This is a genomic window from Pseudomonas sp. Irchel s3h17 (genome assembly GCF_900187505.1).
Taxonomy (GTDB): domain Bacteria; phylum Pseudomonadota; class Gammaproteobacteria; order Pseudomonadales; family Pseudomonadaceae; genus Aquipseudomonas.
In genome coordinates, this window is the sequence record NZ_FYDL01000012.1 from 145696 (window position 1) to 196344 (window position 50649).

The following is a 50649-nucleotide window of genomic DNA, read 5'->3' on the forward strand; positions in this document are numbered from 1 at the left end:
GTGATCATGATGATCGGCAGGTGCTGCAAGCGCGGGTCGTTGCGCACTTGCGTGGCCACTTCGAAGCCGTCCATGCGCGGCATTTCGATGTCCAGCAGCATCAGGTCGGGCATGTGTTCCTCCAGCACCAGCATGGCGTCCACCCCGTCCTTGGCGGTCAGTACGTTCATGCCGTGGCGCTCCAGCAAGCGGCTCGTGACCTTGCGCACGGTGACCGAGTCATCGACCACCAGCACCAGCATCGAACGCTGGGGCTCTGTCTCAGCGCTGGATGACGGCCGCCGTTGCTGCGCCGGTACGTGCGCCTGCATCGCCCGCAGCGGTGCCAACAGGTCAAGAATCAGCACCACCCGGCCGTCGCCGAGAATGGTCGCGCCGGACAAGCCCTGCACCGCGGCAAACTGCGGGCCGAGACTCTTGACCACAATCTCCCGGGTCCCCGCTGTCGCGTCGACCTGCACCGCGATGTGCCGCTCGTTGCACTGCACCAGCAGCACCGGCAACGGCAGGCTCTGGCCCAGGAGTTTCGGGCGGACACTGGTTTTCAGCAATTCGCCCAGATAACACAGCTCGTAACGCTGCCCCGCGTACTCATACTGCGGTGGATCAAGCTGGTAGTAAGCATCCAATTCGTTGGGCAGCACGCGCACGATGCCTTCGATGGTGTTCAACGGGATGGCGTACTGATCCTCGGCACACTGCACCATCAAGGCCCGGTTGACCGAGACCGTGAACGGCAGGCGAATGCGAAAATGCACACCCTTGCCAGCGGTCGAGTCGATGCTCATCGAACCACCCAGCTGCCGCACCTCCTCGTGAACCACGTCCATGCCGACGCCACGTCCGGAGATCTGGGTGATTTTCTCGGCCGTGGAAAACCCGGGCTGCAGAATGAACTGCAACACATCACGGTCGCTGATGTCGCTCTCGGGGGCGAGCAGGCCCCGCTTGATCGCCTTGCGTCGGACGGCGTCCAGCGGCACGCCGGCGCCGTCGTCACGGATATCGAAAATGATGTCCCCGCCCTCACGGGACAGGTCCAGGGTAATCAGGCCTTTTTCGGGCTTGCCGGCGGCGCGGCGCACCTCGGCGGACTCCAGGCCATGGTCGACGGCGTTGCGCAGCATGTGCTCCAGCGGTGCGGCCATGCGCTCCAGGACATTGCGGTCCATCTCGCCCTCGGCATTGCCGACGACGAACTCGACGTCCTTGCCCAACTCGCTGGAGACCTGCCGCACGATGCGCTTGAGGCGTGGCAGCATGCGCTCGAACGGCACCATGCGCGTGCGCATCAGGCCTTCCTGCAGCTCGGTGTTGATCCGCCCCTGCTGCTGCAGCAGGTTCTCGGCGTCCTGGTTGCGCCGCTCGAGGGTTTCCTTGAGGTCGAGCAAATCGGAGGCGGACTCGAACAACGCCCGCGACAGTTGCTGCAACTGCGAGTGGCGGTCCATTTCCAGCGGATCGAACTCTTCGTAGCCCAGCCGCTCGGCCTCGACCTGCTGCCGACTGAGAATCCGCCCCTGGGTTTCGGTATCCAGGCGTCGCAGTTGATCGCGCATGCGCTCGAGGGTGGTTTCAATCTCGCCCAAGGTCACTCGGGCATCGTTGACTTGCTGTTCGATACGCCCGCGAAAGATCGAGGTCTCCCCGGCCAGGTTCACCAGGTCGTCGAGCAGCTCGGCGGACACCTTGACCATGTCGGCGCCGGTCTCCGGTTGCGGCATAGGCGGCTCGGGCTTACTCACCGGCACCGCCTCGCCCCCCTTCGCCGAGTGCTCGCCCGCGATCGGGTGACTGAAGCCCTTGATGGCCTCGATCAGGCTATCGGCCGGCTGCACCGGCTGACCGGCACGGGTGGCGTCGAGCATCTGTGCCAGTCGATCATGACTGCGTTGCAGCAACCCGAACAGCTCGGGAGTGGCCTGCAGCAGGCCGGTCGACAGGCCTTCGTATAAAAATTCGAGCTCATGGGCCAGGTCGCCAATCGGGGCGATTTCGACCATCCGCGCACCGCCCTTGAGGGTGTGCAGGTCGCGCAGAAGGGTTTCCATTTCCTGACGGTTTTGCGGGTCCGCCTGCCAACGTGTCAGCGCCGCACCGGAACTGTCGATGATGTCGAACCCTTCCTCGAGGAAGATTTCCAGCAATTCCGGATCGTGATTCGCCGCGTCCTGTGCGAGCGCAGGCTCGTCCGGTTCGGCGGGGCCAACGCTGTGTTGGCGCCACTGCTCGATGGCCTTGATCAGCGCCGTGCAATCACCCAATGGCTGCTGCTCGTGCAGTTGCTCCAGCAGTTGTTCCAGGCGGTCGTGGCTGCGCTGCAACAACAGCGCCAGCTCGGCGCTGTAGCTGAAACGCCGATCCACCAGCCCCTCATACAGGCTTTCCAGCTCATGGGCCAGGTCACCGACCGGCCCGACCTCGGCCATCCGCGCCCCACCCTTGAGGGTATGCAAGTCGCGTTGCAACGACGACAAGGGCGCGCCGTTCTCCGGGTCAGTCAGCCAGCGCTGCAAGGCTTGCCCGGCACTGTCCAGAATGTCCACGGCCTCTTCGAGGAAGATCGACACCATTTCATCGTCGGTGTCGAGCGCCGCGGTCGGGTCCTGCTGCAGCCCGGACGTGGCGCTACCCAGCTCGGTGATGCTCAGGGTGCGGCCACCCTCGCTACGGATCAGGCCCAGGGAGGAAGGATCAAGGCCTTCATCGAGCAAATCACGCAGGGCGCGCACCCGCGCCGGCTGATGAGTGACTTCTTGGCCGGCGGCCAGTTCGTCGAGCATGTTGATCAAGGCTTCGTGGGCACTTTGCGCCTCGAAGAAAAACCGCTCGCTGACGGCCAGGCTGCTTTCTTCCACCGCGCCGTAAAGGTCGAGCAAGGCTTCGCACAGCTCATCCACCGGGTGCAGATCGGCCAGATGGGCGCCCTCTCCCAGCGTGGTCAGCTCATCCAGCAACGCGCTGAGTTCCTGTCGTTCGCCAGGATGCTGCTGCCAGCGTTTCAACAGGTTTTCGGCATCCAGCAGGATGTCCATGCCCTGGGCCAGGAAGTTATTGATCAGCTGCAGATCACGCTTGATCCGCAGGCCCGTGTTCGGGGCGTTGAGTACGGCTTCCAGGCGTTCGGCAAGCAGTGCCCGGGCGCGTTCGATCACCCCCTGGGCACCTTGAATGGCCTGCAGCGGGTCGTTCTTCAACTGCTTCAAGCCTTGGCGCAACAGCCCCTCGGCCTTCAGCAGTAACTCGACCTCATCCAGGTCCAGTGCAATCAGGTGCGCCTTGTACTCGCGGGCCAACTGATCCAGTGGCGCCGCCAGCTCGGCAATCGGCAGTACGCCGGCCACCGATGCGCTGCCCTTGAGGGTGTGCAACGCGCGCTGTAATTCGTCGCTGGCCTGCAGGGGCACATGTTCTGCGGCCTGGTCGAGAAAGCGGTTGAGACTGGCGAGGTGGCTTTGCGCTTCGTTGCGAAAGATCTCCAGCAACTGCGGATCGGCCGCGGTGGCACCCGCCCGAACAAGCGGCTCCGAGGCCCCTGCCCCCCTGGCCAGGCCGTGGGCACGGGCGGCCAGGTGGTCGACATCGTCACGCTGGCGCTGGGCATTGCCAGCGAACTCGACCACCAGTTCCGGCAGCAGTTGCAGCACGTCACGCAACAGGTCCTGCACCTGTGGACCGGGTTCGACACTGTGTTCCAGCACCCGATTGAGCAGGTTTTCCACGGCCCAGGCCAGTTCACCCAGCACCAGTGCGCGGACCATGCGCCCACTGCCTTTCAAGGTGTGGAACGCGCGCCGCAATTCGCTCAGGGCCGAAGTACTGTCGGGGTTGGACGACCAGCGCGGCAAGTACTCGCGCAGGATGTCCAGCACCTCGTCGGTCTCCTCGAGGAACACTTCCCGCAGTTCGTCATCCACCGGTGCTTCGTCGCTCGGCGACGGCAGCAGACTGCCCGGCGTTATCAGGGCCGGCGGATTGACGGCCGACACCGGGCTCGCCAGCACGTTGGCCAGCGACTGCACGGTCTGAGGGTCGGACAGCGCCTGCAGATCCGCCATCAGGTGCGGGTCGTCGGAGTCGAGTACCTCATCGAGCACCGGCACATGAACGTCGCAGGGCACATAGCCGAGCGCCGCCAGGCTTTGCTCGGCCACATCGAGCAACTGTTCACCGAGGGCTTGCGGGTCTTCGTTCAAGCGTTCCAGGTAATACTCGATGCTGGTAATGGCATCGGCCAGGCTGTCGAGCTGCTGCCAGTGCGGCGGGGTCGGATCCACGAGCAGGTGTTCGCGAATGTAGCTGTTGCAGGCTTCCAGCAGGCTCGCCCCACGGCTCAGCGGGATCATCGCCAGCGCCCCCCGGACCTGGGTCAGCAAGGCCGGCAGCGGTTGTAACAGCTGCCGGTCCCACTCGGCGTCGATGTAGTCGACGATCATGTCCTTGGCCTGCTGCAGGCAGAGTCGGGCTTCCTTGATGACGATCTGGTGAATCTGGGTCAGGTCAGTGGTCGGCAAGCGGCTCTCTTCACGGCTTTCCTCGACAATACCCACCATCCCGGCCAGGGTCGCCTCGACATAGAGCAAGGCACCGGCGACGTCCATCAGGATCGCGTCGTTCGGTTCGCGCTGGCCCTGCGCCAGGCTCTGGACCACCGCCAGTTGATCAATGATGACCTTGCGCGGCTGACCGAAGCCGAGCACCGCCAGGGTGTCGGCGATTTGCCGCAACGGGGCCAACAAGCTGTCGAGGTCCGAGGTGTGCTGACGGTCGCTGCGCACGAACAGGTCCAGGCGCTCCTTGACCCGCACCAGCTCCTCGCACAGCGCGGCCAGCACCGAGCGCATGGCGTCACGGTCGGGCCCGGCCAGGCGCGCGCGCTCTTCATCGACCACGGCACTGTCTGGCAAGGCTTCATCGAGCCCATAACGATCTTTCAGGGTTTGCATCTGTGCGCTGGGGTACTGCGCCTTGGCGATATAAAACAGCAGGCTCTTGAGCAGTTCAGGCGGGGCGGGCTGATTGATGCCCGGCATCCCTTGCTCAAGCAGGCGCTTGAGTTCCTTGTCGGCTTCCTTGAACAAACTGCGCAGTGCCGGGCTGTTGCCGATGCGCCCGTCGGTCATGCCTTCGACCAGGGCCGAAGCCACTTGCCACAGGGGGCTGAGCGGAGCATCGCCGCACAGCGCCTCAAGACGGCTGAAGACCTTGGCCAGGTAACCGAGATTGGTCCCATCGTCCTGTTCGCGCAGCAAACCGACCAGACCCATCTGCAGCATTTGCCGCACCTTGCGCAGGACGTTCGGCAAGTCCACGGGCGCCAGCAGCGCCAGCTGCGCATCATCCAGCGCTGGCAGATCCTGCAGTTGCGGACTGAACAGGCTGGTTTCCGATAACAGGCTTTCGCCACGGGCGCTGCGCAGGTCGTTGATCAGTGGCAATACCACCAACGGCAAATCACGGCGGGCACTGTGTACGCGATCCAGGTAGATCGGCAGCTGGCCAAGGGCCTGTTGCAGCAAGCGAATGGCTTCCTGACGATGGCTCACGCTGCCTCGCAGCAAGGCGGCGGCAAGCTGTTCCATTTCCTCGGCGAGCAAGGCCGCGCCGTAGAACTCGACCATCTGCAAACTGCCGTGAACCTGATGTATGCCTGTCAGGCACTCCTCGAGCGCGTGCATGGCCTGCGGGTCCTCGACCAGATTGTCGAGGGCAAAGTAGGCCTGCTTCAGCGTTTCGGCAATTTCGCCCTTGACCCACTCGAGGGCCACATAGTCGTGCCGATCACCCATAACCACTCCACTCAAAGTTCGTTCCCGACAGGCCTTGTTCAGGCGTTGTCAGTGCTGCGCGCAGGCTGCGCCGGCAAGGTAAAACCGGACACCGAGCGCCGTAACTGACTGGCCATTTTTGCCAGGTTGCCAATGCTCTCGGCGGTGGCCGTGGAGCCCGACGACGTTTGCGTGGTGATCTGCTGGATCACGTTCATCGTCAAGGAAATCTGTCCTGCCGAAGTCGTCTGCTGCTGCGCCGCGTTGGAAATACTCTGGATCAACGCCGCGAGGGTCTTGGAAACGCCTTCGATTTCTTCCAGGGCCACTCCGGCATCCTGCGCCAGACGCGCGCCACGCACCACCTCGGTGGTGGTCTGTTCCATGGAAATCACCGCTTCATTGGTATCGGCCTGAATCGCCCGTACCAGGGTTTCGATCTGCCGGGTGGCCGCCGAGGAGCGTTCGGCCAGCCGCTGGACTTCGTCGGCCACCACCGCAAAACCGCGCCCGGCATCGCCGGCCATGGAGGCCTGGATCGCCGCGTTGAGCGCAAGAATGTTGGTCTGGTCGGCGATGTCGTCGATCAGGCTGACAATGTCACCGATTTCCTGGGACGACTCGCCCAAGCGCTTGATGCGCTTGGCCGTGTCCTGAATCTGTTCACGAATATTGTCCATGCCGTGGATGGTGTTGTGCACCACCTCGTTGCCCTTGTTGGCAATTTCCACCGAGCGCTCGGCCACCGCCGAGGACTCGGCGGCATTGGCCGACACCTGGTCGATGGACTGGGCCATGTCGTTGATCGCGGTCGAGGCTTCGCTGATCTGCTGCGCCTGGTGCTCCGAAGCCTGGGCCAGGTGCATCGCCGTGGCCTGGGTTTCCTGCACCGCGGCGGCCACCTGGCCCGCCGTCAGGTTGATGGTCGCCACCAGGTCGCGCAACTGATCGACCGAGTAGTTGATCGAATCGGCAATGGTGCCCGTGAAGTCTTCGGTCACCGAGGCCGTCACCGTCAGGTCGCCGTCGGCCAGGTCTTCGATCTCGTCGAGCAGGCGCATGATCGCGTTCTGGTTACGCTCGTTCTTCTCGGCGGTTTCGCGCAACTGGCGGTTGGTTTCACGAACCATCACCAGGCCGATCAGGATGATCGACATCAAGGCCAACAGGCCCAGCACGTAGCCGCCGATGGTATCGGTGGAGCGCCCGCCGACCAGGTTCTCAAAACCGCTGGCCAGGTGCGAGGCTTCATCGAGCAAGGTCTGCGACAGGCTGAAAATGTTACTCGCCGACTCCCGGACCTTGAACAGCTCCGGTGAGGTTTCGAGGATTTCATCAACCGAGCCGGAAACGAACTCGAACAGTTCGGAGATTTCGGTCAGGCGCGCCCGGGCGTCGTGGTCTTCGACCTGGCTGACTTTGAGTGCCGGGTTGCCCTGGAGCATGCCATTGAGCACCTGCCCGAAGCGCGCGGCATCGCGCCCGAACACATCGGCCGCCTGCTGGGCATTTTCATCGCCGGCCAGCACTGTGTTGACCGCGCCGAGGATGCGTTCGGCGAGCAACGACTGGCGCTGGGCCATGGCCACCTGGGCGGCCGGTGCACCGCGCTGCAGAAGGATCTCGACCACTTTCTCGTATTCGACCTGCAATTGCGGCACGGTTTCGGCCAGGGTCGCGGCCACCTGGTGCAGCGAGAGCACGGTCTGTTCACTGGAGAGGATCGCGTCGGTATTCTTCAGCAGACGTTCCCAGTCCAGCTGCACGGCGCGCATTTGCGGGCGAACCGCCGCCGGCGCTGGCGGCAGGCCGGTGCTAGGGTCGCCTTTCTTCAAGTACCCCCAGCGTCGGGCAAAGTCGTTGCGCGCATCACTGAGCAGCTTGAACGCGGCGGCCTTGCCCGCGGCGGCTTCCGTGGCATTCTTGGCGATGCGCTGGGACAGCACCCGCAGTTCGCCGGCATGGCCGATGTATTGCTTATCGTAGGAGGCCTGCGTGTTGAGGTAGGCGAAGTTGGCGAACAACAGCACGATGAACACAATCAGCGCGATGAACAGCGCAATGATTTGCGAGCGACTGCGCGACCCTTCGGTAGAGGTGCCTGTGTTTGGATTTATCATCGATCCTCGCCTGTTGACCCACACCCTTGTGAAACCTGCCAGCCAACCCGCTCGGATCACAGGGCCACGTCCATGAACCGTGGTGACTGCACCAGGGCGAACGGGCTGAAGACCTGCCAGCGTTGCTCGCGCTCGAACCGACCCTTGATGAACATCCCCGCCGGCCCCTCTTGTGTACCCGGTGAAACGGGCTCGAACCGGGCCTGATCGAAATGCTGCATGCCCAGTACCTCGTCGACGAGCAACCCGACGAACACCTCGTTGTATTCCACCACCAGCACCCGCCGCTGCTTGCGCTGGGCCGACAACTCCTCACCGAAGAACCCGCACAGGTCCATCAACGGCAACAAGCGCCCGCGCAGGTTGGCCACGCCCTTGACCCACGACTTGACCCCGGGCAACTGGGTAAAGCGTGGTTCATGCAACACCTCGCTGACTTCCCCCATGGGGGCCACATACCAGCGCTCGCCCAGACGAAAGCCGATCCCGCTCCAGCCATGGTTGCGGGTGGGCTGGGACGGCAAGTCCGCCGCCAGCAGGCGGCAGCGTTGGTCGATCTGCAGCAGCAGTTCGAAGGCAGTCAGCGACTCGGCCATGGCTCAGCCGTCAGTCCGCCAGTACGGCGTTCAGCGTCTTGATCAGGGTGTCTTCGTCCACCGGCTTGGTCAGGTAATCCCTGGCGCCCTGGCGGGTGCCCCAGACCTTGTCGGTCTCCTGATCCTTGGTGGTGATGATGATCACCGGGATGTGCCCGGTTTCCGGGTCCTTGGTCAGCTGGCGGGTCGCCTGGAACCCGTTGAGGCCGGGCATGACGATGTCCATCAGCACCGCGTCGGGTTTTTCCTGACGGGCCAGCGCCACGCCGTCGGCGCCATTTTCAGCTTTCAACACTTCGTGACCATGCTTTTCCAGCATGCCGGTCAGTTTGTACATTTCAGTCGGCGAATCATCGACGATCAGAATACGTGCCATGGTCTTCCCCATTTTTTATCGACGCAGGGCCCGTTGGCCGAGCGTCACTGTGCGTGTCCTACTGCGGCAAATCGGCGGCAAACCCCGGCACATGGGCCTGGATCGCACTCAGCAGTTCTTCCTTGCTGAACGGCTTGGTCAAAAACTGATCGGAACCGACAATCCGCCCCTTGGCCTTGTCGAACAAACCGTCCTTGGACGACAGCATAATCACTGGCGTGGATTTGAACGCACTGTTGTTCTTAATTAAAGCGCAGGTCTGATAGCCATCCAGGCGAGGCATCATGATGTCGACAAAAATGATCCCGGGATGGTGATCGGCAATCTTGGCCAGGGCATCAAAACCGTCAATGGCGGTGATCACCTCGCAACCGGCATTGCGCAGCAATGTTTCAGCGGTGCGGCGAATCGTCTTCGAGTCGTCGATCACCATGACCTTCAGGGCGTTGGGATGCTGTGCCATAGTTGCTCTACCATCGCCTTTGCGAATCAGTTTGTCCGTTAGTCGGTGGCTCGAACCCCTTGATGCTCAAGGGCCAGCGCGACATGCCAGTCTTTTTAGCACAGTCTCCCACTCCAATCTATCGGCCGGCCCGCGTGGTGGTTTTTCCTTGACCGGGAACACACTCAGCGCCACTCTGACGCCACTTTTTCATGCCATTTTGAACCCCGTTTTCTACCCCAGATCAGGGGCCACCCCATTTTCGAGGAAAAACCCATGAGCGTTCGCGTCGGGATTGTCATGGACCCAATCGCCAACATTGCCTACAAGAAGGACAGTTCGCTGGCCATGCTGCTGGCGGCCCAGGCCCGTGGCTGGGAGCTGTTCTACATGGAGCAGCGCGACCTGTACCAGGGCGAAGGTGAAGCCCGCGCGCGCATGCGCCCGCTGAAAGTCTTCGCCAACCCGGAAAAATGGTTTGAGCTGGAAGCCGAGACCGATGCGCTGCTGAGCGACCTGGACGTGATCCTGATGCGCAAGGATCCGCCGTTCGACATGGAGTTCGTGTACTCCACCTACCTGCTCGAGCAAGCCGAGCGGGCGGGCGTGCTGGTGGTCAACAAGCCGCAGAGCCTGCGCGACTGCAATGAAAAACTGTTCGCCACGCTGTTCCCGCAGTGCACACCGCCGACCGTGGTCAGCCGTCGCGCCGACGTGCTGCGCGAATTCGCCGCCCAGCACGGTGATGTGATCCTCAAGCCGCTGGACGGCATGGGGGGCACCTCGATCTTCCGTCATCGCGCGGGCGACCCGAACCTGTCAGTGATCCTTGAGACCCTGACCGCGCTGGGCACTCAGCAGATCATGGGCCAGGCTTACCTGCCGGCGATCAAGGACGGCGACAAGCGCATCCTGATGATCGACGGCGAGCCTGTGGATTATTGCCTGGCACGGATTCCCGCTGCCGGCGAGACCCGGGGCAACCTGGCCGCTGGCGGCCGTGGCGAAGCCCGCCCGCTGAGCGACAAGGATCGCTGGATCGCCGCACAAGTCGGCCCGACCCTGCGTGAAAAGGGCTTGCTGTTCGTCGGCCTCGACGTGATTGGCGAGCACCTGACCGAAATCAACGTCACCAGCCCGACCTGCATTCGTGAAATCGACAACGCGTTTGGCACCAACATCGGCGAGATGCTGATGGCGGCCATTGATCAGAAGCTCAAGGCCCGCTGATATAGAACACCCAAGGGGCAACCAACATTGCGTTATCATGCGCGGCCTGTGAAACACGCAATGTTGGTTTTCTAGTGGCCTGTACGGTTAGTTCGTTAGCTCAAATTCGGATGCCAGCAGCCCAGAGCCAAGGAGCTGTGACGAGTCATAGCCCGCTATGGCGAGGAACAGCAACGCAGGATATGGGCCACTGACGCCGAAGTTGACTAACAGAACCAACCACACAGGCCACTTGCCATGACCCTTCCATCCGATCTGCCACTCGAACTCGCCCACCGCGGCGTGCGCCCGGCCGATCGCCTTGGATTTACCCTGTTTCTCGCGGCGCTGATTCACCTGGCCCTGCTGCTCGGCGTTGGCTTCACCCTGGTCGAGCCCCAGCAGGTCAGCAAAACCCTGGAAATCACCCTCGCCACCTTCAAAAGCGAAACCAAACCGCAAAAAGCCGATTTCCTGGCCCAGGAGCATCAGCAAGGCAGCGGCACCCTGGATAAAAAGGCCATTCCCAAGACCACCGAGGTCGCGCCCTTCCAGGACAACAAGGTGCAAAAAGTCACGCCACCGCCCGTGCCCAAGCCTCAAGTGCCGGAGGCCGCGCCCAAGGCGGCGGTGACCACGGTTGCGCCCGCACCGAAAAAGGCGCCGACCAAAAAAGAAGAAATCAAGACCGCGCCGTCCCCCAAGGTCGTGACGCCGACGTTCGACAGCGCGCAGCTGTCCAGCGACATCGCCAGCCTGGAAGCGGAACTGGCCAACGAACAACAGCTCTACGCCAAGCGCCCGCGCATCCACCGCCTCAATGCCGCGTCCACCATGCGCGACAAGGGCGCCTGGTATAAGGACGAATGGCGCAAGAAAGTCGAACGCATCGGTAACCTGAACTACCCGGACGAAGCACGCCGCAAGCAGATCTACGGCAATCTGCGCCTGATGGTTTCGATCAATCGCGACGGCTCGCTGTACGAAGTGCTGGTGCTGGAGTCCTCCGGCCAACCGCTGCTGGATCAGGCGGCGCAGCGCATCGTTCGCCTGGCGGCCCCCTTTGCCCCCTTTACCGGCGATCTGTCGGACATCGACCGACTGGAAATCATCCGCACGTGGAAGTTTGCCCGTGGGGATAGGCTTTCCAGCAATTGAACACCGCAAAACCCTGTGGGAGCGGGCTTGCCCGCGATAGCGGTCTGTCTGACACTGCAATTGTGAATGTACCGCCGTCATCGCGGGCAAGCCCGCTCCCACAGGGGCCGGAGTTATTCGCGGATATTCAGGGCATTTCCTGCGCATCCCCAGCTTGTCAGTTTGCCCCTCCAACGCCACACTAGCGCACATGAAGAACGTCAGCCCCAGCTACCTCAAGCATCACTTCCTGATCGCCATGCCACACATGGCCGACCCGAACTTTGCGCACACCTTGACCTACATCGTCGAGCACACGGCCAATGGTGCCATGGGCCTGGTCATCAACCGCCCGCAGGACCTGACCCTGGCGGACGTCCTTGAGCAATTGCGCCCGAACATCGAACCACCCGTACTGTGCCAGCACGTACCGATTTTCACCGGTGGCCCGGTGCAGACCGATCGCGGTTTTGTCCTGCACCCCATCGGCCAGACGTACCAGGCCACTGTCGAGCTCGACGGCCTGGCATTGTCGACGTCCCAGGATGTGCTGTTTGCCATCGCTGACGGCGTTGGCCCGGCCAAAAGCCTGATCGTCCTCGGCTACGCAGGCTGGGAAGCCGGCCAACTGGAGGCCGAGCTGGCCGACAATGCCTGGCTGACCTGCCCGTTCGATGCCGACATCCTGTTCAATACCAGCAGCGAACTGCGCCTGGAAGCGGCGGCCAAGCACCTGGGCATCAACCTCAGCCTGCTGATCAGCCAGGCGGGACACGCCTGATGGCCCTGCGTCTGATCCTCGGTTTTGACTACGGCACCAAGCAGATCGGCGTTGCCGTCGGCCAGGTGATTACCGGCCAGGCCCGCGAGCTGTGCACCTTGAAGGCACAGAACGGCATTCCGGACTGGAATCAGGTCGAAGCCCTGATCAAGGAATGGAAACCCGACGCCGTGGTGGTCGGCCTGCCGCTGAACATGGACGGTACGCCCAGCGACATGTGCGCACGCGCCGAGAAGTTCGCCCGCCGCCTCAATGGCCGCTACAACCTGCCCTTTTATACCCACGATGAACGCCTGACCACCTTCGAAGCCAAGGGCCAACGCCTGGTGCGCGGCGGACAAAAAGGCAGCTACCGCGACAACCCCGTCGACGCCATCGCCGCCGCGCTGCTGCTGCAAGGCTGGCTCGACGAAAACACCGCATTGTTCGAATCCTGAAGAGCCGCGACAAGCGTCTCTCTTAGCTACAACCCGGGCCACATTCAGCCTGTACCGGCCCGGGTCCAAGAAGGAGCAACCATGAGCCTGCCCAATCCCGCCGAACTGATCAGCCAGATGGCGATCGACCTCAAGGCCCACCTTGAACATCGCAGCATCAGCGAACCGCGCTACATCGGTATTCGCACCGGCGGCGTGTGGGTCGCTCAAGCCTTGCTCGAAGCGCTTGGCAGCGATTCGCCATTGGGCACCCTGGATGTTTCCTTCTACCGTGACGACTTCAGCCAGAATGGCCTGCACCCGCAAGTGCGCCCGTCCGAGCTGCCGTTCGAGATCGAGGGCCAGCACCTGGTGCTGATCGATGACGTGCTGATGAGCGGCCGGACCATCCGCGCCGCCCTGAACGAACTCTTCGATTACGGCCGCCCGGCCAGCGTCACCCTGGTCTGCCTGCTGGACCTGGACGCCGGTGAACTGCCCATCAGCCCGGATGTTGTCGGCGCCACGCTGACCCTGGCCCCCCATGAGCGGGTCAAGCTGTCGGGACCGGAACTCAAGCTTGAACTGCAAGACCTCGCCCTTTAATTCGCCCTTTTAAAGAGTCCATTGCGATGACGCCTCCAGACACCAAGCGCCCGCTGCAGCTCAATGATCAGGGCCAGCTGCGCCACTTCCTCTCGCTCGACGGCCTACGCCGTGAGCTGTTGACGGAAATCCTCGACACCGCCGACTCGTTCCTTGAAGTCGGCGCCCGGGCGGTGAAGAAGGTCCCGTTGCTGCGCGGCAAGACCGTATGCAACGTGTTCTTCGAAAACTCCACCCGCACCCGCACCACCTTCGAACTGGCGGCCCAGCGGCTGTCGGCGGACGTGATCACCCTGAACGTGTCGACCTCGTCGGCGAGCAAGGGCGAAACCCTCCTCGACACCCTGCGCAACCTGGAAGCCATGGCCGCCGACATGTTCGTCGTGCGACACGGCGACTCCGGCGCCGCGCACTTCATCGCCGAGCATGTCTGCCCGCAAGTGGCGATCATCAACGGTGGTGACGGCCGTCACGCCCACCCGACCCAGGGCATGCTCGACATGCTCACCATTCGTCGGCACAAAGGCAGCTTCGAAAACCTCTCGGTGGCCATCGTCGGCGACATCCTGCACTCGCGGGTTGCCCGTTCGAACATGCTGGCCCTGAAAACCCTCGGCTGCCCTGACATCCGCGTGATCGCGCCGAAAACCCTGCTGCCGATCGGCATCGAGCAATACGGCGTGAAGGTCTACACCGACATGACCGAAGGCCTGAAAGACGTCGACGTGGTGATCATGCTGCGCCTGCAGCGTGAACGCATGACCGGTGGCCTGTTGCCGAGCGAAGGCGAGTTCTACCGCCTGTTCGGCCTGACCACTGCACGCCTGGCCGGCGCCAAGCCGGATGCCATCGTCATGCACCCGGGGCCGATCAACCGCGGGGTGGAGATTGAATCAGCGGTGGCCGACGGTCCGCACTCGGTGATTCTCAATCAGGTGACCTACGGGATCGCCATTCGTATGGCCGTGTTGTCCATGGCCATGAGCGGGCAAACTGCCCAGCGCCAATTCGAGCAGGAGAACGCCCAGTGAAGCTCAGCATTCTCGGCGCCCGCGTCATCGATCCAAGCAGTGGCCTGGATCAAGTCACCGATATCCACGTCGAAGCCTGCAAGATCGTCGCCATTGGCGCCGCGCCAGCCGGTTTCGTCGCCGCTCAAACCATCGAGGCTCAAGGCCTGGTGGTTGCCCCCGGCCTGGTCGACCTGAACGTCGCCCTGTGCGAACCGGGCTACAGCCGCAAAGGCACGATTGCCAGTGAAACCCGAGCCGCGGCGGCTGGCGGGGTCACCAGCCTGTGCTGCCCACCACGGACCAAGCCAGTGCTGGACACCTCGGCCGTGGCCGAACTGATCCTCGACCGCGCCCGCGAGGCCGGCAACGCCAAGGTGTTCCCGATTGGCGCACTGAGCAAAGGCCTGGACGGCGAACAGCTTGCAGAACTGATTGCCCTGCGCGATGCCGGCTGCGTGGCGTTCGGCAACGGCCTGGACAGTTTCCGCAACACCCGCACCCTGTGCCGGGCGCTGGATTACGCGGCAACCTTCGACCTGACGGTGATCTTCCACTCTCAGGATCATGACCTGGCCGAAGGTGGCCTGGCTCACGAAGGCCCGACGGCGAGCTTCCTCGGTTTGCCGGGGATTCCCGAAACCGCTGAGACCGTGGCCCTGGCCCGTGACCTGTTGCTGGTGGAGCAGACCGGGGTGCGTGCGCACTTCAGCCAGCTCACCAGCGCTCGCGGCGTGGCCCTGATTGCCCAGGCGCAGGCCCGGGGATTGAAGGTGACGGCCGACGTGGCGCTGTATCAGTTGATCCTCACCGATGAGGCGCTGATCGACTTCAACAGCCTGTATCACGTGCAACCGCCGCTGCGTACCCGCGCTGACCGCGATGGCCTGCGTGCCGCAGTGAAGTCCGGGGTGGTGCAAGCGATTTCCAGCCATCACCAACCCCACGAGCGCGATGCCAAGCTGGCGCCGTTCGGTGCGACCGAGCCAGGCATCAGCAGTGTTGAGTTGCTGTTGCCACTGGCCTTGACCCTGGTGGAAGACGGCTTGCTCGACCTGCCGACCCTGCTCGCCCGCTTGAGCGCCGGTCCGGCCGAGGCCCTGCGCCTGCCCGCGGGCAAGCTGACGGTGGGTGCTCAGGCGGACCTGGTGGTGTTTGATCCTGCCGCGTCTACCGTGGCGGGCGAGAACTGGCTGTCGAAGGGTGAAAACTGCCCGTTTATCGGCCATAGCCTGCCGGGCGTGGTGCGCTACACCCTGGTGGACGGCCGGATCAGCCACCAGGCTTGAGGGGCAAAGTGTAGGAGCGAGCGTGCTCGCTCCTACTCCACCTGCTTAGCGACTCTGCGCGTTGCGGATCGAGACCTGGTCATTCAACGTCCAGAAGTCGTACAACACCCCAATCAAGAACAAACCACCCGTCAACAGGTACAGCAATCCGCTGATCCATTTCCCCTGATACATCCGGTGCAAGCCGAACACGCCGAGAAATGTCAGCAGGATCCAGGCAACGTTGTATTCAATCGGCCCTGCGGTAAAACGCAGATCCGCTTCGCGGTCCATGGCCGGGATCAGGAACAGGTCGATCAGCCAGCCAATCCCCAGCAAGCCAAAGGTGAAAAACCAGATCGTCCCGGTCACGGGCTTGCCGTAATAGAAGCGGTGAGCGCCGGTGAAGCCGAAAATCCACAGCAGGTAACCGATGACCTTGCTGTGCGTATCTTGATGCATTGCAGGCTGTTGATAGGTGTTCATAAAGACCTCGAACCACGCGATAGATAAATATTCTTGAATTCTTTGTGACTTTTTTACAGGCGCCCGACGTATGGCAAATGCTACCGTCACTTCCGTCCAGGCCTTGTAACACCTGACTTCTGTCCGACAATTGCGTCAGTTTGCCGCGTCTTTACCGCGTTTGACCGCCAGATTGAATCGACCAGCGGCCTCGGAACGGACAAAAAAGCTGTTATAAAGTTGCGCGCTAACTTATACGAGCCCTGCCTAATGCGTCCATTTTTCAAGACATGGCTAACCATTTGCCTATTACTGCCACTGGCCGCCCACGCCACCAATCGTGAGCAACGTCTTCCGAACGTTAATGGTTACACCCCTAAATCTCATGTTTCTGCCGCTACCAGCAAAAACAAACACTCGGTAAAAAGCCCGACTCAACTGAGCAAGGCCAACAGCTCGCTGGTTCCGCCCATGGCGCCCAAGCAGAGCAGCGATGTATTGAGCCGCGCGGTGAACGTGCTCGGTACGCCTTATCGTTGGGGCGGCAGCAGCCCAAGTAAAGGCTTTGATTGCAGCGGCCTGGTGAAATACGCCTTCAATGACGTCGCCGCGATCGATCTGCCACGCACCTCCAACGCCATGGCCAGCGGCCACGGGTTGAAAGTCGAGCGCAAGGACCTGAAACCTGGCGACCTGATTTTCTTCAAGCTCAAGAGCCGCCGGGTGAACCACGTTGCCATCTACCTGGGCAACGATCGCTTCATCCACGCGCCACGTCGCGGCAAGTCGGTGTCCATCGACACCTTGAACAAACCGTACTGGAACAGCCACTACGTGGTTGCCAAGCGGGTTCTGCCGAAAGAGCCGAACACCATGCGCATCGCCCAGCGCTGATTTAAAGCAAGATCATTGTGGCGAGGGAGCTTGCTCCCGCTGGGTCGCGAGGCGGCCCCAAAAACCTGCGAGCGCTGCGCACTCGAGCGGGAGCAAGCTCCCTCGCCACTGGTTTGCCCCTCTCAAAAACCTTCCGGTGACCGCGCCTTCTCCCGCGCATGCTCGCGGCTGATCAGGCCTTTGTTCACCAGCGACTTCAGGGCCATGTCCAGGGTCTGCATCCCAAGCGATCCGCTGGTCTGAATCGACGAGTACATCTGCGCCACCTTGTCTTCGCGGATCAGGTTACGGATCGCCGAGGTGCCGAGCATGATTTCATGAGCCGCCACCCGGCCACCCCCGACCTTCTTGATCAGCGCCTGGGAAATCACCGCCTGCAACGACTCGGCGAGCATCGAGCGGACCACGGCCTTCTCCGCGCCCGGAAACACATCCACGACCCGGTCGATGGTCTTGGCGGCCGAGGTGGTGTGCAGCGTGCCAAACACCAGGTGTCCGGTTTCGGCAGCCGTGAGCGCCAGGCGAATGGTTTCCGGGTCACGCATCTCGCCCACCAGGATCACGTCCGGGTCTTCACGCAGGGCTGAGCGCAGCGCCGCACTGAAACTGCGGGTATCACGATGGACCTCACGCTGATTGATCAGGCATTTGCGCGGCTCGTGGACGAATTCGATCGGGTCCTCGATGGTCAGGATGTGCTGATGCCGGTGACTGTTCAGGTGATCGATCATCGCGGCCAGGGTGGTCGACTTGCCGGACCCCGTAGGCCCGGTGACCAGCACCAGTCCCCGTGGCAGCTCGGCAATACGGCGAAACACATCCCCCATGCCAAGCTCGTCCAGGCTCGGCACTTTTGCCGGAATGCTGCGAAATACCGCACCGGGCCCGCGATGCTGATGGAAGGCATTGACCCGAAAACGCGCCACACCCAATGCCTCAAAGGCAAAGTCGATCTCCAGCACCTGCTCGAACTCGGCCTGCTGCTGTTGACTCATGATGGCGCGGATCAGTTCATTGACCTGCCTTGCATCCTGAGCCGGCAGGTTGATGCGCCGCACATCGCCATCCACCCGGATCATCGGAGGCAACCCGGTCGACAGGTGCAAGTCCGATGCGCCCTGCCTGGCTGTGAACGCCAGCAGTTCCGTGATATCCATTGAACTCCTCAATTCCAGTAGAATGCCGCGAACCTCAGACTGCCGGCGTCCCTTGAATGTCCACGATAGCAGACAATATTTCACAGGTAGCTGCGCGCATCCGCGCGGCGGAACAGGCCGCGCACCGCGTCGAACAGAGTGTCCGGCTGCTGGCCGTCAGCAAGACCAAGCCCAGCGAGGCGGTGCGCGAAGCCTTCGCCGCCGGCGTGCGGGACTTTGGCGAGAATTATCTGCAGGAAGCCCTAAGCAAGCAGCAGGATTTGACTGACCTGCCCTTGTCCTGGCACTTCATCGGCCCCATTCAATCGAACAAGACGCGCGCTATCGCCGAGAACTTCGCTTGGGTGCATTCCGTGGATCGCTTGAAAATTGCACAACGCCTGTCCGAACAACGTCCTGCCGACCTGCCGCCCCTGAACATCTGTATTCAGGTCAACGTCAGCGGCGAGGCCAGCAAGTCCGGCTGCACCCCCGCCGACTTGCCCGAGCTGGCCAGCGCCATCAGCGCCCTGCCTCGCCTGAGATTGCGCGGCTTGATGGCGATCCCGGAGCCAACCGACGCTCGCGCCGAGCAGGACGCAGCCTTTGCCGCCGTTCGCGAACTGAACACAAGCCTGCAAGAACGCCTCAATCTGCCACTCGATACACTGTCCATGGGCATGAGCCACGACCTGGAGTCGGCCATTGCCCAGGGCGCTACCTGGGTCCGCATCGGTACGGCCCTGTTTGGTGCCCGCGATTATGGCCAGCCATGACCGTGGCTGACTCACCTCTCTATAAGGACCTGTCATGAGCAAGACTCGTATTGCCTTTATTGGTGCCGGCAACATGGCCGCCAGCCTGATTGGCGGCCTGCGCGCCAAAGGTCTGGATGCCGCCCGGATCCGCGCCAGCGATCCCGGCGCCGAAACCCGTGCACGGGTGAACGCCGAGCACGGCATCGACGTATTTGCCGACAACGCTGATGCCATCCAGGGTGCTGACGTGGTGGTGCTGGCGGTCAAGCCCCAGGCCATGAAAGCCGTGTGTGAAGCCTTGCGCCCAAGCCTTGCGCCGAACCAGCTGGTGGTGTCGATTGCGGCCGGGATCACCTGCGCCAGCATGACCCGCTGGCTCGGCGCCCAGCCGATCGTGCGATGCATGCCCAACACCCCGGCGCTGTTGCGTCAGGGCGTAAGCGGCTTGTACGCCACCGGCGAAGTGAGCGCCGAGCAACGCCAGCAAGCCGAAGAGCTGCTGTCGGCTGTCGGCATCGCCTTGTGGCTCGACGAAGAGCAGCAACTGGACGCTGTCACCGCCGTATCCGGCAGCGGCCCGGCGTATTTCTTCCTGCTGATCGAAGCCATGACCGCGGCCGGCGAGAAACTCGGCCTGCCACGGGAAACCGCCGCCCGACTGACCTTGCAGACCGCACTGGGCGCCGCCCACATGGCGGTTGCCAGTGACGTCGACGCCGCCGAACTGCGCCGTCGCGTGACTTCGCCTGCGGGCACCACGGAAGCGGCGATCAAGACCTTCCAGGCCGGCGGCTTCGAAGCCCTGGTCGAAAGCGCACTGGGTGCTGCGGCACACCGCTCGGCCGAGATGGCCGAACAACTGGGTCGCTAATCAGCTCTTACAAAGGAATCAATAATGCTCGGACTCAATGATGCTGCCATTTTCGTAATTAAAACCTTGGGCAGCCTGTACCTGTTGATCGTGATGTTGCGCTTCATCCTGCAATTGGTTCGGGCGAATTTTTACAACCCGCTCTGCCAGTTCGCCGTGAAAGCCACTCAACCGCTGCTCAAGCCACTGCGCCGGGTAATCCCGAGCATGTTCGGGCTCGACATGTCGTCACTTGTTCTCGCGCTGATCGTGCAGATGGTGCTGATAGCGGTCATCCTGCTGCTCAAAGGCTTCCAGATCGACTGGCTGTTTTTGGTGCCTTGGGCACTGATCGCCATTTTCTCGCTGTTTTTGAACATTCTGTTCTACGCGATGATCATCAGTGTGATTCTGTCCTGGGTCGCCCCGGGGAGCCACAATCCTGGCGCAGAGCTGGTCGCGCAGATTACTGAACCGGTACTCGCCCCGTTCCGCCGTCTCGTGCCGAACCTGGGCGGCCTCGACATCTCGCCGATCTTCGCGTTTATCGTGATCCAGTTGCTGCAAAGCTGGCTGATCCCACGCCTTGCATACTATGCCCTCATGCCACAGGGGCTGCTCGGGCTGATCTGATGAGTTATTTTCGCTGGGACGGCGATGACCTGATCCTTGAGTGTCACTTGCAACCTGCGGCCCGTAGCGATGATTTCGCCGGGCTGCATGGTGATCGCCTGAAGATCCGCCTCACCGCCCCGCCGGTCGAAGGCAAGGCCAACGCCTACCTGATGGCCTTCCTGGCCAAGGCGTTTGGGGTATCCAAGAGCCAGGTCAGCTTGATCAGCGGGGAGCTGAACCGGCAGAAACGGGTGCGCATCCATGCCCCCAAAAAGCTGCCGGATTTACCGGGGCTGGTGCGCCCGACCTGACCTCAATGTGGCGAGGGAGCTTGCTCCCGCTGGGTTGCGCAGCAGCCCTAAAAACTATCGCCGAGTTCATTCTGAATGACCGCATTAGCTTTGTTGGGGGCGCTTTGCACCCCAGCGGGAGCAAGCTCCCTCGCCACAGGTACACCGAGAAAAAATCAGGCCCGGCCTTTGCTTGCCGCTGGCCACAGCGGTCTTTAGACTTACGCCTCATTTCAACGAGAGCAGGGTCGATGCCAACTGCCTTTCCCGCCGATTCCGTTGGCCTGGTGACGCCCCAGGTGGCTCACTTCAGCGAGCCCCTGGCCCTTGCCTGCGGCCGCTCCTTGCCAGCCTATGACCTGATCTATGAAACCTACGGCACGCTGAACGCTACGGCGAACAACGCCGTGCTGATCTGTCACGCCCTGTCCGGCCATCATCACGCCGCGGGCTTCCACAGCCCTGACGACCGCAAGCCCGGTTGGTGGGACAGCTGCATAGGCCCCGGCAAGCCGATCGACACCAACAAGTTCTTCGTTGTCAGCCTGAACAACCTTGGCGGCTGCAACGGCTCCACCGGCCCGAGCAGCGTCAACCCGGACACCGGCAAGCCATTCGGTGCCGACTTCCCGGTGCTGACCGTGGAAGACTGGGTCCACAGCCAGGCGCGCCTGGCGGACCGCATCGGCATCACGCAATGGGCGGCCGTCATCGGTGGCAGCCTGGGCGGCATGCAGGCGATGCAATGGAGCATCACCTACCCCGATCGCATCCGCCATTGCCTGGCGATTGCCTCGGCCCCCAAATTGTCGGCGCAAAACATCGCCTTCAACGAAGTGGCGCGCCAGGCGATCCTTACGGACCCCGAATTCCACGGTGGTTCCTTCCAGGAAGCCGGAGTGATCCCCAAGCGCGGCTTGATGCTGGCGCGGATGGTCGGGCATATCACCTACCTGTCCGACGACTCCATGGGCGAGAAATTCGGCCGTGGCCTCAAGAGTGAAAAGCTCAACTACGACTTTCACAGTGTCGAGTTCCAGGTCGAAAGCTACCTGCGTTATCAGGGCGAAGAGTTCTCCGGGCGTTTCGACGCCAACACCTACCTGCTGATGACCAAGGCGCTGGATTACTTCGATCCGGCGGCGAACTTCGACGATAACCTGGCGAAAACCTTCGCCGGGGCCAAGGCCAGCTTCTGCGTGATGTCCTTCACCACCGACTGGCGCTTCTCCCCGGCCCGCTCGCGGGAACTGGTGGACGCTCTGATGGCCGCCAGGAAAGACGTTTGCTACCTGGAGATCGATGCTCCGCAAGGCCACGACGCCTTCCTGATTCCGATCCCGCGCTACTTGCAGGCGTTCAGTAACTACATGAACCGAATTACGGTGTGAGAAAGCCATGAGAGCTGATCTGGAAATCATCCAGGAATGGATCCCCGCCGGCAGCCGCGTGCTCGACCTCGGTTGCGGTGATGGCGAGCTGCTGACCTGGCTGCGCGACCACAAGCAAGTCACCGGCTACGGCCTGGAAAACGACCCGGACAACATTGCCGAGTGCATCGCCAAGGGCATCAACGTCATCGAACAGGACCTGGACAAGGGCCTGGGCAACTTTGCCAGCAACAGTTTCGACATCGTGGTCATGACCCAGGCCCTGCAAGCCGTGCATTACCCGGACAAGATCCTCGACGAAATGCTGCGGGTCGGACGCCAGTGCATCATCACCTTTCCCAACTTCGGTCACTGGCGCTGCCGCTGGTATCTGGCGAGCAAGGGCCGGATGCCGGTTTCGGAGTTTTTGCCGTACACCTGGTACAACACGCCGAACATCCACTTCTGCACGTTCGAAGACTTTGAAGCGCTGTGTCGCGAACGGGAAGCCCGCGTCATCGATCGGCTTGCCGTCGATCAACAACACCGCCACGGGTGGGCCAGTAAGCTATGGCCTAATCTATTAGGTGAGATTGGCATCTACCGCGTCAGCAGTCCTGGCCTGCAGGATCACCAGGTAGCGGTTTAATCCGGACATTTCGAGGAGAACGATCATGGGTCGTCTAGCTCTTTTTCTAGTTACAGCCTGCCTGAGCGTCAGCGCCATGGCAGCCGACGTCATCAAAGGCGAGCGCCAGGAAACCTTCGGTGACGTGACGGTGCACTACAACACCTTCAACTCCACCTACCTGACACCCGACATCGCCAAAGGCGCCGAACTGATCCGCAGCAAGAACCAGGGCGTGATCAACGTCTCGGTGATCAAGGACGGCAAGCCGATGCTCGCCAGCGTCACCGGCACCGTGAAAGACCTGACCAGCCAAAGCGTGACGCTGAACTTCAAGCAGATCACCGAACAAGGCGCGGTCTACTACATCGCGCAGTACCCGGTGGACCAGCAGGAAACCCGCACCTTCGATATCAAGGTGCAGACCGGTGACAAAATCAACACTATCAATTTCAACCAAGAGCTCTTCCCTGGCCAATGATCAACTTCACGCAACTCGTACTGGCCAGCCACAACGCCGGCAAACTCAAGGAACTCCAGGCCATGCTCGGCGACTCGGTGCACCTGCGCTCGATCGGCGAATTCAGCAGCGTCGAACCTGAAGAGACCGGCCTGTCGTTCGTCGAGAATGCCATCCTCAAGGCCCGTAACGCGGCACGTATTTCCGGCTTGCCGGCGCTGGCCGACGATTCGGGGCTGGCGGTGGACTTTCTCGGCGGTGCGCCGGGCATCTACTCGGCGCGCTATGCCGACGGCCAGGGCGATGCGGCCAACAATGCCAAGCTGCTCGATGCGCTCAAGGACGTGCCTGAAGCCGAGCGCGGCGCGCAGTTCGTCTGTGTGCTGGCGCTGGTGCGTCACGCCGATGACCCGCTGCCGATTCTCTGCGAAGGCCTGTGGCACGGGCGCATCCTGACCCAGGCCAGCGGCGAACACGGTTTTGGCTACGACCCGCTGTTCTGGGTACCGGAGCGCGACTGCTCCAGCGCCGAACTGGGCCCGACCGAGAAGAACCAGCTCAGCCACCGCGCCCGCGCAATGGAATTGCTGCGCCAACGCCTGAGCCTGAAATGACCCACGACCCCACCGCGTCGCCGCTGATCTTCGGCGGCGCCGCCCCCTCGTCTCGGGCCGCGCTGCCAACACTGCCGCCCCTGGCGCTGTACATCCACATCCCGTGGTGCGTACGCAAATGCCCTTATTGCGACTTCAACTCCCACACCGCAAGCGTAGTGCTGCCGGAAGAAGAGTATGTCGACGCCCTGCTGGCCGACCTCGACCAGGACCTGCATGCCGTCTATGGCCGCGAACTGAGCTCGATTTTCTTCGGTGGCGGCACGCCTAGCCTGTTCAGTGCCCAGGCGTTGGGCCGGTTGCTCAAAGGCGTGGAGCAACGCATCCCGTTCGCCAGCGACATCGAAATCACTCTGGAGGCCAACCCGGGCACCTTCGAACAAGAGAAGTTCGTCGCCTATCGGGCGCTGGGCATCAATCGCTTGTCGATCGGTATCCAGAGTTTTCAGCAAGAGAAACTCAAGGCCCTGGGACGAATCCACAACGGCGATGAAGCGGTACGTGCCGCCGGCATGGCCCGTCAGGCCGGGTTCGACAACTTCAACCTGGACTTGATGCACGGCTTGCCCGACCAGTCCCTGGAGGACGCCCTGGGCGACCTGCGCCAGGCCATCGCCCTGAACCCGACCCACCTGTCCTGGTATCAGCTGACACTGGAGCCGAACACGGTGTTCTGGAACCAGCCGCCGACCCTGCCGGAAGACGACACCCTGTGGGACATTCAGGAGGCTGGCCAGGCGCTGTTGGCCGAACACGGTTATGCGCAGTACGAAGTCTCGGCCTACGCCCAACCCGGTCGCGCCGCGCGGCATAACCTCAACTACTGGAGTTTCGGCGACTTCATCGGTATTGGCGCCGGCGCCCACGGCAAGCTCAGCCATCCGGACGGGCGCATCGTGCGCACCTGGAAGACTCGCCTGCCCAAGGACTACCTCAACCCGGCCAAGAGCTTCCAGGCGGGCGAGAAAGCCCTGACCAATGACGAGTTGCCGTTCGAGTTCCTGATGAACGCCCTGCGCCTGACCGAGGGCGTGGAGGCGCGACTGTATCCGGAGCGCACCGGGCTGACCCTGGAAAGCCTTGCCGAAGGCCGGCGAGAGGCCGAACAAAGTGGCTTGTTGCAGGTCGAACCGTCACGTCTGGCGGCGACGATGCGCGGACAACTGTTCCTCAATGACTTGTTGCAGAACTTTCTGACATAAGGAAATCGAATGGATTTGGTACTCGACCTGCTCGCCACCGTGTCTCGCTGGAGTCGCGGAAATCTGTCAGAAATCGCTCTGGCATTGGTGGGGTGTTTGCTGGTGCTGTTTGGCGCGGACTTCAAAGGCTGGGTCGAGCAACGCCTGGGCAACATCGCGGGCGCCTTGCGCGTGCCGATGATGGCCCTGCTGTGCGTGATCGGCAGCGGTGCGGCCCTGATCTACGCCACGCCCTTGATCGTCAAGGGTTTGAGTCAATTCAACAACTACAGCCTGGCACCGGTATTGCTGGTGGTGCTGGTGTTGATTGGCGTGGTCGCTGACCGCCGCTGACCCTGCGCCCTATACAAATCCACTGTAGGAGCGAGCTTGCTCGCGATGATTGTTAACGAAAACGCGGGGCATCTGAAGCCCCGCGCTGCTTTGTAGTTTTTCGCGAGTAAGCTCGCTCCTACGACTGCTTCTCGAACTTCAAATCCCACACGCCATGCCCAAGACGTTCGCCACGGCGTTCGAACTTGGTGATCGGGCGCTCGGCCGGGCGCGGTACGCACTTGCCGTCTTCGGCCAGGTTGCGATACCCCGGCGCGACGCTCATCACTTCCAGCATGTACTCGGCGTACGGTTCCCAGTCAGTGGCCATGTGCAGCACACCGCCAACCTTCAACTTGCTGCGCACCAGCTCAGCGAACGACGCCTGAACGATACGACGCTTGTGGTGACGGCTCTTGTGCCACGGGTCCGGGAAAAACAGCATCAGGCGGTCCAGGCTGTTGTCGGCCACGCAACGGTTGAGCACTTCGATCGCATCGCAATCGTAGACCCGCAGGTTGGTCAGGCCTTGTGTCAGTACGCCATTGAGCAGCGCACCGACACCCGGACGGTGTACTTCAACGCCAATGAAGTCCTGGTCCGGCGAAGCCGCAGCCATTTCCAGCAGCGAATGGCCCATGCCGAAGCCGATTTCCAGCGAGCGCGGTGCCGAGCGACCGAACACCTGGTCAAAATCCACCGGCGCATCGGCCAGTGGCAGGACGAACAGCGGCGTGCCCTGCTCCAGGCCTTTTTGCTGGCCTTCGGTCATGCGCCCGGCGCGCATCACGAAACTCTTGATACGGCGGTGTTGGCGCTCTTCGCCTTCTTCCGTCTGGATTGGCGTGTCGTTCGATTCAGTCATCAATGGCTCTTACTTGATCAGACCATCCAGCGGCGAGGAGGCGCTGGCATAGAGTTTTTTCGGCATACGCCCGGCGAGGTAGGCCAGGCGACCTGCCACAATGGCGTGTTTCATGGCTTGCGCCATCATGACCGGCTGCTGGGCGTGGGCAATGGCCGAGTTCATCAGCACGGCATCACAACCCAGTTCCATGGCGATGGTGGCGTCGGAAGCAGTACCGACACCAGCATCCACCAGCACCGGAATCTTGGCTTCTTCCAGGATGATCTGCAGGTTGTACGGGTTGCAGATCCCCAGACCGGAGCCGATCAGACCGGCCAGCGGCATCACCGCGATACAGCCGATTTCCGCCAATTGACGGGCGATGATCGGATCATCACTGGTGTAAACCATCACGTCGAAACCTTCCTTGACCAGCGTTTCGGCGGCCTTGAGGGTTTCGATCACGTTGGGAAACAGGGTTTTCTGGTCAGCCAGCACTTCCAGCTTCACCAGGTTATGGCCATCGAGCAGCTCACGGGCCAGGCGGCAGGTGCGCACGGCTTCGATGGCGTCGTAGCAACCGGCGGTGTTCGGCAGGAAGGTGTAGCGATCCGGCGACAGCACTTCGAGCAGGTTCGGCTCGCCCTCGATCTGGCCAAGGTTGGTGCGGCGCACGGCGAAGGTGACGATCTCGGCACCCGAGGCTTCGATGGCCTGGCGGGTTTCTTCCATGTCACGGTACTTGCCGGTACCGACCAGCAAACGCGACTGGTAAGTACGACCGGCCAGGACGAAAGGCTTGTCGCTGCGAACGATGCTCATGGGAAATCCTCTATAGGGGTGAGGTACTTGCAGAATTCCTTATAAACCAAACGCTGTGAAAACGTCGCGAGCGAAGGAAAGACAAGGCAAAAACAGGCGAGGAAGCGGAGTTTACGGGTTGTAAATGAGCATTCCGAGCCTGTTTTTAACGCAGTATTTCCGAGCGCAGCAGTTTTCACAGTGTTTGGCGGCTAGCCGCCGCCGATGGCGTGCACCACTTCGACGTTGTCGCCGTCGTTCAACGCGGTGTCTGCATGCTGACTGCGCGGGACGATATCCAGGTTGAGTTCGACCGCCACCCGGCGTCCGGTCAGGTCCAGACGGGTCAGCAGGGCCGCAACGGTTTCACCGTCGGGCAGTTCAAGGGATTCGCCGTTCAACTGAATGCGCATGCCGGATGCCGCCATCATTTTTAGGGGCCAGCATTCTAGCCCGATCAGTCAGGCCGACCCAAGCCATTCGTCTTGAAATGGACCCGCAAGTCAGCCCAGGCGCCAGGCGGCAAGCCCCAGGCAAACCCAGCCAGCCAGGAAGGCCAGGCCGCCGAAGGGCGTGACGATGCCCAGCTTGCCGACACCCGTAAGCGTCAGCAGGTACAGGCTGCCGGAAAACAACAGGATTCCGAGGGCAAACGAGACGCCCGCCCACGTGATCAACCGTCCGGGAATCTGCGTGGCCAGCAGTGCGACACCCAGCAACGCCAGGGTGTGTACCAGTTGGTAGGTGACGCCGGTATGAAAGATCGCCAGGTACTCGCTGCTCAGGCGGCCCTTGAGGCCATGGGCGGCAAATGCGCCCAGGGCGACGCCGGTAAAACCGAAGAAAGCGGCCAGCATCAAAAAGCCACGCAGCATGAGGAACTCCAGTCAGATTCATTGGGCAGGGTCTGTATAATGGCCGGCTCGACGGGTTCGGCCAAGCCATCATCTATGCTGCGTATATTTCTCCAACGCTTCGCGAAAGTCCTGCTCTGGTTCGTGGGCGGCAGCGTGTTGCTGGTGCTGGTGTTCCGTTTTGTCCCGCCACCGGGAACCACGCTGATGGTCGAGCGCAAGATCGAATCCTGGTTCGATGGCGAGCCCATTGACCTGCAACGTGACTGGGAGCCGTGGGACAACATCTCCGACGACCTGAAGGTCGCGGTCATGGCCGGCGAAGACCAGAAGTTTCCCGAGCACTGGGGCTTTGACTTTGGCGCCATCCAGGCCGCCTTTGCCCACAACGAACGCGGCGGTTCGATCCGCGGCGCCAGCACCCTGAGCCAGCAAGTGTCCAAGAACCTGTTCCTGTGGTCGGGTCGCAGCTGGCTGCGCAAGGGCCTGGAAGCCTGGTTTACCGCGCTGATCGAAATCTTCTGGCCCAAGCAGCGGATTCTCGAGGTGTACCTCAACAGCGTGGAATGGGATGAGGGCGTGTTTGGCGCCGAAGCGGCCGCACGGCATCACTTTGGCATCAGTGCCCGCTCACTGAACCGCCAGCAAGCCAGCCTGCTGGCTGCGGTACTGCCCAACCCACGGGTCTGGAGCGCCAGCCATCCAAGCAGTTATGTCGCACGCCGTGCCGGCTGGATTCGGCGGCAGATGAGTCAACTGGGCGGGGACAGTTACCTGCTGGGGCTCAACGATTCGCGCCGGGCGCCGTGGTCTCAATAAGTCCTTTCTGCCGATTACGATCAGGCACCACAAACGAAAACGCCCCGATCAGTGATCAGGGCGTTTTTTATTGCCAGCAAGAACGTTACGCGGCAATCGACAGCTTGAGCTTGTTCATCGCGCTCTTTTCAAGCTGACGGATACGCTCGGCCGAGACGTTGTACTTCTGCGCCAGGTCATGCAGCGTGGCTTTCTCTTCTGCCAGCCAGCGCTGGTAGAGAATGTCGCGGCTGCGGTCGTCCAGCACGTCCAGCGCCTCATGCAGGTTGCTGGAGGAGTTGTCGCTCCAGTCGGCATCTTCCAGTTGACGCGCCGGGTCGTACCGGTGGTCTTCCAGATAGTTGGCCGGCGACTGGAATGCACTGTCGTCATCCGCTTCGGCAGCCGGGTCAAACGCCATGTCGTGACCGGTCAGCCGGCTTTCCATCTCGCGCACTTCCCGCGGCTCCACGCCGAGGCTTTCAGCCACGCGATGGACTTCATCGTTGTTCAGCCATGCCAGGCGTTTTTTCTGGCTGCGCAGGTTGAAGAACAGTTTGCGCTGAGCCTTGGTGGTGGCGACTTTCACGATGCGCCAGTTGCGCAGGATGAATTCGTGGATCTCCGCCTTGATCCAGTGCACGGCAAAAGACACCAGGCGCACACCCATCTCGGGGTTGAAGCGCTTGACCGCTTTCATCAGGCCAACGTTGCCTTCCTGGATCAGGTCAGCCTGGGCCAGGCCGTAGCCGGAATAGCTGCGGGCAATATGTACAACAAAACGCAGGTGGGCGAGCACCATCTGCCGAGCCGCCCCCAAATCCTGCTCATAGTAGAGACTCTCGGCCAGTTCACGCTCCTGCTCTGGTGTCAGCAATGGAATGCTGTTCACCGTGTGCACATAAGCCTCCAGGTTCGCGCCTGGGACCAGAGCATAAGCAGGTTGCAAAGAAGTGGTCATACGAAAAAACCTCCGACTCACATAACTCGTGCAGTTCAGCACTGCGAAAATTGACCGGAAACCGAAGGACAAGTTCCCCTACACGCTGAAAGGACATACAAGCAAAAAGACACTACTTCGGGGCAAGCTCTCTCAAATGGCGTGCCACCGCAATCCACGCACCGATATACCCCAACAACACCGCACCTAGCAAGAGAGACAGACCATCGGCTGCCGGCACCCCGGCCAGTGCGAAATTACTGCCGTACAGGCCAGCCAACCCTGTGACCGCGTCATTCAGCCAGTTGAGGCCGAATGCCAGGACACCCCAGGAAAGGAACCCCGCGCCGAAGCCATACAGCGCCCCCATGTACAGAAAAGGCCTGCGCACATAGCTGTCAGTGCCGCCGACCAGTTTAATCACTTCTATCTCGGTGCGGCGGTTTTCAATATGAAGACGAATGGTATTGCCTATCACCAAAAGTAATGCAGAAACCAGCAACACGGTCAGACCGAAGACAAACCGCTCGCCCAGCTTGAGTATCGCCGCCAAACGCTCGACCCAGACTAGATCAAGTTGCGCCTGTTGTACCTTTGGCATCTCGGAAAGTCTTTGTCTTAATGCTTCAAGCGCCGCTTTGTCGACCTCCTTCGGCGTCACCAGCACCACGCCAGGCAGCGGGTTTTCCGGCAATTCCTTGAGCGCTTCACCCAGTCCCGACTGCTGCTGGAATTCTTCCAGCGCCTGTTCGCGACTGATGTACTCGGCCTCGGCCACGCCCGGCAGGGCATTGATCTGCTCGCGCAGTTGCTCGCCTTCGCTGGCGCTGGCGTCGAGTTGCAGGTACAGCGAAATCTGCGCCGCACGCTGCCAGGAGCCACCCAGACGCTCGACATTATTCAGCAAAAGTGACAGACCCATCGGCAAACTCAGGGCAACCGCCATCACCAGGCAGGTGAAGAAGCTGCCAATCGGCTGCTTGCCCAGGCGGCGCAGGCTGTCGAGCAGACTGGCGCGATGGCTTTCAATCCAGGCATGCAGCAAGGTCTTGAAATCCGGGCCATCGTCTTCGTCACGGTTATTCTTTTGCGGTTGCGGATCGGCGGCCTTCGGGGCCACTCGCTCGGAAACCTTCGGACTGCGGGTAGCACTCATACCGCGGCCTCCCCATCGCCGATCAATCGGCCACGTTGCAAGGTCAGCATGCGATGACGCATGCGGGCAATCAGCGCCAGGTCGTGACTGGCGATCAGCACACTGGTGCCCAGACGATTGATGTCTTCAAAGACACCCATGATTTCCGCCGCCAGCCGCGGATCGAGGTTACCGGTCGGTTCGTCCGCCAGCAGCAGGGCCGGGCGATGGACGATGGCACGGGCGATGCCGACACGCTGTTGCTGACCGGTAGACAGGTCACCCGGGTACAGGTCGGTCTTGTCCGACAACGCCACACGCTCCAGGGCCGAGTCCACGCGCTTGACGATCTCCGCCTTGGACAAGCCCAGGATCTGCAACGGCAAGGCGACGTTGTTGAACACCGTGCGGTCGAACAGCAACTGGTGGTTCTGGAACACCACGCCGATCTGCCGACGCAGGAACGGGATCTGCGCGTTGCTGATGGTCGACAGGTCCTGCCCGGCCAGCAGCAGCTTGCCTGAGGTTGGGCGTTCCATGGCCAGCAACAGCCGCAACAGGGTACTTTTACCGGCCCCGGAGTGACCGGTCACAAACAAAAACTCGCCACGACGGACTCGAAAGCTCAGCTCATGCAAGCCGACGTGACCGTTCGGGTAGCGCTTACCGACCTGTTCGAAACGAATCATGAACGCTCCCGCTCGGCAAACAGTGCCTGGACAAAGGGTTCTGCTTCAAAAGTACGCAAATCGTCGATGCCTTCACCGACACCGATGTAGCGAATCGGCAGGCCAAACTGCTTGGCCAGGGCGAAAATCACCCCACCTTTGGCCGTGCCATCGAGCTTGGTCAGGGCCAGGCCCGTCAGCTCGACCGTCTGGTTGAATTGCTTGGCCTGGTTGATGGCGTTCTGACCGGTACCGGCGTCGAGCACCAGCAGCACCTCGTGCGGCGCGTCGGCGTCGAGCTTGGCGATCACCCGGCGAACCTTCTTCAGCTCTTCCATCAGGTTGTCTTTGGTGTGCAGGCGACCGGCGGTGTCGGCGATCAAGACATCGATGTTGCGAGCCTTGGCGGCCTGCACGGCATCGAAGATCACCGAAGCCGAGTCGGCGCCTGTGTGCTGGGCGATCACCGGGATCTTGTTGCGCTCGCCCCAGACCTGCAACTGCTCGACCGCCGCGGCACGGAAGGTGTCACCTGCCGCGAGCATGACTTTCTTGCCTTCGAGCTGCAGCTTCTTCGCCAGTTTGCCGATGGTAGTAGTCTTGCCGGCGCCATTGACGCCAACCACCAGAATCACGAACGGCTTGTTCTGCGCCACGATCTTCAGCGGCTGCTCGACCGGCTTGAGCATCTCAGCCAGCTCGGCCTGGAGGGATTTGTACAGGGCATCGGCATCGGCCAGTTCCTTGCGCGCAACCTTCTGGGTCAGGCGCTGGATGATCACCGAGGTCGCCTCGACCCCCACGTCAGCGGTCAGCAGGCGGGTTTCGATGTCTTCGAGCAGCTCGTCATCGATGATCTTCTTGCCCAGGAACAGGCTGGCCATGCCCTCGCCAATGCTGGCGCTGGTTTTTGACAAACCTTGCTTGAGGCGGGCAAAAAAGCCGGCCTTGGCCTCTTCAGTGCGCGCAGGTTGAGGCGCTTCCTGTTCTGCGGCGACCGCTGCAACCGGCATTGGTGCAGGCTCGGCGGCGATCGGGGCTGGCGCGGTCACTGGGACCGGAGTTGGCACGGCAGTGATCGGGGCTGGGGTTACAACCGGGATTGGAGCTGGAACCGGGGCTGGCACAGGCTCTGGCGCCACAAACGCGGCGATGATCGGCTGTGGCAGGTCAGGCTCTTCAACTTCCAGCGGCTCGAGCGTCGGTTCGACCAGCGGCTTCGGCTCGCCCACCAACAGCTCTACGGCTTGCTGGACCACGGTCGGTGCAGGAATCGGTGGCGTGATATGGGGCGCCTGCTCGTCTTCGACCAACGCAACCGGCTCTTCCGGTACGGGCAGGGTCAACCATGGCTTATGCGCGACTTCGGCGACAGGCGGCAGTTCGATCACCACCTCAGGCTGCGGTTCGACGACCGGCTGCAGTACCGGCTCGACCGCCTGTACCACCACGGGAGCCGGTGCTTCGGCAACCGGCGCGGCGTTGACAACCGGCTCGGGCGCAACCTCGGGAAGCGCCTGTGGCTGTTCGACGACGGGTTCCTGCGGCTTTTTGCGCAGCCATCCGAACAGGCTTTTCTTTTCGCCAGCCGCAGCTGGGTTCTTCTTGTCGTCGTTGGAACCAAACATGGAGGACGGCTATCTCACGGTAGCGACGCGCCAATGTGGCGCCTCGGCAATTGAATATTCGATGCAGAACAGACTGCGTTTGACCCAGCTTGTTCACGCGCAACATTTTGTCGAAGTGCCCAACGGCACCTCAAAGGTCGACTAACACGAAGGACTGCAGCGGCATCGTCGGCGAAAACGCAGAGTTTAGCTGATAAACCCAAAGCTTCTTCCGTAAACCCATACAACCTACCGACCGATCAAAGGCCTGATAGGCGTGGCCGCCGTTAAATCGGATCAGTATCCTAGCACCTCCTCGCCCGCCGACGCTAAGACCAAGCGGGCAGCCCAACAGGTTTAAAAACGAATGAATGCTCTAGCCCGCCGCGCCGCAGGCCTGCTGCTCAGCACAGTTTGTCTGCCCCTTTCGGCTTTGGCTGCCGACCCTCAACCGACCCACGAATTCACCCTCGACAACGGCCTCAAGGTCGTCGTGCGCGAAGACCATCGCGCCCCGGTGGTGGTTTCCCAGGTCTGGTACAAGGTCGGCTCCAGCTACGAAACCCCCGGCCAGACCGGCTTGTCCCACGCACTGGAACACATGATGTTCAAGGGCAGCGAGAAAGTCGGCCCCGGCGAAGCATCGTTGATCCTGCGCGACCTGGGCGCCGAAGAAAACGCCTTCACCAGCGATGACTACACAGCGTACTACCAGGTGCTGGCCCGCGATCGCCTGGGCGTGGCGTTTGAACTGGAGGCCGACCGCATGGCCACCCTGCGCTTGCCGGCCGATGAGTTCAGCCGCGAAATCGAAGTGATCAAGGAAGAACGTCGCCTGCGCACCGACGACAAGCCGATGTCCAAGGCCTTCGAGCGCTTCAAGGCCATGGCCTTCCCGGCCAGCGGCTACCACACGCCGACCATCGGCTGGATGGCCGACCTGGACCGCATGAAGGTTGAAGAGCTGCGCCACTGGTATGAATCCTGGTACGCACCGAACAACGCCACACTGGTGGTGGTCGGCGACGTGACCCCGGACGAAGTCAAAACCCTGGCACAGCGCTACTTCGGGCCGATCGCCAAGCGCGACGTGCCACCGGCCAAGATTCCGCGAGAGCTGGCCGAGCCCGGCGAACGCTTGATTACCCTGAAAGTGCAGACCCAACTGCCGGCCCTGATGCTGGGCTTCAACGTGCCAAGCATCGCCACCACCGAAGACAAACGCTCGGTGAACGCCCTGCGACTGATCGCGGCCCTGCTGGATGGCGGCTACAGTGGGCGCATCCCGACCCAACTGGAACGCGGCGAAGAACTGGTGTCGGGTGGCTCGTCGAGCTATGACGCCTATACCCGCGGCGACAGCCTCTTCACCCTGTCGGCAACCCCCAACACCCAGAAACACAAAACCATGGCCCAGGCTGAAGCCGGCCTGTGGAAACTGCTGGAGCAGCTCAAGACCACGCAGCCGTCCGCTGAAGAGCTGGAGCGCGTGCGGGCCCAAGTGATTGCCGGCCTGGTCTACGAGCGAGACTCGATTACCAGCCAGGCCACCGCCATCGGCCAACTGGAAACCGTCGGCCTGTCCTGGAAACTGATGGACAACGAACTCGCCGAACTGGAAAGCGTGACCCCGCAAGACATCCAGAAGGCTGCCCGACTCTACTTCACCCGCGAACGTCTCAGCGTCGCCCATGTTCTGCCACAGGAGACGACTCATGAGTGAGCGTAAACCACCGCGCCGGGCGCTGATCGGCCTGATCGCCGTCGCCCTGATCGGCTCTGCCGCCTTCTATTTCTCCAGGACCGATGAGTCCCTGGCCAGCGAAGCCTTCGACAAGGCCAAGTCCAGCCAGAAACTGCAATCGCTGGCCGAACTCAACGGCAAGGCGCCGAGCCATCGCACGCTGGACGTTCAGACCTGGACAACCGCTGAAGGCGCAAAAGTGCTGTTCGTGGCCGCACCCGAACTGCCAATGTTCGACATGCGCCTGATTTTCGCCGCCGGCAGCAGCCAGGACGCCGACAAGCCAGGGCTGGCGATGCTGACCAACGCGATGCTCAACGAAGGCGTCGCCGGCAAGGATGTCAGCCAGATCGCCGAGGGTTTCGAAGGCCTGGGTGCCGACTTTGGCAATGGTGCCTACAAGGACATGGCCGTTGCCTCGCTGCGCAGCCTGAGCGCGGTAGACAAACGCGAACCCGCCCTCAAGCTGTTCGCTGAAGTGGTGGGCAGCCCGACGTTCCCGGCCGACTCGCTGGCACGGATCAAGAACCAGATGCTCGCGGGCTTCGAATACCAGAAGCAGAACTCGGCGAAAGTGGCGAGCCTGGAACTGATGCGCCGCCTGTATGGCCAGCATCCGTATGCCCACTCCAGCGACGGCAATGCGCTGAGCATTCCACACATCACCCTGGCGCAACTCAAGGCCTTCCACGCCAAGGCCTATGCGGCGGGCAACGTGGTGATCGCGCTGGTCGGCGACCTGTCGCGCAGCGAGGCCGAAGCGATTGCCGCCCAGGTCTCCGTCGCCCTGCCCAAAGGCCCTGCGCTGGCCAAGATCGAACAGCCAGTGGAGCCCAAGCCCGGCACCAGCCGCGTCGAGTTTCCGTCCAAGCAGACCAACCTGATGCTTGCCCAATTGGGTATCGACCGTGACGATCCGGACTACGCGGCCGTCTCCATGGGTAACCAGATTCTGGGGGGCGGTGGTTTCGGCACCCGGCTGATGAGCGAAGTCCGTGAAAAACGCGGCCTGACCTATGGCGTCTACTCAGGCTTCTCGCCGATGCAGGCCCGGGGTCCGTTCATGATCAACCTGCAAACCCGCGCTGAAATGAGCGAGGGCACGCTCAAGCTGGTACAGGACGTCATGACCGACTATCTTAAAACCGGTCCGACCCCGAAAGAGCTCGACGATGCCAAGCGTGAACTGGCCGGCAGCTTCCCACTGTCCACCGCCAGCAATGCCGATATCGTCGGCCAACTGGGCGCCATGGGTTTCTATGACTTGCCGCTGACCTACCTTGAGGATTTCATGCAGCAGTCGCAGGACCTGACCGTCGAACAGGTCACCGCCGCCATGAATAAACACCTGAGCATGGATAAAATGGTCATCGTCACCGTTGGCCCTACCGTGCCGCAAAAGCCGTTACCGGCCCCTACTGACAAACCTTCCGAGCAGCCGCTCGGGGTTCCGGAGCATTAATGGCCAGTCCATCGCGTCCCAAGAAACCCACTCACAACGTCCACAACGGCGTGAACCAATTGCGCATCATCGGTGGCGAATGGCGTAGCCGTCGCCTGAGCTTCCCGGACGCCCCGGGCTTGCGCCCGACGCCGGACCGCGTGCGCGAAACCCTGTTCAACTGGCTCGCGCCCTACGTAGCCGGGGCCAAGGTGCTTGACCCGTTCGCCGGCAGCGGCGCGCTGTTTCTCGAAGCCCTGTCCCGTGGCGCAGCCATGGGCCAGGCACTGGATGCCAGCAGCCTGGCGGTTTCCAGCCTGAAGGAGCATTTGGGCACCCTGCGCTGCACCGTCGGCCAGGTGCAAACCGCCGACGCCCTGCGTTACCTGGAAACCCAGCCGGCCAGCGCCTACGACCTGGTATTCCTGGACCCGCCGTTCAACCAGAACCTGCTGCCCGCCGTCTGCACCCTGCTGGAAGAGCGGCAATGGCTGGCCGACGATGCGTGGATCTACACGGAAAGCGAAAACGCACCTTCGACCCTCGGCCTGCCGGGAGCCTGGCGCCTGCACCGCGAGCAAAAATCCGGGCGGGTCTACTACGCGTTGTGGCATCGTCTGGCAGAGATCGCCGGTTAACCGACCGGCTTGAAACCGGTGCGCACAGGTTTCGCACCGCTGCATCGAGTACAACCGTGCCTACACCGCCAAACTGCTTCACCCCCGCCTTCGGCCTCGGCAACCCGCACCTGCAAACCTTGTGGGGGCCGCTGTGGCGTAAAACCACGCACCTGGACCGACAACGCGAACGCCTGTGGCTGGATGACGGCGATTTCCTCGATCTCGACTGGCATGGACCGCACAGCGCTGAAACGCCCTTGGTGCTGGTGCTGCACGGCTTGACCGGATCGTCGAACTCACCCTACGTCGCCGGCCTGCAAAAAGCCTTGTCCGCCCGGGGCTGGGCCAGCGTCGCGCTGAACTGGCGCGGCTGTTCGGGCGAACCGAACCGGTTGCCACGCAGCTATCACTCCGGCGTCAGCGAAGACCTCGCGGCGGCGATCAATCACCTGCGCGCGACACGCCCGTTAGCGCCGCTGTACGCGGTTGGCTATTCACTGGGGGGCAACGTGCTGCTCAAGCACCTGGGCGAAACCGGCAGTGACAGCCAGTTGCAGGGCGCCGTGGCGGTCTCGGTGCCGTTTCGCCTGGACCAGTGCGCCGACCGTATCGGCCAGGGTTTTTCCAAGGTCTACCAGGCGCACTTCATGCGCGAGATGCTGGCCTACATCAAGATCAAAGAGCGGCAGTTCCTCCTCGACGGCCGTCACGAGGGCCTGGCGACGCTGGCCCAACTGGGCTCGCTGGACAACATGCGCACCTTCTGGGATTTCGATGGCCGGGTCACCGCGCCGCTGCATGGCTTCGAAGACGCGCACGACTACTACCGCCGTGCCTCCAGCCGCTATTTCCTCGGTGAAATCCGCACGCCGACGTTGATTATCCAGGCGGCTGACGATCCGTTTGTCTTTCCCTACAGCTTGCCGGTGTCCAGCGAACTGTCGGCCTGCACGCAATTTGAACTGCAGGCCAAGGGTGGGCATGTCGGTTTTGTCGACGGCTCGCTGCACACTCCCGGTTACTACCTGGAGCGGCGCATTCCCGATTGGCTGGTTCAATCGGCTCGCGGACAAGGCTAATCCGGGCGAGCCGATCCGTTTCTGGCTACCGGCCCCTGGCCGAAACTGAATCGACCTCGGACAGTGGCCGGTCTGACGTCTCAGTCGCCGGTGGCAATCGCGCGCGCGGGGTCCGTGATCCACTCGCTCCACGAACCGGCATACAGTGCCCCCAGCGGATAGCCGGCCAGGCACAAGGCGAACAGATTGTGGCAGGCCGTCACCCCGGAACCGCAGTACGCCACCAATTCGGTGGGCGAGCGGTCACCGAGCTTTTCGGCAAAGCGCTGCTTGAGTTGGTCGGCAGGCAGGAAGCGCCCATCCGCGCCGAGGTTGTCGGTGAACGCCGCACATTGAGCCCCGGGGATGTGCCCGGCAACCGGGTCGATGGGCTCGACCTCACCACGAAAGCGCGGCAACCCACGGGCATCGAGCAAGGTCATGGACGGTTGCCCGAGGCGCTGTTGCAGTTTCTCGGCACTGAGCAGCAAGCTCGGGTCCGGCGTGCCGTGGAAGGTCCCGCGGATCCTGGTCGGCGCATCCAGGCTCAGCGGCAGGCCCGCGATGTGCCAGGCCTTGAGGCCGCCATCCAGGATGAACACGCCGTCGCGCTTGCCCAACCATGCCAACAACCACCAGGCCCGCGCGGCAAAGGCACCGGGGCCGTCGTCATACAGCACCACTTCACTGTCATTGCTGATGCCCCAGGCTTGCAGGCGCTCGATCAGCGACTGCGCCGCAGGCAACGGGTGGCGGCCGGTCACGCCCTTGATCACCGGGCCACTGAGGTCGCGCTCCAGATCGGCGAACACGGCACCGGCGATATGCCCTTCGGCATAGCTGCGCTGGCCGTAATCCGGATCTTCGAGGGCAAAACGACAATCCAGTATCACCAGCCCGGCCTGGTCTTTTTTCTGTTCCAGGGCAGTAGGGCTGATCAGTTGCGCGATGGACATGGCAGGCTCCTGTGAGTAAGTCTGAGTTCGATGCTACTGCACTTCTTCGAGGGCCTGGGCCAATGGCACGTAAAACTCCTCGAATAAAGCACTCACCTCTTCGCGCGCCTGCTCGGTGACAAACCCGGCTTCCAGCACCAGGACCTGATAAACGCCACGCTTGATGGCTTGCTCGCTCAGGTGGCTGGAGTTTTCCCGGGTCGTGCACAGGAAGCGCACCCAGGAGGTCAGGATGATCCAGGCATTGAGCGTCAGGGATTCGATCTGCACCTTGTCCATGCGCAGGATCCCGGCCTCGACAAAGCCTGCGTAGATCGCCGTGCCCTGGATCAGGCAGCGCTGGGAAAAGCGCCGGTAGCGGGCCGCCAGCTCGGCATCGTTGTCGAGCAGGTGCTCCAGGTCCCGGTGCAGGAACCGGTACCGCCACATGGCCGCCAGCAACGCCTGCAAATAGAAGCGCTTGTCCGCAACCGTGGCCGCACGGCCCTGGGGCGGACGCAGAAAGCTTTCGACCAACGCCTCGTACTCACTGAACAACACGGCGATGATCGCCTGCTTGTTGGGGAAGTGGTAGTACAGGTTGCCCGGAGAAATCTCCATGTGCGCGGCAATATGGTTGGTGCTGACGCTGCGTTCGCCCTGCTGATTGAACAGCTCAAGGCTGTTCTGCACGATGCGCTCGCTGGTTTTTATCCGTGGGGCCATGGCTTGGGCTTTAATCCAGAGTGCGTTGATGGGCATCTTACGACCTATCCGTCGACGGATAAATCATCGCTTCCCGAGGTAATCATTTGACTTTTTAGAGCATAGACTCTAAAAACTTCTCCAGTCTAACAATAATCGGAGCCACCATGACCGCCGACATTGCCTACCTGCAAAACGCCCAGCAGGCCTTGAACGAGCTTAACGACCTGTTTACCGCCCAGCGTCAGGCATACGCGGCCAACCCGATGCCGCCCGCGGCGCAGCGCCAGCAGTGGCTCAAGGCTCTGCGTGACCTGTTGAGTGACGAGCGCCAGGCCCTGATCGACGCCATCAGCCAGGATTTCAGCAACCGCAGCGCGGATGAAACCCTGCTCGCCGAACTGATGCCGAGCCTGCACTGCATCCACTACGCCAGCAAACACCTCAAGGGCTGGATGAAAGCCTCCCCGCGCAAGGTCGGCGCCGCGTTTCAGCCGGCCAAGGCCAAGGTGGTCTATCAGCCACTGGGGGTGATCGGGATCATCGTGCCGTGGAACTATCCGCTGTACCTGGCCATCGGGCCGCTGGTCGGCGCCCTGTCGGCCGGCAACCGGGTGATGCTCAAGCTCAGCGAGTCCACGCCCGCCACAGGCGCCCTGCTCAAGACCTTGCTGGCCAAAGTGTTCCCCGAAGACCTGGTGTGCGTGGTCCTGGGTGAAGCGGACATGGGCATCGCCTTCTCCCGCCTGCCGTTCGACCACCTGTTGTTTACCGGGGCCACCAGCATCGGCAAACACGTGATGCGGGCCGCGGCCGAACACCTGACACCCGTCACCCTGGAACTGGGCGGCAAATCCCCGGCCATCGTGTCCCACGACGTACCGCTCAAGGACGCCGCCGAGCGCATTGCGTTCGGCAAGACCCTCAACGCCGGACAAACCTGCGTCGCGCCCGACTATGTGCTGGTGCCTGAAGAACGGGTCGGCTCCTTTGTCGAAGCCTATCGCCAGGCGGTTCGCGGGTTCTACCCGACCCTCGCGGACAACCCCGACTACACCGCCATCATCAATGACCGCCAACTGGCGCGGCTGCACGGCTACCTCAGCGACGCCACCAGCAAGGGCGCGTTGCTGGTGCCGATGTTCGAGCAGGACCAGGGGCGGCGCATGGGCCACAGCCTGCTGCTCAATGTCAGCGACGACATGACTGTGATGCAGGACGAGATCTTTGGCCCGGTGCTGCCGATCGTGCCCTACAAAACGCTGGATGACGCCTTCGCCTACATCAACCAACGGCCGCGTCCGCTGGCGCTCTACTATTTCGGCTACGACAAGGCCGCACAGAACCGCGTCCTCCAGCACACCCATTCCGGCGGTGTGTGCCTGAACGACACCCTGCTGCATGTGGCCCAGGACGACATGCCGTTTGGCGGTATCGGCGCGTCAGGCATGGGCCACTACCATGGTCATGAAGGTTTCCTGACCTTCAGCAAGGCCAAGGGTGTCTTGATCAAGCAGCGCTTCAACGCAGCGAAACTGATTTACCCGCCTTACGGCAAATCCATCCAGAAGCTGATTCAGAAGCTGTTCATCCGCTGACATTCCATTGCCGGGTAATAACAATAATGAACCCCAGTCTGTCCGATTCCCCCGCGCTGTCACGGCGCGGCCTGCTCAAGTTCAGCCTTGGCGCCACCGCCTTCCTCGCCACCGCAGGCCTTGGCGCCAGCCTCAGCGGTTGCTCGGCCAGCACCCCGGCCAGCGGCTTTGCGGTACTGCGCAGCAGCGACCTGCCGTTTCTGCGGGCCCTGCTCCCGGTGATGCTCGACGGCGCCATCGCGCCCGAGAAGATGCCGACTGCCCTCGAGGGCACCCTGAAATCGCTGGATGACAGCCTCAATCATTTATCGCCAGAAATGCTCAAGCTGACCCAGCAGTTGTTCGACGTGCTCGCCATGCCCGTCACCCGCGGCCCCTTGACCGGAATCTGGGGTGCCTGGGAGAACGCCAGCGGCGATGACATCCGCCACTTCCTGCAACGCTGGGAAAATAGCTCCCTGAGTCTGTTGCGCATGGGCCACAGCTCGATCCTGCAACTGGTGATGATGGCCTGGTACAGCCGCGCCGAGTCATGGGCACATTGCGGCTATCCCGGCCCACCCACCGTGTAAGACCGTGGTTCGCCTGTGATGGGGCTGTCTGCCTCACTCCACTACTCAAAATAAAAAGAGAGTCCCAGATGCCTGTACCCGACCCGTTCCGCGAAGGCATGGCCCGCGGCTGGAAAACCTACAATGGCTCGCAACTGGCCAATGACCTGACATTGGAAGCCGACATTGCCATCATCGGCAGCGGCGCGGGCGGCGGTACCACCGCCGAAATCCTCAGCGCCGCCGGCTACAAGGTGCTGCTGATTGAAGAAGGCCCGCTCAAGACCAGCAGCGACTTCAAGATGCTGGAAGACCAGGCCTACACCAACCTCTACCAGGAAGGCATCGGCCGCATGAGCAAGGACGGTGCGATCACCATCCTCCAGGGGCGCGCGGTAGGCGGTACGACACTGATCAACTGGACCTCGAGCTTTCGCACCCCCGAGCCGACCCTGGAACACTGGGCCAAAGAGCATGACGTCAAAGGCCACAGCCCGGCCGAGATGGCGCCCTGGTTCGAGAAAATGGAGCAGCGCCTTGGCGTCGCCCCCTGGCTGGTGCCACCCAACGCCAACAACGATGTGATCAAGAAAGGCTGTGAACAACTCGGCTACAGCTGGCACGTGATCCCGCGCAACGTGCGGGGCTGCTGGAATCTGGGCTATTGCGGCCTGGGCTGCCCGACCAATGCCAAGCAATCGATGATCGTCACCACCATCCCCGCCACGCTGGAAAAAGGCGGCGAACTGCTTTACCTGGCCCGCGCCGAACAACTGCTGATCAAGGACGACAAGGTCACCGGCCTGCAGTGCGTGGCAATGGACGAGCGTTGCGTGGCCCCGACCGGACGCACCATCACCGTCAAGGCGCGCCACTACGTGCTGGCCGGCGGCGGCATCAACAGCCCGGCGCTGCTCCTGCGCTCCAGGGCGCCAGACCCACATGCGCGCCTGGGCAAACGCACCTTCCTGCACCCGGTGAACATGTCCGCCGGGCTGTTCGATAACGTGATCAACCCGTTCTACGGCGCGCCGCAATCGATTTACTCCGACCATTTCCAATGGCAGGACGGCACCACCGGCAAGATGTCCTACAAGCTGGAAGTACCACCGTTACACCCGGCATTGGCGGCGACCCTGCTCGGTGGCTTTGGTACCGAGAGCGCCGAGCACATGCACCAGTTGCCGCACACCCACGCGATGCTGGCGCTGATGCGCGACGGTTTTCACCCCGACAGCACCGGCGGCAGCGTCGAGTTGCGTGGCGATAACACGCCCGTGCTCGACTACCAGGTGTCGGACTATGCCTGGGATGGCCTGCGCCGGGCGTTTCACAGCATGGCCGAGATCCAGTTCGCCGGGGGCGCAAAGGCCGTCATGCCCATGCACGCCGACGCGCGCTACGTGAAAACCCTGGCCGAAGCCCGCACCATGATCGACGGCCTGAGCCTTGAGCTGTACCGCACCCGCCTGGGCAGCGCCCATGTGATGGGCGGCTGCGCCATGGGTGAAAACCCGAAAAACGCCGTCACCGACAGCCTTGGCCGTCACCATCAACTGAGCAACCTGTCGATTCACGACGGCTCGCTGTTCCCCACCAGTATTGGTGCCAACCCACAATTGTCGGTCTATGGGCTGACCGCACAATTGGCCAGCGCACTGGCGGAGCGTTTAAAAAACGCATGAAAAAATCGATTATTCGCAGCGTCTATAGTGCTTTCTTACCGCAAAGGTGGCTTGGCCGACCGGGAATGCTGCGATACCATCCGACTCCCCAACGGATTCCCGCCAGGACGACGCGATGAACCGAGTGTTGTACCCAGGTACCTTCGACCCTATTACCAAGGGCCATGGCGATCTGGTCGAACGCGCCTCGCGCCTGTTCGACCACGTGATCATCGCCGTCGCCGCCAGCCCGAAGAAAAACCCGCTGTTTCCCCTGGAACAGCGCGTGGAACTGGCTCGCGAGGTCACCAAGCATCTGCCGAACGTCGAAGTCGTCGGCTTTTCGACGCTGTTGGCGCACTTCGCCAAAGAGCAGAATGCCAACGTGTTCCTGCGTGGTTTGCGCGCCGTGTCGGACTTCGAATACGAGTTCCAGCTGGCCAACATGAACCGCCAGTTGGCCCCGGATGTCGAAAGCCTGTTCCTCACGCCCTCCGAGCGTTATTCGTTTATTTCGTCGACGCTGGTTCGTGAAATTGCAGCCCTGGGCGGCGATATCACCAAGTTCGTCCACCCTATCGTGGCCGATGCCCTGACCCTGCGCTTCAAGAAGTAACGACCGAAAAACGTCCGCGCCCGGCCCGGACGTTTTTTGCCCTCCATCGCCCCCGCGTGCACTGCGCTCGTCAATGCGGCACAATTGTGCGCATTAGTTTTCAGATGCCTGGGTCGACAGCCCCGGCAGGAGCCCCACAATGTCCCTGATCATCACCGACGATTGCATCAACTGCGACGTCTGCGAACCCGAGTGCCCGAACGCCGCCATCTCCCAGGGCGAAGAGATCTACGTGATCGACCCGAACCTGTGCACCCAGTGCGTCGGCCACTATGACGAACCACAATGCCAGCAGGTTTGCCCGGTGGATTGCATTCCGCTGGACGAAGCCCATCCGGAAACTGAAGAGCAGTTGATGGTGAAGTACCGGAAAATTACCGGTAAGGCTTGAACCCTGTCGCGCCTGAAAGGGCGCACTTGCGGGCTATCACGCCCTGCTGTCAGCGCTGGCACCGTGGGCAAAACACACTCGCGCGCTGCCCCAGCTTCACGTCTCGAAGCTCTGTCCCGCACACCTTGCAGCCTTCCCCGCCCCGGCCGTAGACGAACAGTTCCTGCTGGAAGTAGCCCGGCTGGCCGTCACCGCCAACGAAGTCACGCAAGGTGGTGCCGCCGCGCTCGATGGCCGCGGCCAGAATGCGTTTGATCTCGATCGCCAGCTTCAGGTAGCGCGCCCGGGAAATCCCCTTGGCCTCGCGGCGCGGATCGATCCCGGCGGCAAACAGCGCTTCGGTCGCATATATATTGCCAACCCCTACCACCACGGCGTTGTCCATGATGAAGGGCTTGACCGCCATGGAGCGTCCCCGCGACAGCTGAAACAACCGCTCACCGTCGAACAGGTCAGTCAACGGCTCGGGGCCGAGGCGAATCAGCAATTCATGATGCAGCGGGTCGAGACTCCAGAGCATCGCGCCAAAACGTCGCGGGTCGGTGTAGCGCAGGGCCAGGCCGGACTCCAGCTCAATGTCCACATGCTCATGCTTGGCCGCTGGCAGCCCGATCTCCACCAGGCGCAAATTACCCGACATGCCCAAGTGGCTGATCAAGGTGCCGACTTCGGCATTGATCAGCAAATACTTGGCACGGCGGTCCACCCCCACGATGCGCTGCCCGGAAAGGCGTACATCGAGGTCCTCCGGAATCGGCCAGCGCAAGCGCCGCTCGCGCACAATCACGCGGCTGACACGCTGGCCTTCAAGGTAGGGCGCAATACCGCGGCGGGTGGTTTCGACTTCTGGCAATTCGGGCATGGCGTACTCGGCTCAGGAAAGGTCCGACACTCAGTGGTGAGCGCCGAGCTCGCGAATCGTCTGCTTGAGGTTTTCGAAGTCGTAGTCCGAGAGGCCGACATAGTCGAGCACCAGATGCCCGATGCTGTCCCACTCATGATCTTCGACCTGGCTGCCCAGTACCCGGTACGACGCGCAAATGTGCTCAGCCATTTTCAGGATTGCCAGCAGGTTCTTCAACTGGCTGTTGCGCGACGTCTCATCGCTGAAGATCGCCAGCGCATTGTGATGATTGGCGATGGCGTGGGTCACGTGCTCCGGCAAGCGCCAGGACTTCGCGGTGTAGTAGCCGACCACGGCGTGGTTGGTGTTGAACGCACGGTTTTCCGTGTCCACCACCCGGCACTCGGCGCTCGCGCTGGCATAGGCCTCTTCCAGCACCGACATGTAGTTGGGGAAGCGCTTGAGCATCAGCGGCACGCCGCAATCGTGGAACAGCCCCAGGGCGTAGGCTTCGTCCACCGCCTGCGAACCAATGCGCTTGGCCAGGCTCAGGCTGGTCATCGCCACATCCTGGGCGGTGTCCCAGAACCGGTTGAGGGTGACGATGGTGTCGTCATTCATCTCGCCCTTGATCGACTGCGCGTTGATCATATTGATCACCGAACGGCTGCCCAGCAGGTTTACCGCACGCTGGATCGACGCGATCTTGTTGCTCAAGCCGAAGTACGGCGAGTTGACGATTTTCAGCAAGGCGCCAGAGAGGCCGGGGTCTTGGGAGATCAGCTTCGCGATCACTTCCAGGTCCGGGTCGGGCATGTACTGCTCCATCTGCAAATCCACCATGATTTGCGGTTGAGGCGGTACGCTGATGCCTTGCAGGGCCTGCTGGATCTGTTCGGAAGATAGCTCTTGGGACATAAGTACTCACTCTGGGCAAGTGATCGATTCTAGCGGAAAAAAACCGCCATATGGGCGATCTGTCCGACGCAACGCCTATAAACAACCGCGCTGCAAGCCCCCATCTAGCGCTATAATCCCGCTCTTTTTTTCACCTGGAGCGACGTTATGTCCCTGCCAAGCTTGCGCCTCAAAGCCAACGCCGACCGTCGCCTGCGCGCCGGTCACCTGTGGGTCTACAGCAACGAAATCGACGTAGCCGCCACCCCACTGCACGGCTTCAAGGCGGGCGATCAAGCGATACTGGAAGCTGCCGGTGGCAAGCCCCTGGGCATCGTCGCCATGAGCCCGAACAACCTGATCTGCGCGCGCCTGCTGTCGCGCGACATCAAGCTGCCGCTCGACAAGTCGCTGCTGGTGCATCGCATTAACGTGGCCCTGTCGCTGCGTGACCGCCTGTTCGACAAGCCGTTCTACCGCCTGGTCTATGGCGACTCCGACCTGTTGCCGGGCCTGGTAGTCGATCGTTTCGGCGACATCCTGGTGGTACAGATCGCTTCGGCGACCATGGAAGCCCATAAAGAAGACGTGATCGCCGCGCTGACCCAAGTGCTCAAGCCGAGCGGCATCCTGTTCAAGAATGACTCCGCGGCACGCGACGCAGAAGGCCTCGAGCGCTACGTCGACACCGTGTTCGGCCTGGTGCCGGAGTGGGTGGCCCTGGAAGAGAACGGCGTGAAATTCGAAGCGCCGGTCATCCAGGGACAGAAAACCGGCTGGTTCTACGACCACCGCATGAACCGCGCGCGCCTGGCACCGTATGCCAAAGGCAAACGCGTACTGGACCTGTACAGCTACATCGGCGGCTGGGGCGTGCAAGCTGCCGCGTTCGGCGCCAGTGAAGTGTTCTGCGTCGACGCATCGGCCTTCGCCCTCGACGGCGTCGAGCGCAACGCCGCGCTGAACGGTTTCGCCGACAAGATGACCTGCATCGAAGGCGACGTGTTCGAAGCCCTCAAGGAACTGAAAGCCAGCGAAGAACGTTTCGACGTGATCGTGGCCGACCCGCCGGCGTTCATCAAACGCAAGAAAGACATGAAGAACGGTGAAGGCGCCTACCGCCGCCTGAACGAGCAAGCCATGCGCCTGCTCACCAAGGACGGCATCCTGGTCAGTGCTTCGTGCTCGATGCACCTGCCCGAAGACGACCTGCAGAACATCCTGCTGACCAGCGCCCGCCATCTGGACCGCAACATCCAGCTGCTGGAACGCGGCGGCCAGGGCCCGGACCACCCGGTACACCCGGCGATCGCCGAAACCCGCTACATCAAGAGCATTACCTGCCGGTTGTTGCCTAACAGCTGACGGCTAGATTCACTGTAGGAGCGAGCCGGGCGGCGCTCCGTTTGCTCGCGAAAAGCGCATCGGCGACACGGGCTTCCAGAAGCGCTGCGTTATCGTTGACGTTCTTCGCGAGCTAGCTCGCTCCTACAGCGAGCCGTATTTGCCTGGGAATGTTTCAGAGCCAGATGGCATCCCACAGCGGATAGTCGCCGAGACTTGTAACCAGTCCTGCTCGCAAGGGATTGGCAATGATGTAGCGGGCCATCACCCTGAGGTCATCCTCGCGACGCAGGGCCCGATCGAAGTATCCCTTTTGCCATACAGGTGCATAACAGCCTCGTTGTTGATTGATGAGCCGTGCACAGCGAGATTTCGTCACTTGCATTAATTTCGGCAAATCACCGTTGCGTAACTCAACCAGCCAGTGAAGGTGATCTGGCATGATTACCCAGGCCAATGAGTCGGCAGCGCCGGTTTCTTGAGCTTTTCGGAGTTGACTCACCACCAGGCGACCCATTCGCCAATCATTGAAGATCGGTTGTCGTTGATGGGAGACGGCCGTGAGCAAGTAGATGCGGCCGGATTCTGAATAACGGCCGGCACGTAAGTGATGGGCATGTGGTGTATCGGACATTCCATTGTCCTCCTCGGTGACGGAAGAGAAACGGTAAGCTGGAAGAAGAGGGTTGTCGTTGTGGCAATGGGTCCGGATGTGTCGGTTCCCCCTGTAGGAGCGAGCGTGCTCGCGAAAAAACATCTGGCACCGTGATCTATCAGGCACAACGCGTCATCGTTGGCGTTTTTCGCGTGCGCGCTCGCGCCTACAAAGGTATATGCCGCCCGCACGCGCTCACCGGCATTCCTTCCTGACGCCAGCGGTGTAGAATCGAACGATTCATCGCCAGTCATCCCCCGGCGGGTTTATGAGCTCAGGCTGAGGCGCGCGGCGATCCCGCACAGTCATCGGCAGCTTTCGGACACACGGCCATTTCCGGGTGTTCCCGAGGTCAATAGAAGCTCACTCCCCATTTGATACCTGATTTGCCGCCCGGAGTGCTCCATGCCTGATTACCGCTCGAAAACATCCACCCACGGTCGCAACATGGCCGGTGCTCGCGCCCTGTGGCGCGCCACGGGGATGAAAGATGACGACTTCAAAAAGCCGATCATCGCCATTGCCAACTCGTTCACCCAATTCGTACCGGGCCACGTCCACCTCAAGGACCTGGGCCAGCTGGTTGCCCGCGAGATCGAGCGTGCTGGCGGCGTAGCCAAGGAATTCAACACCATCGCGGTCGATGACGGCATCGCCATGGGTCATGACGGCATGCTCTATTCGCTGCCGAGCCGCGAGATCATCGCCGACTCCGTCGAGTACATGGTCAACGCCCACTGCGCCGACGCCATTGTCTGCATCTCCAACTGCGACAAGATCACCCCCGGCATGCTGATGGCGGCCCTGCGCCTGAACATCCCGGTGATCTTCGTCTCCGGTGGCCCGATGGAAGCCGGTAAAACCAAGCTCGCCTCCCACGGCCTGGACCTGGTCGACGCCATGGTCATCGCCGCCGATTCCAGCGCTTCTGACGAGAAAGTCGCTGAATACGAACGCAGCGCCTGCCCGACCTGCGGTTCCTGCTCCGGCATGTTCACCGCCAACTCGATGAACTGCCTGGTCGAAGCGCTGGGCCTGGCCCTGCCGGGCAACGGTTCGACCCTGGCCACCCATAGCGATCGCGAGCAGTTGTTCCTGCAGGCCGGCCGTACCATCGTCGAGCTGTGCAAGCGCTACTACGGCGAAAACGACGAGTCGGTCCTACCGCGCAACATCGCCAACTTCAAGGCATTCGAGAACGCCATGACGCTGGACATCGCCATGGGCGGCTCGACCAACACCATCCTGCACCTGCTGGCCGCCGCCCAGGAAGCCGAGATCGACTTCGACCTGAAGGACATCGACCGTCTTTCGCGTCACGTGCCGCAACTGTGCAAGGTCGCGCCGAACATCCAGAAGTACCACATGGAAGACGTGCACCGCGCCGGCGGGATCTTCAGCATCCTCGGTTCGCTGGCCCGTGGCGGCCTGCTGCACACCGACCTGCCGACCGTGCACAGCCGCAGCATGGAAGAAGCCATCGCCAAGTGGGACATCACCCAGACCACCGATGAAGCGGTGCATCACTTCTTCAAGGCCGGCCCCGCAGGTATCCCGACCCAGACCGCGTTCAGTCAGTCGACCCGCTGGGAAACCCTGGACGACGACCGTGAAAACGGCTGCATCCGCAGCGTCGAGCACGCCTATTCGCAAGAAGGCGGCCTGGCCGTGCTGTACGGCAACATCGCCCTGGACGGCTGTGTGGTGAAGACCGCAGGTGTCGACGAGTCGATCCACGTGTTCGAAGGCAACGCGAAGATCTTCGAAAGCCAGGACAGCGCCGTGCGCGGCATCCTCGCCGACGAAGTGAAGGCCGGCGACATCGTGATCATTCGCTACGAAGGCCCGAAAGGCGGCCCGGGCATGCAGGAAATGCTCTACCCGACGTCGTACCTGAAATCCAAAGGCCTGGGCAAAGCCTGCGCCTTGCTCACCGACGGCCGTTTCTCTGGCGGTACTTCGGGCCTGTCCATCGGCCACGCGTCACCGGAAGCCGCTGCCGGCGGTGCCATCGGCCTGGTGCAGGACGGTGACAAGGTACTGATCGACATCCCGAACCGCTCGATCAACCTGTTGGTCAGCGACGAGGAACTGGCCGCACGCCGTGCCGAGCAGGACAAGAAAGGCTGGAAACCGGTTGAAGTGCGCCCGCGTAAAGTGACCACCGCACTGAAAGCCTATGCCCTGTTGGCCACCAGTGCCGACAAGGGTGCGGTACGCAACAAGGCGATGCTCGACGGGTTGTAATTCTTAATCGTCGAACAAAAAAATGCCCCGCCACGTGCGGGTAATGCCGATCAGTTAAGAGAAATAAAGCCGAGCACGAAACCCGTGGCGAGGGAGCTTGCTCCCGCTGGGGCGCGAAGCGGCCCTGTTTTGGGGCTGCTATGCAGCCCAGCGGGAGCAAGCTCCCTCGCCACGGGCTCTATGTTCAGTTGGTCTTTGGCTTAACTGATCGGCATTAGCCAAGTGCGGGGCATTTTTTTGGTTCTTCACGGATTACCGGGAAAAACGCTCTTTATCTTCATGAAAAAGAATTCGCTATCCCGATAACCGTACGCCATCCGCTTGATGACCTTGATTCGATTGTTGATACCTTCCAACTGCCCCGTA

General features: G+C 61.8%; 52 protein-coding genes (1 of these 52 only partly in view). 31 read left to right on the top strand and 21 right to left on the bottom strand.

The window, feature by feature from the left end; genetic code table 11:
- The 5 genes in view from CKW25_RS18945 to pilG are tightly spaced (at most 58 nt apart) and all read right to left on the bottom strand, a layout consistent with a single transcriptional unit that may run on beyond the window.
- Positions 1 to 5789 carry the 5' portion of an Hpt domain-containing protein gene (locus tag CKW25_RS18945; RefSeq protein ID WP_095081499.1) on the bottom strand. It extends 127 nt beyond the left edge of the window, so only the first 5789 of its 5916 coding nucleotides appear in the window; its start codon is at positions 5787 to 5789; the stop codon falls past the left edge of the window.
- A gap of 38 nt (positions 5790 to 5827) precedes the next feature.
- Positions 5828 to 7888, bottom strand: a complete 2061-nt coding sequence (locus tag CKW25_RS18950) for a methyl-accepting chemotaxis protein (protein WP_095081502.1) — start codon at positions 7886 to 7888, stop codon at positions 5828 to 5830.
- Between the two features lie 56 nt (positions 7889 to 7944).
- Positions 7945 to 8484 carry a chemotaxis protein CheW gene (locus CKW25_RS18955; protein ID WP_095081503.1) on the bottom strand — a complete coding sequence of 180 codons (540 nt, stop codon included), beginning with the start codon at positions 8482 to 8484 and terminating at the stop codon, positions 7945 to 7947.
- A 10-nt stretch (positions 8485 to 8494) separates the two neighbouring features.
- Positions 8495 to 8860: a twitching motility response regulator PilH gene (gene pilH, locus CKW25_RS18960; RefSeq protein WP_095081505.1), complete on the bottom strand. Its 366-nt coding sequence runs from the start codon at positions 8858 to 8860 to the stop codon at positions 8495 to 8497.
- A 58-nt stretch (positions 8861 to 8918) separates the two neighbouring features.
- Positions 8919 to 9323: a twitching motility response regulator PilG gene (gene pilG, locus CKW25_RS18965; protein ID WP_095081507.1), complete on the bottom strand. Its 405-nt coding sequence runs from the start codon at positions 9321 to 9323 to the stop codon at positions 8919 to 8921.
- Positions 9324 to 9578: 255 nt separating this feature from the next.
- Here pilG and gshB point away from each other — a divergent pair, with 255 nt between their 5' ends.
- From gshB to CKW25_RS19000, 7 genes are all read left to right on the top strand, one after another.
- Positions 9579 to 10532, top strand: a complete 954-nt coding sequence (gene gshB / locus CKW25_RS18970) for a glutathione synthase (protein WP_095081509.1) — start codon at positions 9579 to 9581, stop codon at positions 10530 to 10532.
- A 237-nt stretch (positions 10533 to 10769) separates the two neighbouring features.
- Positions 10770 to 11669, top strand: coding sequence for an energy transducer TonB (locus CKW25_RS18975; protein ID WP_095081510.1), 900 nt, complete (start codon positions 10770 to 10772; stop codon positions 11667 to 11669).
- 190 nt (positions 11670 to 11859) lie between these two features.
- Entirely contained in the window at positions 11860 to 12429 is a 570-nt protein-coding gene (locus CKW25_RS18980; RefSeq protein WP_095081511.1) for a YqgE/AlgH family protein, read from the top strand.
- Positions 12429 to 12866 carry a Holliday junction resolvase RuvX gene (gene ruvX / locus CKW25_RS18985; protein ID WP_095081512.1) on the top strand — a complete coding sequence of 146 codons (438 nt, stop codon included), beginning with the start codon at positions 12429 to 12431 and terminating at the stop codon, positions 12864 to 12866. The genes CKW25_RS18980 and ruvX overlap by 1 nt, the downstream gene beginning before the upstream one ends.
- A gap of 81 nt (positions 12867 to 12947) precedes the next feature.
- A complete protein-coding gene (gene pyrR, locus CKW25_RS18990) occupies positions 12948 to 13451 on the top strand; it encodes a bifunctional pyr operon transcriptional regulator/uracil phosphoribosyltransferase PyrR (RefSeq protein WP_095081514.1) in 504 nt (167 codons plus the stop codon).
- A 26-nt stretch (positions 13452 to 13477) separates the two neighbouring features.
- Positions 13478 to 14482, top strand: a complete 1005-nt coding sequence (locus CKW25_RS18995; RefSeq protein ID WP_027617012.1) for an aspartate carbamoyltransferase catalytic subunit — start codon at positions 13478 to 13480, stop codon at positions 14480 to 14482.
- On the top strand, positions 14479 to 15750 hold the full coding sequence (locus tag CKW25_RS19000; RefSeq protein WP_095081516.1) for a dihydroorotase: 1272 nt from the start codon (positions 14479 to 14481) through the stop codon (positions 15748 to 15750). The genes CKW25_RS18995 and CKW25_RS19000 overlap by 4 nt, the downstream gene beginning before the upstream one ends.
- Before the next feature lie 45 nt (positions 15751 to 15795).
- Here CKW25_RS19000 and CKW25_RS19005 read toward each other — a convergent pair whose 3' ends face one another.
- On the bottom strand, positions 15796 to 16215 hold the full coding sequence (locus CKW25_RS19005) for an NINE protein (RefSeq protein WP_095081518.1): 420 nt from the start codon (positions 16213 to 16215) through the stop codon (positions 15796 to 15798).
- 249 nt (positions 16216 to 16464) lie between these two features.
- On the opposite strand from CKW25_RS19005, the gene CKW25_RS19010 reads away from it, so the two are divergent.
- Positions 16465 to 17088 (top strand): C40 family peptidase, encoded by a 624-nt coding sequence (locus tag CKW25_RS19010; protein ID WP_095081520.1) that lies wholly within the window; start codon positions 16465 to 16467, stop codon positions 17086 to 17088.
- 122 nt (positions 17089 to 17210) lie between these two features.
- On the opposite strand, the gene CKW25_RS19015 is transcribed toward CKW25_RS19010, so the two are convergent.
- A complete protein-coding gene (locus tag CKW25_RS19015) occupies positions 17211 to 18245 on the bottom strand; it encodes a type IV pilus twitching motility protein PilT (RefSeq protein ID WP_095081522.1) in 1035 nt (344 codons plus the stop codon).
- Between the two features lie 56 nt (positions 18246 to 18301).
- Between CKW25_RS19015 and CKW25_RS19020 the strand changes: the two genes are divergently transcribed.
- The 10 genes from CKW25_RS19020 (at position 18302) to CKW25_RS19065 (ending at position 25344) form a co-directional block, all read left to right on the top strand.
- Positions 18302 to 19000, top strand: a complete 699-nt coding sequence (locus CKW25_RS19020; RefSeq protein ID WP_095081525.1) for a YggS family pyridoxal phosphate-dependent enzyme — start codon at positions 18302 to 18304, stop codon at positions 18998 to 19000.
- Positions 19001 to 19034: 34 nt separating this feature from the next.
- A complete protein-coding gene (gene proC, locus CKW25_RS19025) occupies positions 19035 to 19853 on the top strand; it encodes a pyrroline-5-carboxylate reductase (RefSeq protein ID WP_095081527.1) in 819 nt (272 codons plus the stop codon).
- A 24-nt stretch (positions 19854 to 19877) separates the two neighbouring features.
- Positions 19878 to 20465 carry a YggT family protein gene (locus CKW25_RS19030; RefSeq protein ID WP_095081529.1) on the top strand — a complete coding sequence of 196 codons (588 nt, stop codon included), beginning with the start codon at positions 19878 to 19880 and terminating at the stop codon, positions 20463 to 20465.
- On the top strand, positions 20465 to 20758 hold the full coding sequence (locus tag CKW25_RS19035) for a DUF167 domain-containing protein (protein ID WP_095081532.1): 294 nt from the start codon (positions 20465 to 20467) through the stop codon (positions 20756 to 20758). The genes CKW25_RS19030 and CKW25_RS19035 overlap by 1 nt, the downstream gene beginning before the upstream one ends.
- Positions 20759 to 20988: 230 nt before the next feature.
- Positions 20989 to 22128 carry a homoserine O-acetyltransferase gene (locus tag CKW25_RS19040; RefSeq protein WP_095081534.1) on the top strand — a complete coding sequence of 380 codons (1140 nt, stop codon included), beginning with the start codon at positions 20989 to 20991 and terminating at the stop codon, positions 22126 to 22128.
- A 7-nt stretch (positions 22129 to 22135) separates the two neighbouring features.
- Positions 22136 to 22756, top strand: coding sequence for a methionine biosynthesis protein MetW (gene metW, locus CKW25_RS19045; RefSeq protein WP_095081535.1), 621 nt, complete (start codon positions 22136 to 22138; stop codon positions 22754 to 22756).
- A gap of 25 nt (positions 22757 to 22781) precedes the next feature.
- Positions 22782 to 23216, top strand: coding sequence for a DUF4426 domain-containing protein (locus tag CKW25_RS19050; RefSeq protein ID WP_095081536.1), 435 nt, complete (start codon positions 22782 to 22784; stop codon positions 23214 to 23216).
- Positions 23213 to 23809, top strand: coding sequence for an RdgB/HAM1 family non-canonical purine NTP pyrophosphatase (rdgB, locus tag CKW25_RS19055; RefSeq protein ID WP_095081538.1), 597 nt, complete (start codon positions 23213 to 23215; stop codon positions 23807 to 23809). Before CKW25_RS19050 ends, rdgB begins: the two co-directional genes overlap by 4 nt.
- The gene (gene hemW / locus CKW25_RS19060; RefSeq protein WP_095081539.1) at positions 23806 to 25011 is read left to right on the top strand and encodes a radical SAM family heme chaperone HemW; all 1206 of its coding nucleotides are present in this window, start codon (positions 23806 to 23808) and stop codon (positions 25009 to 25011) included. The genes rdgB and hemW overlap by 4 nt, the downstream gene beginning before the upstream one ends.
- A gap of 9 nt (positions 25012 to 25020) precedes the next feature.
- Positions 25021 to 25344: a DUF3392 domain-containing protein gene (locus CKW25_RS19065; protein ID WP_095081541.1), complete on the top strand. Its 324-nt coding sequence runs from the start codon at positions 25021 to 25023 to the stop codon at positions 25342 to 25344.
- Between the two features lie 118 nt (positions 25345 to 25462).
- Here CKW25_RS19065 and trmB read toward each other — a convergent pair whose 3' ends face one another.
- The 4 genes from trmB to CKW25_RS19085 form a co-directional block, all read right to left on the bottom strand.
- Positions 25463 to 26188 (bottom strand): tRNA (guanosine(46)-N7)-methyltransferase TrmB, encoded by a 726-nt coding sequence (trmB, locus tag CKW25_RS19070; protein WP_095081542.1) that lies wholly within the window; start codon positions 26186 to 26188, stop codon positions 25463 to 25465.
- A 9-nt stretch (positions 26189 to 26197) separates the two neighbouring features.
- A complete protein-coding gene (locus CKW25_RS19075) occupies positions 26198 to 26992 on the bottom strand; it encodes a thiazole synthase (RefSeq protein ID WP_095081543.1) in 795 nt (264 codons plus the stop codon).
- A gap of 191 nt (positions 26993 to 27183) precedes the next feature.
- Entirely contained in the window at positions 27184 to 27384 is a 201-nt protein-coding gene (gene thiS, locus CKW25_RS19080; protein WP_162184594.1) for a sulfur carrier protein ThiS, read from the bottom strand.
- Between the two features lie 90 nt (positions 27385 to 27474).
- The gene (locus tag CKW25_RS19085; RefSeq protein ID WP_095081545.1) at positions 27475 to 27846 is read right to left on the bottom strand and encodes a DUF423 domain-containing protein; all 372 of its coding nucleotides are present in this window, start codon (positions 27844 to 27846) and stop codon (positions 27475 to 27477) included.
- Positions 27847 to 27921: 75 nt separating this feature from the next.
- On the opposite strand from CKW25_RS19085, the gene mtgA reads away from it, so the two are divergent.
- On the top strand, positions 27922 to 28644 hold the full coding sequence (gene mtgA, locus CKW25_RS19090; RefSeq protein ID WP_095081586.1) for a monofunctional biosynthetic peptidoglycan transglycosylase: 723 nt from the start codon (positions 27922 to 27924) through the stop codon (positions 28642 to 28644).
- 85 nt (positions 28645 to 28729) lie between these two features.
- Here mtgA and rpoH read toward each other — a convergent pair whose 3' ends face one another.
- The 4 genes from rpoH to ftsY form a co-directional block, all read right to left on the bottom strand.
- Entirely contained in the window at positions 28730 to 29584 is an 855-nt protein-coding gene (gene rpoH / locus CKW25_RS19095) for an RNA polymerase sigma factor RpoH (protein ID WP_095081547.1), read from the bottom strand.
- A gap of 112 nt (positions 29585 to 29696) precedes the next feature.
- On the bottom strand, positions 29697 to 30719 hold the full coding sequence (ftsX, locus tag CKW25_RS19100) for a permease-like cell division protein FtsX (RefSeq protein ID WP_095081549.1): 1023 nt from the start codon (positions 30717 to 30719) through the stop codon (positions 29697 to 29699).
- On the bottom strand, positions 30716 to 31387 hold the full coding sequence (gene ftsE, locus CKW25_RS19105) for a cell division ATP-binding protein FtsE (protein WP_060542425.1): 672 nt from the start codon (positions 31385 to 31387) through the stop codon (positions 30716 to 30718). The genes ftsX and ftsE overlap by 4 nt, the downstream gene beginning before the upstream one ends.
- Positions 31384 to 32994, bottom strand: a complete 1611-nt coding sequence (gene ftsY / locus CKW25_RS19110; RefSeq protein ID WP_095081552.1) for a signal recognition particle-docking protein FtsY — start codon at positions 32992 to 32994, stop codon at positions 31384 to 31386. Before ftsY ends, ftsE begins: the two co-directional genes overlap by 4 nt.
- Here ftsY and CKW25_RS19115 point away from each other — a divergent pair.
- The 5 genes from CKW25_RS19115 (at position 32993) to CKW25_RS19135 (ending at position 37857) form a co-directional block, all read left to right on the top strand.
- A complete protein-coding gene (locus tag CKW25_RS19115) occupies positions 32993 to 33139 on the top strand; it encodes a hypothetical protein (protein ID WP_172736571.1) in 147 nt (48 codons plus the stop codon). The two genes, ftsY and CKW25_RS19115, sit on opposite strands and share 2 nt — an antisense overlap.
- Before the next feature lie 201 nt (positions 33140 to 33340).
- Positions 33341 to 34696 (top strand): pitrilysin family protein, encoded by a 1356-nt coding sequence (locus CKW25_RS19120; RefSeq protein ID WP_095081554.1) that lies wholly within the window; start codon positions 33341 to 33343, stop codon positions 34694 to 34696.
- A complete protein-coding gene (locus CKW25_RS19125; protein WP_095081556.1) occupies positions 34689 to 36179 on the top strand; it encodes a pitrilysin family protein in 1491 nt (496 codons plus the stop codon). The genes CKW25_RS19120 and CKW25_RS19125 overlap by 8 nt, the downstream gene beginning before the upstream one ends.
- Positions 36179 to 36796 (top strand): 16S rRNA (guanine(966)-N(2))-methyltransferase RsmD, encoded by a 618-nt coding sequence (gene rsmD, locus CKW25_RS19130; protein WP_095081558.1) that lies wholly within the window; start codon positions 36179 to 36181, stop codon positions 36794 to 36796. Before CKW25_RS19125 ends, rsmD begins: the two co-directional genes overlap by 1 nt.
- A gap of 56 nt (positions 36797 to 36852) precedes the next feature.
- Positions 36853 to 37857, top strand: a complete 1005-nt coding sequence (locus CKW25_RS19135) for a hydrolase (protein WP_095081560.1) — start codon at positions 36853 to 36855, stop codon at positions 37855 to 37857.
- An 80-nt stretch (positions 37858 to 37937) separates the two neighbouring features.
- Here the strand turns inward: CKW25_RS19135 and CKW25_RS19140 are convergent, their stop codons facing one another.
- Both CKW25_RS19140 and CKW25_RS19145 read right to left on the bottom strand, forming a co-directional pair.
- Positions 37938 to 38792: a sulfurtransferase gene (locus CKW25_RS19140; protein WP_095081562.1), complete on the bottom strand. Its 855-nt coding sequence runs from the start codon at positions 38790 to 38792 to the stop codon at positions 37938 to 37940.
- Between the two features lie 33 nt (positions 38793 to 38825).
- On the bottom strand, positions 38826 to 39497 hold the full coding sequence (locus CKW25_RS19145) for a TetR/AcrR family transcriptional regulator (protein WP_095081587.1): 672 nt from the start codon (positions 39495 to 39497) through the stop codon (positions 38826 to 38828).
- Positions 39498 to 39643: 146 nt separating this feature from the next.
- On the opposite strand from CKW25_RS19145, the gene CKW25_RS19150 reads away from it, so the two are divergent.
- From CKW25_RS19150 to CKW25_RS19170, 5 genes are all read left to right on the top strand, one after another.
- On the top strand, positions 39644 to 41074 hold the full coding sequence (locus CKW25_RS19150) for a coniferyl aldehyde dehydrogenase (RefSeq protein WP_095081564.1): 1431 nt from the start codon (positions 39644 to 39646) through the stop codon (positions 41072 to 41074).
- 26 nt (positions 41075 to 41100) lie between these two features.
- On the top strand, positions 41101 to 41646 hold the full coding sequence (locus CKW25_RS19155; RefSeq protein WP_095081566.1) for a twin-arginine translocation pathway signal protein: 546 nt from the start codon (positions 41101 to 41103) through the stop codon (positions 41644 to 41646).
- A gap of 68 nt (positions 41647 to 41714) precedes the next feature.
- The gene (locus CKW25_RS19160; RefSeq protein ID WP_095081568.1) at positions 41715 to 43310 is read left to right on the top strand and encodes a GMC family oxidoreductase; all 1596 of its coding nucleotides are present in this window, start codon (positions 41715 to 41717) and stop codon (positions 43308 to 43310) included.
- A 115-nt stretch (positions 43311 to 43425) separates the two neighbouring features.
- Entirely contained in the window at positions 43426 to 43905 is a 480-nt protein-coding gene (gene coaD, locus CKW25_RS19165; RefSeq protein WP_071552943.1) for a pantetheine-phosphate adenylyltransferase, read from the top strand.
- Positions 43906 to 44044: 139 nt separating this feature from the next.
- Complete coding sequence (locus tag CKW25_RS19170) at positions 44045 to 44296, top strand: YfhL family 4Fe-4S dicluster ferredoxin (RefSeq protein ID WP_095081570.1); 252 nt, start codon at positions 44045 to 44047, stop codon at positions 44294 to 44296.
- Positions 44297 to 44345: 49 nt separating this feature from the next.
- Here the strand turns inward: CKW25_RS19170 and mutM are convergent, their stop codons facing one another.
- Together mutM and CKW25_RS19180 are read right to left on the bottom strand one after the other, a co-directional pair.
- Complete coding sequence (gene mutM / locus CKW25_RS19175; RefSeq protein ID WP_095081572.1) at positions 44346 to 45158, bottom strand: bifunctional DNA-formamidopyrimidine glycosylase/DNA-(apurinic or apyrimidinic site) lyase; 813 nt, start codon at positions 45156 to 45158, stop codon at positions 44346 to 44348.
- Positions 45159 to 45188: 30 nt separating this feature from the next.
- A complete protein-coding gene (locus CKW25_RS19180; RefSeq protein ID WP_095081574.1) occupies positions 45189 to 46058 on the bottom strand; it encodes an HDOD domain-containing protein in 870 nt (289 codons plus the stop codon).
- A 147-nt stretch (positions 46059 to 46205) separates the two neighbouring features.
- On the opposite strand from CKW25_RS19180, the gene CKW25_RS19185 reads away from it, so the two are divergent.
- Positions 46206 to 47402 (top strand): class I SAM-dependent rRNA methyltransferase, encoded by a 1197-nt coding sequence (locus CKW25_RS19185; RefSeq protein ID WP_095081576.1) that lies wholly within the window; start codon positions 46206 to 46208, stop codon positions 47400 to 47402.
- 154 nt (positions 47403 to 47556) lie between these two features.
- Here the strand turns inward: CKW25_RS19185 and CKW25_RS19190 are convergent, their stop codons facing one another.
- A complete protein-coding gene (locus CKW25_RS19190) occupies positions 47557 to 48015 on the bottom strand; it encodes a transposase (RefSeq protein ID WP_095081578.1) in 459 nt (152 codons plus the stop codon).
- A 426-nt stretch (positions 48016 to 48441) separates the two neighbouring features.
- On the opposite strand from CKW25_RS19190, the gene ilvD reads away from it, so the two are divergent.
- Positions 48442 to 50283, top strand: coding sequence for a dihydroxy-acid dehydratase (gene ilvD / locus CKW25_RS19195; RefSeq protein WP_095081580.1), 1842 nt, complete (start codon positions 48442 to 48444; stop codon positions 50281 to 50283).
- A gap of 245 nt (positions 50284 to 50528) precedes the next feature.
- Here the strand turns inward: ilvD and CKW25_RS19200 are convergent.
- Positions 50529 to 50649: transposase (locus CKW25_RS19200; RefSeq protein ID WP_141228961.1), on the bottom strand; the 121-nt coding region annotated here is incomplete at its 5' end.

Bases quoted from the DNA above. Each gene is read 5' to 3' on its own strand.
- CKW25_RS18950 (WP_095081502.1), bottom strand. From the start codon at position 7,888: ATGATAAATCCAAACACAGGCACCTCTACCGAAGGGTCGCGCAGTCGC.
- CKW25_RS18955 (WP_095081503.1), bottom strand. From the start codon at position 8,484: ATGGCCGAGTCGCTGACTGCCTTCGAACTGCTGCTGCAGATCGACCAA.
- pilH (WP_095081505.1), bottom strand. From the start codon at position 8,860: ATGGCACGTATTCTGATCGTCGATGATTCGCCGACTGAAATGTACAAA.
- pilG (WP_095081507.1), bottom strand. From the start codon at position 9,323: ATGGCACAGCATCCCAACGCCCTGAAGGTCATGGTGATCGACGACTCG.
- gshB (WP_095081509.1), top strand. From the start codon at position 9,579: ATGAGCGTTCGCGTCGGGATTGTCATGGACCCAATCGCCAACATTGCC.
- CKW25_RS18975 (WP_095081510.1), top strand. From the start codon at position 10,770: ATGACCCTTCCATCCGATCTGCCACTCGAACTCGCCCACCGCGGCGTG.
- CKW25_RS18980 (WP_095081511.1), top strand. From the start codon at position 11,860: ATGAAGAACGTCAGCCCCAGCTACCTCAAGCATCACTTCCTGATCGCC.
- ruvX (WP_095081512.1), top strand. From the start codon at position 12,429: ATGGCCCTGCGTCTGATCCTCGGTTTTGACTACGGCACCAAGCAGATC.
- pyrR (WP_095081514.1), top strand. From the start codon at position 12,948: ATGAGCCTGCCCAATCCCGCCGAACTGATCAGCCAGATGGCGATCGAC.
- CKW25_RS18995 (WP_027617012.1), top strand. From the start codon at position 13,478: ATGACGCCTCCAGACACCAAGCGCCCGCTGCAGCTCAATGATCAGGGC.
- CKW25_RS19005 (WP_095081518.1), bottom strand. From the start codon at position 16,215: ATGAACACCTATCAACAGCCTGCAATGCATCAAGATACGCACAGCAAG.
- CKW25_RS19010 (WP_095081520.1), top strand. From the start codon at position 16,465: ATGCGTCCATTTTTCAAGACATGGCTAACCATTTGCCTATTACTGCCA.
- CKW25_RS19015 (WP_095081522.1), bottom strand. From the start codon at position 18,245: ATGGATATCACGGAACTGCTGGCGTTCACAGCCAGGCAGGGCGCATCG.
- CKW25_RS19020 (WP_095081525.1), top strand. From the start codon at position 18,302: ATGTCCACGATAGCAGACAATATTTCACAGGTAGCTGCGCGCATCCGC.
- proC (WP_095081527.1), top strand. From the start codon at position 19,035: ATGAGCAAGACTCGTATTGCCTTTATTGGTGCCGGCAACATGGCCGCC.
- CKW25_RS19030 (WP_095081529.1), top strand. From the start codon at position 19,878: ATGCTCGGACTCAATGATGCTGCCATTTTCGTAATTAAAACCTTGGGC.
- CKW25_RS19035 (WP_095081532.1), top strand. From the start codon at position 20,465: ATGAGTTATTTTCGCTGGGACGGCGATGACCTGATCCTTGAGTGTCAC.
- CKW25_RS19040 (WP_095081534.1), top strand. From the start codon at position 20,989: ATGCCAACTGCCTTTCCCGCCGATTCCGTTGGCCTGGTGACGCCCCAG.
- metW (WP_095081535.1), top strand. From the start codon at position 22,136: ATGAGAGCTGATCTGGAAATCATCCAGGAATGGATCCCCGCCGGCAGC.
- CKW25_RS19050 (WP_095081536.1), top strand. From the start codon at position 22,782: ATGGGTCGTCTAGCTCTTTTTCTAGTTACAGCCTGCCTGAGCGTCAGC.
- rdgB (WP_095081538.1), top strand. From the start codon at position 23,213: ATGATCAACTTCACGCAACTCGTACTGGCCAGCCACAACGCCGGCAAA.
- hemW (WP_095081539.1), top strand. From the start codon at position 23,806: ATGACCCACGACCCCACCGCGTCGCCGCTGATCTTCGGCGGCGCCGCC.
- CKW25_RS19065 (WP_095081541.1), top strand. From the start codon at position 25,021: ATGGATTTGGTACTCGACCTGCTCGCCACCGTGTCTCGCTGGAGTCGC.
- trmB (WP_095081542.1), bottom strand. From the start codon at position 26,188: ATGACTGAATCGAACGACACGCCAATCCAGACGGAAGAAGGCGAAGAG.
- CKW25_RS19075 (WP_095081543.1), bottom strand. From the start codon at position 26,992: ATGAGCATCGTTCGCAGCGACAAGCCTTTCGTCCTGGCCGGTCGTACT.
- thiS (WP_162184594.1), bottom strand. From the start codon at position 27,384: ATGCGCATTCAGTTGAACGGCGAATCCCTTGAACTGCCCGACGGTGAA.
- CKW25_RS19085 (WP_095081545.1), bottom strand. From the start codon at position 27,846: ATGCTGCGTGGCTTTTTGATGCTGGCCGCTTTCTTCGGTTTTACCGGC.
- mtgA (WP_095081586.1), top strand. From the start codon at position 27,922: ATGCTGCGTATATTTCTCCAACGCTTCGCGAAAGTCCTGCTCTGGTTC.
- rpoH (WP_095081547.1), bottom strand. From the start codon at position 29,584: ATGACCACTTCTTTGCAACCTGCTTATGCTCTGGTCCCAGGCGCGAAC.
- ftsX (WP_095081549.1), bottom strand. From the start codon at position 30,719: ATGAGTGCTACCCGCAGTCCGAAGGTTTCCGAGCGAGTGGCCCCGAAG.
- ftsE (WP_060542425.1), bottom strand. From the start codon at position 31,387: ATGATTCGTTTCGAACAGGTCGGTAAGCGCTACCCGAACGGTCACGTC.
- CKW25_RS19115 (WP_172736571.1), top strand. From the start codon at position 32,993: ATGGAGGACGGCTATCTCACGGTAGCGACGCGCCAATGTGGCGCCTCG.
- ftsY (WP_095081552.1), bottom strand. From the start codon at position 32,994: ATGTTTGGTTCCAACGACGACAAGAAGAACCCAGCTGCGGCTGGCGAA.
- CKW25_RS19120 (WP_095081554.1), top strand. From the start codon at position 33,341: ATGAATGCTCTAGCCCGCCGCGCCGCAGGCCTGCTGCTCAGCACAGTT.
- CKW25_RS19125 (WP_095081556.1), top strand. From the start codon at position 34,689: ATGAGTGAGCGTAAACCACCGCGCCGGGCGCTGATCGGCCTGATCGCC.
- rsmD (WP_095081558.1), top strand. From the start codon at position 36,179: ATGGCCAGTCCATCGCGTCCCAAGAAACCCACTCACAACGTCCACAAC.
- CKW25_RS19140 (WP_095081562.1), bottom strand. From the start codon at position 38,792: ATGTCCATCGCGCAACTGATCAGCCCTACTGCCCTGGAACAGAAAAAA.
- CKW25_RS19145 (WP_095081587.1), bottom strand. From the start codon at position 39,497: ATGGCCCCACGGATAAAAACCAGCGAGCGCATCGTGCAGAACAGCCTT.
- CKW25_RS19150 (WP_095081564.1), top strand. From the start codon at position 39,644: ATGACCGCCGACATTGCCTACCTGCAAAACGCCCAGCAGGCCTTGAAC.
- CKW25_RS19155 (WP_095081566.1), top strand. From the start codon at position 41,101: ATGAACCCCAGTCTGTCCGATTCCCCCGCGCTGTCACGGCGCGGCCTG.
- CKW25_RS19160 (WP_095081568.1), top strand. From the start codon at position 41,715: ATGCCTGTACCCGACCCGTTCCGCGAAGGCATGGCCCGCGGCTGGAAA.
- coaD (WP_071552943.1), top strand. From the start codon at position 43,426: ATGAACCGAGTGTTGTACCCAGGTACCTTCGACCCTATTACCAAGGGC.
- CKW25_RS19170 (WP_095081570.1), top strand. From the start codon at position 44,045: ATGTCCCTGATCATCACCGACGATTGCATCAACTGCGACGTCTGCGAA.
- mutM (WP_095081572.1), bottom strand. From the start codon at position 45,158: ATGCCCGAATTGCCAGAAGTCGAAACCACCCGCCGCGGTATTGCGCCC.
- CKW25_RS19180 (WP_095081574.1), bottom strand. From the start codon at position 46,058: ATGTCCCAAGAGCTATCTTCCGAACAGATCCAGCAGGCCCTGCAAGGC.
- CKW25_RS19185 (WP_095081576.1), top strand. From the start codon at position 46,206: ATGTCCCTGCCAAGCTTGCGCCTCAAAGCCAACGCCGACCGTCGCCTG.
- CKW25_RS19190 (WP_095081578.1), bottom strand. From the start codon at position 48,015: ATGTCCGATACACCACATGCCCATCACTTACGTGCCGGCCGTTATTCA.
- ilvD (WP_095081580.1), top strand. From the start codon at position 48,442: ATGCCTGATTACCGCTCGAAAACATCCACCCACGGTCGCAACATGGCC.